Here is a 56,973-nt window from a genome sequence, read left to right as displayed (position 1 = left end):
CTTCTCCTCCGGGCGTGGGGCTCCGGTGGCTCCGGTGCGGGCGTCACCATCCGCTGCGCCGAGCTGGGGTTCTCCCCACCCCAACGGACCGGGGGGCGGATTGTCTGTTTCACGACTCAAGGCAGGGTCTCCCGGTTGGGCTTCACCGGCCGGCCTGGGACTCGGGTCAGGACCGGACAGCTGGCCCCACGATACTGGGGACCGCGCGGTCGCACGTCGTCCCCACAGGATTGCCACATCGGAACGGGCGTCAGGAGCGCGGACGCGGCTCGGGAACGGCGAACAGCGGCCGTTCGCTGGGCGCCAGCGTGGAACAGACCACCGCGATCGCCATGCCGCCCAGCAGGAACAGATAGCTTCCGGCGTCCGCCGCGAAGACGAAGTCGCCCTGCGGCCGGGTGATCGTCAGGAACAGCACGGCCACCGCCCAGCCGCCCGCCGGAGCGGCGGCGCCCAGCCGGGAGCGCGTCACCAGCGCGCCACCCCAGAAGAGCCCTCCCGCGCCGCCGAGCGCCAGCAGCAGGCCCAGCGGGAACCAGCCGCCCTGCACCAGGGAGCCGGCCACTCCGACCGGCACGCCGAGCACCCCGAGCCCGCCGTACGCCGCCATCCTCACGCTGCCTCCCCATCTCTCCCCGGGCTCGGCCCGGGCCGCGCGGGCGTCGCTCACCGCGCCAGCCCCGCGAAGATATCGCGCGCGCCCGGCGGGACCGGCTCGCCCGCGGCCAGCCGGTAGTACTCCGTCTCCCACAGAGGCTGGGCGAGGCCGTTGGACAGCGCGAACACCGCGCCGTCCACGTCGATCTGGGTGGCGTGCGCCGCCATCGCGGCGGCCTTCGCGGCCACCTGCCCGTCGGTGCCCACGACCGCGAGCGCCACCTCCCCGTCCGCGACCACGCCCGGCACGTCCCCGGCGTCCGCGACACCGCCGAACCGGCCGGGGCCCGCGGCCCGCAGCTCCGCGAGGCGGGCGTGGACGACCGAGCGGGGCGCGCAGTTCCACAGGAGGCGGGCGATCCGGTGGCGGGGGGCGGCGAGTTCGGCACCGCGCATGGCGACCCGGTGCGCCTGGATGTGGTCCGGGTGGCCGTAACCACCGTTCGGGTCGTAGGTGATGAGGACCCGGGGCCGGACCTCCGCGATCACCTCGGCCAGCGCCGCGCCCGCCTCGTCGACGTCCGCGCGCCAGAACGCGGACGGCCGGTCGTTCTGCGGCACGCCCCTCATCCCGGAGTCGCTCCAGCGACCCGCGCCACCGAGGAAACGGTGGTCGGTGACGCCGAGCGCGCGCATGGCGGCGGCCAGCTCGCCCGCGCGGAACGGGCCGAGGGCGTTGTCCCGGTCGGCGGCCAGGTGCGCCAGCGAGGCCGGGATGACCTCCCCCTCCTCGCCGAGCGTGCAGGTCACCAGCGTGACCGGAACGCCCGCGGCGACGCAGGCGGCCATGGTCACGCCGGTGGTGATCGACTCGTCATCGGGATGCGCGTGCACCAGCAGCACACCCGCCGCCTGGCCGGAGGTCATGCGGCGAGCTTACGTCGCCCGCCGCACCCGCTCCCGGTCAGAAACTCAGCGAGTTGATCATGTCCGCGATCCCGTTCGAGAAGTCGTCGATCGTGGGCGCCATGTTCGAATCGGCGAGATAGAAGCCCAGCAGCACGCACACGATCGCGTGGAGCACCTTCAGCCCGGCTTTCCTGACCAGCAGCACGGTAATGACCAGCAGCAGCAGAGACGCGGAGACGGACACGCGAGATCACCTCCATGAAGTCGTGCCCGTGTCAGGGCAGGCCGAAGAGACCCTTCCCAACTCGGGAGAGTCATACCCACGTTGCGTCAGGGATCATAACGAGGAGCAGGGTGGGCACCGCTCGGTGCACGGGAGCAGAACAGGGGCGCACACGCCGCGAGTTCGCCGAATCGGTGGGCGGATCAGCGGGCAAGAGTGGTCCCCTCCTCGGGAAAATGGCAGGCCGTGAGGTGTCCCTCGGCGTTTCCGCCGATCCGCACCAGCGGCGGCTCCTGTGTGGCGCATTTCTCTTCCGCCTTCCAGCAGCGCGTGCGGAACCGGCAGCCAGACGGCGGGTCGGTGGGCGAGGGCACGTCCCCCTGGAGCCTGATCCGCTCCCGCCGCCGGGGCGCCGCCGGGGCGCCCTCCGCCGCGGCCTGGGCGGCCTCCGCCTCCGCGACCGCCTCCGCGACCTCGGGGACGGCGGAGAGCAGCGCGTGCGTGTACGGGTGCCGGGGTCGCTCGTAGATCGCCGTCCGGTCGCCGACCTCGACGATCTTGCCCAGGTACATGACGGCGATCCGGTGTGAGAAATGCCGCACGATGGCGAGGTCGTGGGCGATGAAGAGGAACGCGATGCCCATCTCCCGCTGGACCCGCTGGAGCAGGTTGATCACCTGGGCCTGGATGGAGACGTCCAGCGCGGACACCGGCTCGTCCGCGATGATCAGCTTGGGCTCCAGGGCCAGCGCCCTGGCCACCCCGATCCGCTGGCGCTGCCCGCCGGAGAACTCGTGCGGGAAGCGGTTGTAGTGCTCCGGGTTGAGGCCGACGGTCTCCAGCAGCTCCCTCACCCGCTTCTCCCGGCCGCCGGGCGGGGCGATGCCGTTGATCTCCATCGGGCCGCCGATGATCGCGCCCACGGTCTGACGCGGGTTGAGCGACGAGTACGGGTCCTGGAAGATCATCTGGATCTCGGAGCGGACGGGCGCCAGTTCGCGCCGCGTCGCGTGGCTGATGTCCCGGTCCCGGTAGGTGATGGTGCCCGCGCTCGGCTCCAGCAGCCGGGCCAGCAGTCGCCCGGTGGTGGACTTGCCGCAGCCCGACTCCCCCACCAGGCCGAAGCTCTCGCCGACGTGCACGGTGAAGTCGAGCCCGTCCACGGCCTTCACGGCGCCGACGGTCCGCTTGATCGGGAAGCCGCCCCTGACCGGGAAGTGCTTGGTCAGCCCCTCGACGGCCATCAGGGGCGTCCGGCCCTTGCTCATGTCGATACTGGTCACGTTGGCTCAACCGTTCTCGGCCCGCCCTAGCGCAGTCGGGGCTGGATCCGCTCGATGAAGAAGGTCCGCTTCTGCTCAGGACCGAGGTGGCAGGCCGCACCGCGCGTCTCGGGCAACGCCGGGCGGTCGGCGGCGCAGGAGAGCTCGCCGGCCACCTCGCCGGGGAACGCGCAGCGGGGTTCGAACGGGCAGCCCGGCGGGGGCCTGAGCAGGCTGGGCGGAGTGCCGGCGATGGGCACCAGATCCTGGTCGACGTCTCCGTGCAGCCGGGGCATGGAGCTCAGCAGCCCCCAGGTGTAGGGGTGTTCGGGGCGCCGCAGCACCTCGTGCACGGTGCCGCGCTCGACGGCGCGGCCCGCGTACATCACCACGACGTCGTCGGAGATGTGGGAGACCACGCCGAGGTCGTGGGTGATCAGGATGATCGCGGAGCCGAACTCCTGCTGGAGGTCCTTGAGCAGGTCGAGGATCTGGGCCTGCACGGTGACGTCGAGCGCGGTGGTCGGCTCGTCCGCGATCAGCAGGTCCGGGTCGCAGACCAGCGCCATGGCGATCATCGCCCGCTGCCGCATGCCGCCGGAGAACTGGTGCGGGTAGTCGTCCACCCGCAGGCGGGGGTTGGGGATGCCGACCTTGCCCAGCATCTCGATGGCGCGGTCCCGCGCCTCGCGCCGGGAGGCGCCCAGATGCTTGCGGAACGACTCCCCGATCTGCCGGCCGATGGTGTGGTAGGGCGAGAGGGCGGTGAGCGGGTCCTGGAAGATCATCGCCACCTTGTTGCCGCGCAGCCGCTCCAACTGCCGCTCGGTGGCGGTGATCAGCTCCTGGTCGTCCAGGTGGATCCCGCCGGAGACGGTGGTGTTCTTCGGGCTGTGCAGGCCGAGGATGGCCTGCGTGGCCACCGACTTGCCGGAGCCCGACTCCCCGACGATGCCGAGGGTGCGGCCCCGCCGGACATCGAACGACAGTCCGTCGACGGCCTTCACGACGCCGTCCTCGGTGGAGAAGTGGACCCGCAGGTCCCGCACGGACAGGAACGGCGCGCCGTCCTCGGTCGTCCCGCCGCCCGGGGCTGGGCTGATGGTGGTCACGTGGGTCGCTCCTAGGCCAGCCTGACGCGCGGGTCGATCAGCGCGTAGCAGGCGTCGACGAGGATGTTGAACAGGACGATCATCAACGCGGCGAAGAGCATCACGCCCATGAGCATGGGCAGGTTGGACTGCGTCACGGAGTCGACCGCGAGCCTGCCGAGGCCGGGCAGGGTGAAGGTGACCTCGGTGATCATGGCGCCGCCGAACAGCGAGCCGAGGTCGATGCCGAAGATGGTGATGATCGGGATCAACGAGCCGCGCCAGGCGTAGCGGAAGAAGACCGTGGACTTGGCCAGGCCCTTGGCCCGGGCGGTGCGGACATGGTCCTCCTGGAGCTGCTCGATGAGCTCCGCGCGGGCCATGCGCGTGTAGTTGGCGGTGAAGATCGTCGACAGCACCAGCCAGGGCAGCAGCAGCCCCGAGAACCAGCCTCCCGGGTCCTCGGTGAACGGCACGTACTCCGGCTGCGAGAAGAGGTGGAAGTCGCCGTCGTTGTAGACGAAGACCGCCAGGGCGAGCGGGCCGATGAAGTAGATCTGGAGGGAGCTGAGCACCAGCGAGGTGGAGCTCATCGACTTGTCCAGCAGGGTGCCGCGACGCCAGGCGGCGAGCATGCCGAAGGCCAGGCCGAGGGTGAGGAAGACCACGGCGCCGCCGAGGGTCAGCGAGATCGTGGTCGGCAGCCGGTCCAGGATGGTGTCCAGGACGGGCGTGTTGTTGGTGAAGGAGTACCCCAGGCAGGGGGCCGGGCAGTCGCCGGCGGGGAAGTCACGGCCGGTGAAGATGCCGGTCATGTAGTCCCAGTACTGGACAGGGACGGGGTCGTCGATGCCCAGGTTCCGTTCCACGATGGCTAGTTGATCGGGCGTGCAGCTCTTCCCGCAGGCGAGCAGGGCGGGGTTGCGCGGGATCGCGTAGAAGAGGAAGAACGTGACGGCGCTGATGATCAGCAGAATGGCGAGGGCGCCCAGTGATCGCCGCAGCAGGAATCGGAGCATCGCGTTGCAGCCTTCGGGTGAGTCGGCCGGAGTCGGGGCGCGGGTGCCCGCCGTGTGGGCGGGCACCCGCTGGGCTGTCTTTCCGGGCGTCCGCGCTAGTCCTGGATGACGAACAGCCGGTTCATGTCCACGGTGCCGAGGTCGTCGTTGAAGACCGCGCCACCGACGAGGGAGCCGTGCAGGATGTTCTGCTTGTAGTAGTAGAGCGGGACGGCCGGGAGGTAGTCCTCCAGGATCGTCTTGTTCAGCTCGAACCACGCGGTGGCCGCCTCGGCCGGGTCCGTGATGCTCCGGATGCGGTCGATCTCCGCGTTCACCTCTTCGCTGGCGAGGTGGCTGTAGTTGCTGGCCCCGTCCTGGATCTGGCGGCCGTCGAACAGCGGCGGGATCACCGTGGAGCTGGAGAGCCAGTCGTGGCCCCAGTTGCTGCGGTAGATGTCGTAGCCGTTGTCGACGACGCCGATCGTGTCGTAGTAGGTCTCCTGCGGGACCTCGGTCTCGCTGACGTCGAAGCCCGCCTGTTCCAGGGCGTCGGCGATGGCCACGGCGGCGCGGGAGTCCTCGGTCGCGGTGTGGTGGACGTAGTTCAGCTGGTAGCCGACCGCGTCCGCCTCCTCCAGGAGCGCGCGGGCCGCCTCGGGGTCGCCCTGCGGCGTGGCCAGCTTTCCGTACGGGTCGTAGCCGTCCTCGTAGCCGGGCAGCAGCGGGCTGATGTAGCCGCCGGCGTACTCGCCGCCGAACGTGCCGCCGTAGGCGTTCAGCACACCGTTGAGCGGCACCGCGAGGGCGATGGCCTCGCGGACGCGCTTGTCGGTCACCCGCTCGGTGTTGATCGCGAGGGTGGCGACGTAGGGCTGGTAGCCCTGGACCAGGCGCTCCTGGTACGCGGCGTTGGAGGAGACCTCGGGCGCGTTGGCCGGGTCGACGCCGTTGTTGAAGCTGATGGCGTACCGGTCGTCACCGTTGTCGGCCATCAGGCGCTGGGTCGAGTCGTCCGTGGTGTGGCCGAACGTCAGCTCGTACCGGTCCGGGTAGGCGGTGCGGGCCGCGTCGGTCTCCGGCTCCCAGTACTCGTTCCTGGTCAGCGTCATGGAACGGCCGGGCCGGTGCTCCGCGATCTGGTACGGGCCGGTGGTCAGCGGCTCCTGGTCGTACTGCTCCTGGGTGTCGCCCTCCTCGGAGACGATCGCGTAGCCGATCATCGACAGGGCGTACGGCAGGTCGGTCTGCGGCTCCTCGAAGTGGAAGACGACGGTGTCCTCGTCCGGCGTCTCCAGGATGGTGTCGGGCAGGTGGTCGCCCTCGTACGGGCCGCCGGGCAGCAGCTCGCGGTACTCGGCGCCGCCGGTGTTCGCCAGCCACTGCTGGATGAACGTCGGTCCCTGGGTGATGAATTCGGCGAACTGCCGCTCGAAGGTGTGCCGGACGTCGGCGGAGGTGACCTCCGAGCCGTCGTTGAAGTAGATGTCGTCCTTGAGCGTGTACGTCCAGGTGCGACCGCCGTCGGACACCTCGCCCGAGTCGGTGGCCAGGTCGCCGACGACCGTGTAGTCGCCGTCGTTGTCCAGCCGGACGGTGGTGAGGCCGCGGTGGAAAAGCTTGGCGACGCTGGACTCGTCGGAGACGTAGATCTGCGCCGGGTCGAGGTGGTTGGGGCCGGTCTCCTGGAGCACGCGGATCGTTCCGCCCGGCTCCGCGCCGGGCACGTCCTCGGCCGGCCCGGTGGACGCCTCGACGTCGCCGAAGGCTATGGACTCCAGCGTCTCGGGCCCCGGGACCTCCTCGCCGTCACCGTCGTCCCCTCCCCCGCCGCCGCTGCAGGCGCTGAGGATCAACGCCCCCGCCAGCGCGAGGGTCACGCCTGTGGCGCGCCCTCCGCGCAGTGATCTCTGGCTCATGGTTCCTGGCACCTGCCATTCGTTGTCGGAAGTCGGAGCGTTGTCGGGGTCGGAGCGTCGTCAGCGGTGCGACTTCGGGTCGAAGGCGTCGCGGACCGAGTCCCCGAGGAGGTTGAAGGCGACGACGAAGATCACCATCGAGACCCCGGGGAAGAACATGTAGGTGATGTCGGCTTCGTAGACCTCCGCGCCGATGGCGAACATCCGGCCCCAGTCGGGCGTCGGCTCGACCAGGCCGACGCCGAGGAAGGACAGCGCCGCCGCGGTGGTCACGAAGTTGGGCAGCATGTAGGTGGCCTGGACGAGGATCGGCGAGACCACGTTCGGCAGCAGCTCCTTGCGGATGATCCGCCAGGGCGACGCCCCACTCACCTTGGCCGCCTCGACGAACTCCCGCTCCCGCAGGGCGAGGGTGGCGCCGCGCAGGATCCGGCCCAGCGTCATCCAGCCGAGGACCCAGAGCACCGCGATGATGGAGACCACCCGCACCCAGGTGGGGGTCTCCTCGCGGGGATCGACGAACAGCGTGGCGACGATGGGCAGGAACGCGACGAAGAAGAGCTGCTGGGGGAAAGCCATCAGCAGGTCGATGAAACGGCTGATGAAGAAGTCCCAGCGCCCGCCCAGATATCCGGCCGCGATGCCCAGCACGATGGCGGTCAGCGTGGCCAGCACGGTGACCGCCAGAGCGATCAGCAGGGATGTGCGGATTCCGTAGAGAAGCTGCGTGAATACATCCCGGCCGAGGAACGGTTCGAGACCGAACCAGAATTCGCCGTCCATCCCGCCATTCGGTTTGACGGGATAGCCGAAGCCGTTCAGCAGCCCGCTCTCGATCTGGCCGTAGCGTGTGTACGGGTCCTTGCCGTAGAGCTTCGAGATGAGCGGCGCGCACAGACCGGCCAGAAAGAAGAACAGCACGACAAAAGCGGATATGACGCCGACGCGGTCGCGGCGGAAGCGTCGCCAGATGAGCTGCCCCGGCGAGCGGCCGACCAGTTCGGCTTCGACGGCCCGGGTTTCGCTGGGCACCATGTCTCCCCCAACTCCCCTGCGACTGTGTGGACATGCCGTGTGATGCGAGTAGATCGCGACTGTGGCAAAACGCAGAGATTCCCGTCAAGGGATAGCGGTGGTATAAACCTATGACGGTCAATTGGTGAGCCAAGGTTGTGCGGATTGACACGCGAACGTGCTTGACGCGATCTCAGGGCATCACGAAATGTGCCGACAAGGTGCGACCGCGCCTGTTAACAAGGCAGCAACACCCAAGACCCTATACCGATATGCGAACGTCCCAGACTGAGGCGGTACGGCCGTGCGGGTGCCGTAGACCGGGGCGGCGCGGCCATTGGGTCCGCGTCGCCCCGGTGCACCTCACATGTGCGCCACACGCCGTTTCTCCTCCGCGAAGTGGCAGGCGGAGGGATGTGCGACAGGCCCGGTCGCCCGCGCGAACTCGACGGGCACCGCCAGGGGCGGCTCCACGTCCGCGCAGAGCTGCTGAGCTTTCCAGCAGCGCGTCCTGAAACGGCAGCCGGAGGGCGGATTGGCTGGAGAAGGCACATCTCCGGCGAGAATGATGCGCTCCCGGCGGTGACTCAGCGCCGGATCCGGCACGGGAACGGCCGACAGCAGTGCCTGCGTGTACGGATGCGTGGGGTGCTCATAGATCGCGAGATCCGTCCCGATTTCCACGATCTTCCCTAGATACATCACCCCGACCCGGTCGGAAATGTGCCGCACAATCGACAGATCATGGGCGATGAACATATAGGACAGGTCAAACTCGTCCTGCAATCGCTCCATCAGGTTGATCACCTGGGCCTGCACCGAGACGTCGAGCGCCGAGACCGGCTCGTCGGCCACGATGATCTCCGGGTTGAGCGCGAGGCCCCGGGCGATGCCGATGCGCTGCCGCTGTCCGCCGGAGAACTGGTGCGGATAGCGGTTCACATATTCGGGATTCAGCCCCACCACATCGAGCAGCTCCCGCACCTTGCGGCGCCGGTCGCCCTTCGGCGCCACCTCGGGATGGATCTCGAACGGCTCCCCCACGATGTCCCCGACCGTCATCCTCGGATTCAGCGAGGTATAGGGGTCCTGGAACACCATCTGGATATTGCGCCGCACCGCCTTCAAAGCCCGCCCGGAAAGCTTTGAGATGTCCTCGCCCTTGTAGCGGATGTGACCGGCCGTCGGCCTTTCCAGATTCATCAACAGCTTCGCCACGGTGGACTTGCCGCACCCCGACTCCCCCACGATCCCGAGCGTCTCGCCGGGGTGCAGGTCGAACGACACCCCGTCGACCGCCTGGACCGCCCCGATCTGCCGCCGGAACACGACACCCTGGGTCAGCGGGAAGTGCTTGACCAGGTCGCGCACCTCCAGGATCGCCTCCCGGCGCGGGCGGTCACTCACCGATCGTCTCCTTCCAGAAGTGACAGGCACTCGACCGGCCGGGACCGACCTCCTCGTACAGCGGCGGCCGCGGATCGTGCCGGCACACGTCCCGCGCCCGCGGGCAGCGGGGGTGGAAGGGGCAGCCGGCCGGGATGTGCAGCAGGTTGGGGGGAAGCCCCTTGATCGCGAGCAGTTCCTTCCCCTTGTGGTCCAGGCGCGGGATGGATTCCAGCAGGCCCTTGGTGTACGGGTGGGCCGGCCGCTTGTACAGCTCGTGCACGGGGGCGTTCTCCACGATCCGGCCCGCGTACATCACCGCGATCCTGTCGGCCACGTCCGCCACCACGCCCAGGTCGTGCGTGATGAGGATGAGCCCCATCCGGTACTCGCGCTGGAGCTCCGCCAGCAGGTCCATCACCTGGGCCTGCACCGTGACGTCCAGCGCCGTCGTCGGCTCGTCCGCGATGATCAGCTCGGGTTCGAGGGCGAGCGCCATCGCGATCATGATGCGCTGGCGCATGCCGCCGGAGAACTGATGCGGATAGTCGTTCACCCGCTCCCTCGCCGCCGGGATGCGGACCCGGTCCATCAGCTCGATCGCCTTCGCCCTGGCGTCCTTGCGCGACATCCCCCGGTGCACCCGGAACATCTCACCCAGCTGATACCCCACCGACAGCACCGGGTTCAGCGCGGACAGCGCGTCCTGGAAGATCATCGCCATCTTCTCGCCACGGATCCGCCGCCGTTCCTCCCGCCCGAGCGTCAGCAGGTCACGGCCTTGGAAGCGGATCTCGCCACCGGCGACGCGGCCGGGCGGCGAGTCCAGGATGCCCATCACGGCCTGCGCGGTCACCGACTTCCCCGAGCCGGACTCGCCCAGCACCGCCAGCGTCTCACCCGCGTCCACCGAGTAGCTGACGCCGTTGACCGCGCCCACGACCCCGTCCCGGGTGCGGAACTCCACGCGCAGATCGCGCACGTCGAGGAGCATCACGTTCCTTTCGTCGGTTCGCCGATCTTCCGCGGTCAACGGAGCTTGGGATCGAGCGCGTCCCGGACCGCGTCGCCGAGCATGATGAAGGCCAGCACGGTGACGCTGAGCGCGGCGGCCGGATAGAGCAGGATGTGCGGCGCGTTGCGGAACTGCATGCCGTCCGAGGCCGCCGAGATGTCCACGCCCCAGGAGACCGTGGGGGGGCGCAGGCCGACGCCGAGGTAGCTGAGGGTGGCCTCCAGGGCGATGAACGTGCCCAGCATGATCGTCGCCATCACGATGACCGGCGCGACCGCGTTGGGGGTGATGTGCCGCAGCAGCATCCGGGTGTTGCTCGCTCCGAGCGCGCGGGCGGCGTGCACGTAGTCGTTCCGCGCGGCGGTGATGACCGAGCCCCGGGCGATGCGGGCGATCTGCGGCCAGCCGAGCGCGGCGATGACCAGGACCACGGGCCAGATCCCGGACAGCGTGATCATGCTCAGGAAGACGATGGCGCCCAGCACCATCGGGATGCCGAAGAAGACATCGGTCAGGCGGGAGAGCAGCGTGTCCCAGAAGGCGCCGAGGAACCCGGCCAGGCCGCCGACCACCGCGCCGAGCAGCGCCACCCCCAGGGTGGCGCAGACGCCGACCGCGATGGAGGCGCGGGCACCGTGCACCGTGCGGGTGTAGACGTCGCAGCCCTGGGTGTCGAAGCCGAACCAGTGCCCGGACGTGGGGCCCTGGAGCGAGCGGCCGAGCTGGCAGCGCTGCGGGTCCTCACTCGCGATGAGCCCCGGCCAGAGCGAGATCAGGATGAGGAAGACGATCAGCAGTGCCGAGACGATGAAGACCGGGTCGCGCCGCAGATCGTGCCAGGCGTCGCCCCACAGGCTGCGGGCCGCTCCGGGCTCCGGCGTCGCGGTGCCGGCGGACACGGCCCGGGCGGCGGCGTCCTCCTGCGCCCCGAAAGGCCGCGCGGACGGCTGCTCCTGGTCAGGCATAGCGGATCCGCGGATCGAGCACGGCGTACAGCACGTCGACGAGCAGGTTGGCGAGCAGGAAGATCAGCACCAGGACGACCACGAAGCCGACGACGGTGGGCGAGTTCTGCCGCAGGATGCCCTGGTAGAGCTGGTAGCCGACGCCCTGGATGTTGAAGATCCGCTCGGTGACGATGGCGCCGGCCATCAGCGTGCCGACATCGGCGCCGAGGTAGGTGACCACGGGGATCAGGGAGTTGCGCAGCAGGTGGCGGACGGTCACCCGGCGGCGCGGCAGGCCCTTGGCGACGGCGGTGCGGATGTAGTCGGCCCGGGTGTTCTCGGCGACGGAGGTCCTGGTCAGGCGGGTGACATAGGCGAGCGAGACGAGGGAGAGGATGAGCCCGGGGACGATCAGCTCGTCGAACCGCGCCTCGGGGCTGACGGCCGGGTCGATCCAGCCGAACTCGACGCCGAGGAAGTACTGCGCCGTGGTGCCGAGCACGAAGGTGGGGACCGCGATGACGGCGAGGGTGAGGACCAGCACCGAGGTGTCCAGCGAACGACCGCGCCGCAGGCCGGTGATGACCCCGAGCGCGATCCCGATGAGCATCTCGAAGACGAGCGCGATCACCATCAGCCGGAAGCTGATCGGGAACGCCCGGTCCATCAGCGCGGTCACCGGCTCCCCGTTGAAGGCGGTACCGAAGTCGCCGGTGAAGATCTTGCCCATGTAGAGCAGGTACTGCTGCCAGACGGGCTTGTCGAGGTTGAACTCCTCGCGCAGCGCCTTGGCGGTGGCCGGGTCGGGGCCCCGGTCGCCGAAGAGCGCGGAGACCGGATCGCCGAGCGCGTACACCATGACGAAGATCAGGAAGGTGGCGCCGATGAAGACCGGGATCATCTGGAGCAGGCGCCGGACGACATAGCGTCCCATGGCGGTCAGTCCACCTTGATGTCGGTGAAGACGGGCACGGAGAAGGGGTTGAGCTTGACGTCGCTGAGGCGCTCGGAGTGGCCGGCGGTGCCGTTCTGGTACCAGAGGGGGATGGCGGGCAGGTCCTCGGTCAGAACCTCCTCGGCCTGCTGGAACTTCTCGATCGCCTCGTCCTCCTCGCTCGCCGCGTTGGCCTCGTCGATGAGGCGGTCGAACTCCTCGCTGCTGTAACCGGCGTCGTTGGAGGAGGCGTCGGTGTAGTACAGCGGCTGGAGGAAGTTCTGGATGAGCGGGTAGTCCATCTGCCAGCCGGTGCGGAACATGCCGGTCATCTCGTGGCCGGTGACGCGGTTGCGGAAGTCCGCGAAAGTGGGCACCGGGTTGACGGTGCAGGCGCCGGTGTCGTTCAGCGCGTTGTTGACGCTGTTGCAGACCGCGTCCATCCACTGGCGGTGCGAGCCGGTGTCCACGTTGGAGGTGATGGTGACCTTGCCGCCCGGCAGGCCGCCCGCCTCCTCGATCAGCTCGCGCGCGCCCTCCGGGTCGTACGAGCAGACGTCGCCGCACAGCCCGTCCCGGTAGCCGCCGGCCTCGCCGAGCACCGGCGAGGTGAAGTCGGTGGCGGGGGTGCGGGTGTCGTGGAAGATCTGGGCGGTGATCTCCTCGCGGTTGATCGCCATCGACAGGCCCCGGCGGAGCTTGGCGCCGTCCTCGCCCTTCCAGTCCTTGTCGTAGAGCGGAAAGGCGAGGGTCTGGATGATGCCGGCCGGCTGGTTGATATAGCGGTCCCCGAGGTCGCTCTCGGCGTTGGCGAGCTGGGAGGCGGGCACGTCGTCGATCAGGTCGAGATTGCCGGCCTGGAGGTCGGTGTAGGCGGTGTTGTTGTCGGTGTAGACCCGCAGTTCCACGCCGTCGTTGCGGGCCTTGTCGTCCCCGGCGTACTCCTCGTAGCGCACCAGCCGCATGCTCTGGCTCCGCCGGTACGAGTCGATCTTGTACGGGCCGTTGCCGATCGGCTTGTCCAGCCATGCCTCGTGGTCGTCGAAGAAGGCGCGCGGCAGCGGCGCGTACGCGGCGTACCCCAGGGTTTCCGGCCAGAGCGAGAACGGCTCGGTGAGCCGGACCGTGAAGGTGTGGTCGTCGACGACCTCCAGGCCGCTGAGCGTGTCCGCGGTGACCTCGGCGTTCTCGTCGGCCGGGTGGACCTCGTCGTAGCCCTCGATGAACTGGAAGAAATAGCTGGCGATCTGCGCGTTGTCGAGGTGGGCGCCGTAGTTCCAGGCGTCCACATACGACTTCGCGGTGACCGGGGTGCCGTCGCTGAACGTCCAGCCGTCCTCGATCGTGACGGTGAACGTCCGCTGGTCGTCGGTCTCGATCGACTCGGCCATGGCGTCCTCGGCCTCGCCGGTCTCGGGGTTGTAGCGCTTGAGGCCGCGGAAGATCATGTCGAGGACCTTGCCGCCCTGCACCTCGTTGGTGTTCGCGGGTTCCAGCGGGTGCTGCGGGTCGCCCCAAGACGCGCGGACGAACGAGCCACCCCCGCCACCCCCGGAGCCGTCCCCGCCACCGCAGGCGGTGGCCGTCAGGGCGGCGGCCACGACGCCGGCGACGGCGCTGATCAGGCGGGTCCGGATGCTTCCGCGCATGCAGGGCCTCCTTGGGCTACGGAAAGTCACTTTCCTGAACCCCATAAGACCGCTTATGTCACCTCATGACCGGCAAGCCTCCGTCTCACCCCACGGAGTGTTGCTCGAAACCCCCCGAATGCCGGACGCGCCGCGGCACCGGAGCCTGGCAGGGCTCCGGTGCCGCGAGGGGGCGGGACGGCCGGACTACACGTGAACGATGTCCTTGTCCTCCGCGAAGTGACAGGCCGACTCGTGCTTCGCGCCGGTGTCGCTCTTCCGGTACCGCTCGGGCACGGCCAGCAGCGGCACCTCCTGCGCGCACTTGTCCTGCGCCTTCCAGCAGCGCGTGCGGAAGCGGCAGCCGGAGGGCGGATTGGCCGGGGACGGGACGTCTCCCGTCAGGATGATCCGCTCCTTGGCCTCCCGGGCCGCCGGGTCAGGCTGCGGCACGGCCGAGAGCAGCGCCTGGGTGTACGGGTGGGTGGGGTGGTCGTAGATCTGCGCGTCCGTCCCCACCTCGGCCAGCTTGCCCAGGTACATCACGGCCACCCGGTCCGAGATGTGCCGCACGATGGACAGGTCGTGCGCGATGAACAGATAGGCGAGGTCGAACTCGTTCTGCAGCCGCTCCATCAGGTTGATCACCTGGGCCTGCACCGAGACGTCGAGAGCGGAGACCGGCTCATCGCAGATGATGATCTCCGGGTTGAGCGCCAGGCCCCGGGCGATCCCGATGCGCTGCCGCTGTCCGCCGGAGAACTGGTGCGGATACCGGTTGATGTACTCGGGGTTGAGCCCGACCACGTCCAGCAGCTCCCGCACCTTGCGGCTCCGGTCGCCCTTGGGCGCCACATCCGGGTGGATGTCGAACGGCTCCCCGATGATGTCGCCCACCGTCATGCGGGGGTTGAGCGAGGTGTACGGGTCCTGGAACACCATCTGGATGTTCCGCCGCACCGCCTTCAAAGCCCGCCCGGACAGCTTGGAGATGTCCTCGCCCTTGTAGTGGATCTCCCCGGCCGTGGGCTGCTCCAGATTCATCAGCAGCTTCGCCACGGTGGACTTGCCGCAGCCCGACTCACCGACGATGCCCAGGGTCTCGCCCTGGTGCAGGTCGAAGGAGACGTCGTCCACGGCCTTGACCGCGCCGACCTGCCGCTTGAACAGAATGCCCTGGGTCAGCGGGAAGTACTTGACGAGGTTGCGTACCTGGAGGATCGGCTCGCCCCGGTCAGCCATGGATCGTCTCCTTCCAGAAGTGGCAGGCGCTGGACCGGCCGCCGATCGGCGTGCCGTCCTGCTCGGCGACATCCGCCAGCGGCGGCACCTCGGCGCGGCAGAGGTCGCGCGCCATCGCGCAGCGGGGGTTGAACGCGCAGCCGCCGGGGATCGCCGTGAGGCTGGGCGGCAGGCCCTTGATGGCGTACAGCTCCTTGCCCTTGTGGTCCAGGCGCGGGATGGATTCCAGCAGGCCCTTGGTGTACGGGTGGGCCGGCCGCTTGTACAGCTCGTGCACGGGGGCGTTCTCCACGATCCGGCCCGCGTACATCACCGCGATCTTGTCAGCCACGTCCGCCACCACGCCCAGGTCGTGCGTGATCAGGATCAGGCCCATGGTGAAGTCGCGCTGGAGCTCCGCCAGCAGGTCCATCACCTGGGCCTGCACCGTGACGTCCAGCGCCGTCGTCGGCTCGTCCGCGATGATCACGTCCGGCTCCAGAGCCAGGGCCATCGCGATCATGATGCGCTGGCGCATGCCGCCGGAGAACTGATGCGGATAGTCGTTCACCCGCTCCCTCGCCGCCGGGATGCGGACCCGGTCCATCAGCTCGATCGCCTTCGCCCTGGCGTCCTTGCGCGACATCCCCCGGTGCACCCGGAACATCTCACCCAGCTGATACCCCACCGACAGCACCGGGTTCAGCGCGGACAGCGCGTCCTGGAAGATCATCGCGATCTTGTTCCCGCGGATCCCCCGGCGCTGCTCCTCGGACATCTTCAGCATGTCCTCACCGCGGAAGAGGATCTCACCGCCGGTGATGCGGCCGGGCGGGGTGTCGAGGATGCCCATGATGGTCTGGGCGGTCACCGACTTGCCGGACCCGGACTCGCCGAGCACCGCCAGCGTCTCGCCCGCGTCCACCGTGTAGCTGACGCCGTTGACGGCCTTGGCGGCGCCCTCCCTGGTGCGGAACTCCACGTGAAGGTCCCGCACTTCGAGCAGCGGAACGCCGGGGACGTCCGCCTTGGTCATTTCGATCGACACGATCGTCACGCCTCCCTCAGCGCAGCTTGGGGTCGAGGGCGTCACGCACGGCGTCACCCAGCATCAGGAAGGACAGGATGGTGATGCTCAGCAGGATCGACGGGTAGAGCAGGATGTGCTCCGCGACCCGGATGCGGTCCTGCGCGCGGTTGATGTCGCCGCCCCAGGAGATGGCGGGCTCGGTCAGGCCGATGCCCAGGAACGACAGCACCGCCTCGGCCGTGATGTATCCGCCGAGGGCCACCATCGCGACCACGATCACCGGCGCCAGCGCGTTCGGCAGGATGTGCCGCAGCATGATGCGCCAGGTGCCGGCGCCCAGCGAGCGGGCGGCGGCCACGTAGTCGGCCTGCTTGATGGCGATCACCGAGCCGCGCATCACGCGGGCGATGGTGGTCCAGCCCAGGAAGGCCAGGGCCAGGATCACCGTCCACTCGGTCCTCGTGTCGAACGAGACGAGGATGACCATGGTGCCCAGCAGGAACGGGATGCCCAGGAAGATGTCGACGATCCGGGAGAGCACCGCGTCGATCCAGCCGCCGAAGTACCCGGCGAGCATGCCGACCAGGCTGCCCAGCACCATCACGATCCCGGTCACCGCGACACCGATGATGATCGAGGCGCGGGTGCCGTAGATCATCCGGGCCCAGATGCTCTGGCCCTGCTGGTTGTAGCCCAGCCACTCCGGCGCGAAGAAGTGCGTGAGCTGCGGCTCCTTCAGGTAGTTCGCCGTCAGGTCGGCCTCGCGGGGACTGACCGAGGTGAACCAGCCGGGGAACGCGGCCATCACGAACAGCACCAGGATGATGCCCGCCGAGATCAGGAAGGTCGGCCTGCGGCGCAGCTCGTGCCAGGCGTCCGACCAGAGACTGCGCGGCTTGCCGGGAGCCGGTCCGGCCTCCACCACCGCGGCGGTCGCCGGTCCCGCCGCCGTCGGTATGGCTTCCTTCTTCAGCGTCTCAGGAGCCTCAGACATAGCGAATCCTCGGGTCCAGGACCGCGTAGAGCAGGTCGACGAGCAGGGCGACAACGAGATACACGACGATGAAGAAGCTGACGATGCCCACGACGGTCGCGCCCTCGCGGGACTTGAGCGCCTCGAAGACAGCTCGGCCGAGCCCGTGGATGTTGAAGATGCCCTCGGTGACGACGGCGCCGGTCATCAGATTGCCGATGTCCACGCCGAGGAATGTCACCACGGGGATCAGGGAGTTGCGCAGCAGGTGGACGCCGACCGCGCGGCTCTTGGTGAGCCCCTTGGCCCGGGCCGTGCGCATGTAGTCGGCGCGCCGGTTCTCCACGATGGAGGTGCGGGTCAGGCGGGCGACGTAGGCCAGGGACAGTGACGCCAGCGCCAGGGCGGGCAGAAGCAGCTCGCCCCAGTCCTCGGAGTCCTTGACCGTGGGGCTGATCCAGCCCCACTTGACGCCGAAGTAGGTCTGGTAGAGGTAGCCGATGACGAAGACCGGCACGGAGATGAGGAGCAGGGTGAAGAAGAGGATGCCCGTGTCGATCTTCCCGCCGGCCCGCAGACCGGCGATCAGGCCCATGCCGATACCCAGCACAGCGGTGATGACGAAGGCGAGCAGGGTCAGCCGGACGGTCGCGGGCAGCGCCTCGGAGATCACGTCGATGACCTCGCGTCTGCTGGCGATCTGGGTACCGAAGTCGCCCTGGAACAAGCCGGTCAGGTAGTTCCAGTACTGCTGCAGGATCGGGTCGTCGAGGCCGAGATCCGCCCGCATGGCGTTCATCTGAGCCTCGTCCGGGGCGCGTTCGCCCCACAGTGCCCGGACCGGGTCACCGGGCAGGGCGTACATCATCATGAAGATGATGAACGTTGACCCGACGAACACCGGGATCATCTGGAGCAGTCGCCGCACGACGTAACGCCCCATCATTCCTCCATGTCATTCGGCGGGGCCGACGGGCCGCTCCGGTTCGCGGAACGGACCCGTCGGCCCCCTTGCGCTGCTGGTACCTACCCGGCCAGGTCCTACTCGTTGACCGTTACCTCGGTCAGCACCGGCTGGCCGGCGCTGTTGAAGGCGACGTTGCTGACGTTCTCGCCCCAACCGCCGTTGACGTTGTTGAACCACAGCGGGATGGCCGGCATCTCTTCCCAGAGAACCTGCTCCGCGTCGGCGTACGCCTGGGCGGTGTCCTCCAGCGTGGCCGCCGCGTCGCCCTCGGAGAAGAGCTCGTCGACCTCAGCGTTGTCGAAGCGACCGTAGTTGCTCTGCGCCTCGGAGTGGTACAGCTCCTTGAGGAAGTTCACGTTCAGCGGGTAGTCGGCGAACCAACCACCGCGGTACATGCTCTGCACCTCGTTGGCTTCGCGGGCCTCCAGGTCGGTGTCGAAGTCGACCTTGGCGTCACCGACGCACTCGACGTCCAGCGTCTCGATGATGCTGTTGCAGACGGCCTCGACCCACTCCTGGTGACCGCCATCGCTGTTGTACTGGATGGTGATCTCGTCACCCGGGATACCGCCGCCCGCTTCGACGAGCCGGCGGGCCTCCTCCGGGTTGAAGTCGGTGATGCCGTTCGAGGCGCCTTCCTGGTACCCGAAGACACCCGGGGGCACGAAGCTGTCGGCCGGCGTGCGTGAACCGTCCAGCACCGTCTGGGTGATGGTCTCCCGGTCGATCGCCATGGAGACGCCCTGGAGGACCTGGGGGTCGGTGTCCTCCCACTCGTACCACACGGGGACGATGGTCTGGATGCCGTTGTAGGGCTGGGCGACCGAGTGGTCCTCGCCGAGGTCCTGACGGTAGAGCGGCAGGTCACGGGGGGCGACCTGGCGGATGATGTCCAGGTTTCCCGACTGGAGATCGGTGTAGGCGGCCTCCAGCGAGTCGTACGACGCGATGTGGATGCCGCCGTTCTTGGCGGGCTCACCGGCGTAGTCCTCGTAGCGGGCCAGCTCGATGGACTCGCCGTGGTTCCACGCGGTGAACTCGTACGGGCCCTGGCCGACCGGGTGTTCGCCGAACGCCTCGGGGTCGTCGTAGAAGCTCTCGGGCAGCGGGGTGAAGGCGTCGTAGCCGAGCTTGTAGTCGTAGTACGACACGGGCGTCGTCAGCTCGATCGTGAAGGAGAGGTCGTCCACGACCTGGAGACCGGACATCGCGTCGGCGGTGGGCGCGGCGCCCTCCTCGGCCGGGTGCACGTCCTCGTAACCGACGATGTCGGCGAACCAGAAGCTGTTGTTCTGGTTGTTGTCGATGTTGGCGGCCCAGTTCCACGCGTCCACGTAGCTCTGCGCGGTGACCGGCGTTCCGTCGTGGAAGGTCCAGCCCTCCTTCAGCGTGACGGTCCAGGTGCCGTTGTCCTCGCTGGGCTCGACCGACTCGGCCGCGACCATGTAGATCTGGCCCTGGTCGTCGAAGTCGAGCAGCTTGGAGAACACGTTCTGGACGACCAGCGCGCCGAACTGCTCGTTGGTGTTGGTGGGAACGAGCGGGTTCTGGGGCTCGCCGCCGTCGATCCGGACGATGCCGTCGGGGTTCCCCGCGGACGTGTTGTCGCCGCCGTCGCCACCCTCGCCGTCATCACTGCCACCACAGGCGGTCGCGGCCAGAGCCACGACTATCGCAGTAGCGACCCACTTGGCGCTGCGCGCACCACGCATGGGGTTGCCTCCTTGGGAGTCCACTTTCGATGCACAGGAAACCCGGGAGCGCGAAGACATCTACCCGCGTCAACACGCGTCCGGTTTGCAATGCCCACAACTATTGGGCATGAATCTTCGGTGAACCACCGATCTTCGATTTCATTTTGATGAAGATGAGGAGAGAGGATCGCGCAAAACCGGACAAAGACCTAGTAACACTCTCCGGTATCCGGACTGAAGCGACACGGAACAAGCGCCACGGTCCGGATACCGGACGGTCAACCAGACTTCCGGCTCATAACAGGCTTGACATGAACTGGGCGTTTGAGGTTCCGGACAAACCGGGACCTATCAGCTCCTCTTGGCCCGCGACGTGGCCCTCGCGCGCTCCCGCTGATCCAGAACGACCTTACGGATCCGCACCTCCGCGGGGGTGACCTCCACACACTCGTCCTCGCGGCAGAACTCCAGAGATTGCTCCAGCGAAAGCTTGCGCGGCGGGATCAGATTCTCTGTCGTGTCCGACGCCGCGGCCCGCATGTTGGTGAGCTTCTTCTCTTTTGTAATGTTCACGTCCATATCATCGGCGCGGGAGTTCTCGCCGACGATCATGCCTTCGTAGACCTCGGTGCCGGGCTCCACGAAGATCGTTCCGCGCTCCTGGAGGTTGAGCATCGCGTACGGCGTCGCGGTGCCGGACCGGTCGGAGACCAGGGAGCCGCTCTGGCGCGTGCGGAGCTCGCCGGCCCAGGGCTCGTGCCGCTCATAGATGCTGTGCGCGATGCCGGTGCCGCGCGTCTCGGTCAGGAACTCGGTCCGGAAACCGATGAGTCCGCGCGAGGGCACCAGGAACTCCATGCGCACCCAGCCCGAACCGTGGTTCGTCATCGTCTCCATGCGGCCCTTGCGGCCGGCCATGAGCTGGGTGATGGCGCCCAGGTGCTCCTCGGGGGCGTCGATCGTCATCCGCTCCACCGGCTCGTGGAGCGCCCCGTCGATCACCTGGGTCACCACCTCGGGCTTGCCGACGGTCAGTTCGAAGCCCTCCCGGCGCATCGTCTCCACCAGGATGGCCAGCGCCAGCTCGCCGCGGCCCTGCACCTCCCAGGCGTCGGGGCGCTCGGTGGGCAGGACGCGCAGCGACACGTTGCCGATCAGCTCGCGGTCCAGGCGGTCCTTCACCAGCCGGGCGGTGACCTTGTGGCCCTTGCCGCCGCGGCCCACCAGGGGCGAGGTGTTGGTGCCGATGGTCATCGAGATGGCCGGCTCGTCCACGGTGATCAGCGGCAGCGCGACCGGGTTCTCCGGGTCGGCCAGGGTCTCGCCGATCATGATCTCCGGAATGCCGGCCACCGCGCAGATGTCCCCGGGGCCGGCCTCCTCGGCGGGCTTGCGGGTGAGCGCGTCGGTCATCAGCAGCTCGGTGACGCGGACGTTCTGCGAGGTGCCGTCGCGCCTGAGCCAGGCCACGGTCTGGCCCTTGCGCAGGTTGCCGTGCCGGATGCGGCACAGCGCGATACGGCCCAGGAAGTTGTCGGCGTCGAGGTTGGTGACGTGCGCCTGGAGCGGCGCGCCCTCCTCGTAGACCGGCGCCGGGACCGTCTCCAGGAGCGTGGTGAAGAACGGCTCCAGGCTGTCGCTGTCGGACGGGATGGTCCCGTCGGCGGGCTGGGTCAGCGAGGCGATGCCGGCCCGGGCGGAGGCGTAGACGATGGGGAACTCGATCTGCTCCTCGTCCGCGTCGAGATCGAGGAAGAGGTCGTAGGTCTCGTTGAGCACCGCGGAGATGCGGGCGTCGGAGCGGTCGGTCTTGTTGACGCAGAGGATGACCGGCAGTCGGGCCTGGAGGGCCTTGCGCAGCACGAAACGGGTCTGCGGCAGGGGGCCCTCGGAGGCGTCGACGAGGAGGACGACCGCGTCGACCATCGACAGACCGCGCTCGACCTCACCACCGAAGTCGGCGTGGCCGGGGGTGTCGATGATGTTGATGACGACCGGACTGCCGCCACCCTTGGGGTGGTAGCGGATGGCGGTGTTCTTCGCGAGAATCGTGATGCCCTTCTCGCGTTCCAGGTCGTTGGAGTCCATGACCCGGTCGTCGACGTGCTGGTGCGCGGCGAAGGCGCCCGCCTGCCGGAGCATGGCGTCGACCAGGGTGGTCTTCCCGTGGTCGACATGGGCGACGATGGCGACGTTGCGGATGTCATGGCGCGTAGGCATGGCTGGGGGGTTTCTCCCGAGATCGTGACTGAGACGGCTCGGCAGAGAGCGCCTGCCCTCGGGACAGGCCGCGACACCGGCCTCACAAGCCATCGTACGGTGCCCCCGCCCCACACGGTCGGGTGCGGCCCCGCCGCGGCCCCTCGCCGCGCGCCCGGGACGGCCCGGACCGGTGGCCGCCGGGCGCGGCCCCAGGCCGTGGTCCGCTCGCCGCACCGGGCGTTCCGGCGCCGGAACGCCCGGTGCGCTCGTCCGGGCCCGGGGGTCAGCGGCGGTAGCCGATGTCCTGGTAGCGGGGGGTTTCCAGGCCGAACGCTCCGACGCCCGCCAGGTCGGTCGGGGTCGCGACCAGCTGGGGACGCTGGAAGAGGGGGATCGAGCCCGCGGTGGCCCAGATGCGGGCGTCGGCCTTGTTCAGGAGCCGGTCGTACTCCTTCTCCTCCAGCTCGCCGGCGGCCTGGGTCAGGAGCTGGTCGATGTAGTCGGTGCCGACCCGGGTGAAGTTCTGCCCGATCAGCGACTCCCCGCCCGGGACCGACCGCGGCTTGGCGAACAGCGGCGCCGCGTCCGTCGCCGGGTAGGCGGTGGCGGGCCAGGAGAAGAGGGCCAGGTCGTAGGCGCCCTCGGCGATGTGCTTCGCGAAGTAGTCGGCCGGGTCCACCTCCGTGATCTCCGCCGCGACCCCGGTCTCCGCCAGCATCTCGATGACGCGCCGCCCCACCCGCCGCAACTGCTCGCCCTCGGGGCCCGAGGGGAGCACGAACCGCAGTTCGAGCGGCTTTCCGTCCTTCGCCCGGACCGGCGCCGCCGCCGCTCCCGCCCCGGCCTCGCCGTCGTCCTTCGCCGCGTCCTTCTTCCCGTCCGTGTCCGTGTCCGCGTCGGCGTCGGCGTCCGTCTCGGCGTGGCGCCAGCCCGCCTCCTCCAGCGCTGCCCTGGCCGCGTCGGCGCCGGTCTCCCCGAGCGCGTCGCTGTTGTCCTGGTAGCCGCTCTGGCCGAGCACGCGCAGGTGGCTGCCGAGCGGCCGGGCGGGCAGACCAGCCGGTTCGTGCACCTCGGCGGCGAGCGCCTCGCGGTCCAGCGCCCGTGCGACGGCCCAGCGGACGCGCTCGTCGGCGAGCGCGTCAGACGCCCCGTTCATCGCCAGCTGGGTGTACGCCGCGTCGTAGGCGCGATGCACGGTGAAGCCGCGCAGCCGTTCCCTGGCCGCCTCCTCGCGGGTGGCGAAGGCGCGCTCGCGAGCCCGTTCCGACTCGGCGAAGGAGCGCGCGAACCGTTCCCGCGCGGCGATCTCGTCCCCGGCGTCGGGAGCCAGCCGGGCGACGGCCAGGTCGTGCAGCGCGTCGACACCGGCCGCGTGGCGACGCCCCGGCTCCCCCTTCTCGTCCCCGTCCCCGCCCGCCCCGCTCGCGCCGTCCGTGCCGCCCGCCGCGGTGACACGGTCGGCGTCGGCCGGGCGGATCTCGGCGATGTCGAGCTTCCCGTCCACGAGCGCCGCGCGCCGCTGGTCGCGCGGCACGGCGGCGAAGACCAGGCGGTCGAGCAGGGCGGGGTCGCCCCACCATGCGTCGTTGCGGACGAGGGTGACCGTCGACTCCTTGCTGTTGATCTCCTTGAGCTCGAACGGCCCGGCGGCGGCCGGGAGTTCGGCGCGGGCTCCCTCGTTGAAGGCATCGGCGTCACCGGTGACGGCCTGCGGGTAGAGCGGGGTGAACAGGGACTTCCAGTCGGCGTACGGCTTGGCGAAGGTGACCTTGACCTGATGCCGCCCGGGCCCCTCGGCCACCTTCTCGATGCGGTCGTAGCCGGCGTTGCGCGCGGACCGGTAGGCGTCGTCCTCGCCGTTCAGGGCCTTCCACTGGGCGACGAAGTCGGCCGCGCCGATCGGCTCGCCGTCGCTCCACCTGGCCTCGGGGTGGAGGGTGTAGACGACGGTCTGCCGGGGCTCGCGCCCGGTGATCTCGGCCGAGCGCAGATAGTCGGTGTTGAGCTGGGGCCGGCCGTGCGCGTCGACGGTGAAGAGCGTGGGCAGGACGGCGCCGACGACCTGATCGGTGACCCGGTCGGCGCCGGACTGGAAGGCGTTGAGCGTGGCCGGGAGACGGTCGACGCCCCAAGTGACGGAGCCGCCGCTCGTCAGCTGGGCACGCCTGGCCGTGGTGACCGACTGGGCCGCGCCGGCGATGGCGGCGTCGTGCTCGTCCTGGCCGGTGCACCCGGCGAGGAGCGGGATGAGCAGGGCTCCCGCGAGGAGCGACGCCGCGTAACGGGCCGCCCGGGCCCGGCCTGGTCTCGCTGGCACCCCTGACATGCTGTTACCTCCGGCCTCACCGGTGCGCTGATCACACGTATGCGCCCACTGAAGGTGAGGCCCGGCATGGGAGCGCGGCGACACGGCGACCGGACGGGACGAGGCCACCCGTCCGGCGGAGCGCGGGAGCCAGGCCGAGCGCCGGGCGCCGGGCGCCGGGCGGCCGGGCCGCGAGTCGCGGGCCCCGAGGAGCTCGCCTACCGTCGGAAGGAGAATCGTTCTCCCTCCGGCGAAGGGCGGACCCATGAACACGGCTCGGGAACCGGACGCGGTCGTCCTCGTGCTGCCGCTCGCGCTGCTGATGGCCGTCGTCCTGGTGGTCCTTTACCACGCCCGCCGGTCGGGCGGGCGCGGCGCCTACCGGAGCGTGCCGCTCCGGTGGCGGGGACAGGCGACCGCCCCGCCGTCCGAGGCCGGGGCGTGGGCCGGGGAGCCGCCCGTCGAAGAGCTCGACGCCGAGGCCCGCGGCCTGCTGATCCGGCTCGACGACGCGGTGCTCGCCCGGATCGAGGAGCTGGACTTCGCCGCCGAGCAGGCCGGGGAGGAGGCCACGCGCCCCTTCCGCGCCGCCGTCGCGGACGCCGGGGCGGAAGCCGGCGAAACGCTCCGGCTGCGCCACCGGCTGGACGACCCCGCGGTGCGGCGCGACGAGACCGAGCGGCACCGGCGGCTGCACGAGATCATCGGCCGCTGCGCCCACGCTCGCGCGCGGCTCGACTCGGTCGCCGGCTCGTTCGGTCAGGCCCGTGGGCTGCCCGGCCGGGCGGCCGAGGCGCTGGAGAACGCCCGCCGCCGTGCCCGCGCCCTGCCGGAGCGGATCGACGCGGCGCGGGCCCGGTGGCACGAGCTGGCGGCGCGGTATCCGGAGACGGCGCTCACGCCGGTGCGCGGCCACCCCGCCGCGGCCGGGGAACGGCTGTCCGCCGCCGAAGGCCGGCTGCGCCGGGCGGAACGGGCGCTGGCCGAGGACGACGAACGGTCCGCCGCCGACGCGGTCCGGGCGGCCGAACGGGCCATCGGCCAGGCGGAGACGCTGGCGGACGGCGTGCTCCGCCGGGGGCGCGAGCTTGCGGCGGCGGAGAACGCGCGGGCGGAGGCCGTGCGGGCGGCCGAGCACGACCTCGCCGAGGCGCCCGCGGTGCCCGCCCTGCGGGACCCCGTGACCCGCGCGCAGGCGGGGCTGGCCGGAGCGCTGCGCGAGGACGACCCGTTCGCGGCGCTGCGCCGCCTCGCCGACACGGGCACCCCGCTGGTGCGGGCGCTGGCCCCGGACCGGGACCGCGAGGCAGGGAACCGGCGGGCCCGCGTGCTCCTGGACCACGCCGTGCTGACCGCGGACAGCACGCTGTCCGCGACCCGGGACTACGTGACGACCCATCGGGGCATGGTGGGCAGCGCGGCCCGCGGCCGGCTGGCCGAGGCGGAACACCAGCGCGACCGCGCCCTCGCCACCGCGCCGCACGACACGACGGCAGCGCTGCCGTTCGCCTGGCGGGCGGACGCGCTGGCCCGTCAGGCACGCGCGGCGGCGGTGCGCGACGCCGGTTCGGTGGCCTGAACCCTGCGCGATGGGTGAGGCGTTGGCGTATGGTCTGGCATATGCAGAAGGGGGGTGATGAATGAACAGCAGCACCCTGCAGCCCTGGCAGGTGGTCCGCGAGGACGCGAACGGCAGCCGCTATCGCATAGGACATTGCGCCACGCGCGCGGAGGCCCAGCGCCTCATCCAGCGCCTGCGTCTGAGCGACGCCGCCGATCCCGTCGACGACGGGGCGCACTATCTCGTGGAGCGCGTCGACCTGGGCAGCCGCGCTCACTCCTGACAGCGGGCACAATCGGGTATAAGGGACATTCAGCCCTGCTTCGCCGGACCGACCCGGTGAGGACACCCGACGGGGGCGTACAGCTTGCGCACAGATCCTTCCGGGCCGCGAGGCGGGGAAGACGCCTCCGACCACCACCCTGTCCGACGCTCCCTTCTCGACGTTTTGCGCGTCGGCACCGTTCTGCTGACCGTGGACGGCGACATCGCCCTGTGGAGTCCGATGGCCGAGGAGATCCTCGGCTGGCCCGACGACCGCGCGGTGGGCCGCCCCCTGACCGACTTCACCCCCGATGGCCGCGCCTGGGCCTTCGAACCGGCCCCCGGAGAACGGCACTGGCGCGGCACGCTGTCACTGCGCCACCGGGACGGACACCCGGTCGAGCTGGCGTGCCGCGCCGCACGACTGACGGGCGCGGAGGACAGCCGGTTCATTCTGGCCAATCTGGTGGAAACCAGCCGGATGGCGGCCGTCGAACAAGATCTCGCCGCCGTGGACGCCCTGTTCACGGCCTCGCCGCTCGGCGTCGCCCTCTTCGACGCCGAGCAGCGCTACACCCGGGTCAACGACGCTCTCTCCCGGCTGCACGGCACGCCCGCCGAGTCGGTCCTCGGCAGGACCGTCCTCGACGTACTGCCATCGCCGATGGCACAGGAGATCCACCGGCTCCAGCGGACGGTGCTCCGCTCGGGCCGCTCCGTGACCGACCTGGTCACCTCCTCGCCGGACGGCCGCGGCGCCCAGTCCATGTCGTTCGGCCGACTGACCGACCGCTTCGGGCACGCCATCGGCGTGAGCTGTGTCGTGCTGGACATCACCGAGCGCCTGGAGGCCATGAGCCGGGTCGAGCACGCCCGGCAGCGGCTGGCCCTGCTGGACGACGTGGGCACCGCCCTGGGCGACCTGCTGGACATGCGGCCGATCGCCGAGACGCTCTGCCGCGCCCTGATCCACCGGTTCGGCGACTACGCGAGCGTCGAGATCCTGAAGTCGGTCGTGCGCGGCGAGGAGCCGCGGCCCATCGGGGAGCTGGCCGACGCGACGCTGATCCAGCTCGGCACCGCGGCGAAGGAGCACGGCCCGGCCGTCGCGACGATCCTGCGGCCGGACCGCGACATCGGCTCCCAGCCCGGGACCGTCTTCGAGACGGTGCTGACCACCGGCGTACCGCATCTGGCCGAGACGCCGGAGGCGGTGGCCGCCGGTGTCGGCCCGGGCGATCCCAGGGTCGCCGCCGCCCGCGATCTCGGCATCCACTGTCTGCTGACGCTGCCGCTGCGCGCCCGGGGCACGGTCCTCGGGCTGCTGACCGTCAGCCGTGCCGGGAAGCGGGCCGCGTTCGACCGCGACGACCTGGCCCTGGCCATGGAGCTGGCCAACCGCGCCGCGATCGCCCTGGACAACGCGCGGCTGTACGTCCGGGAGCGGGAGGCCGCGCTGATGCTCCAGCGCAGCCTGCTCCCCCGCGCGCTGCCCGCCGTCGCCGGGGTGGAGGTCGGCCACCGCTATCTGCCCGGCGCCACGGGGACCGAGATCGGCGGGGACTGGTTCGACGTCATCCCGCTGGCCGGCGGCCGGGTCGCGTTCGTGGTGGGCGACGCCACCGGGCACGGCCTGCGGGCGGCGGCGATCATGGGCCGCCTGCGCACCGCCGCGCGCACCCTGGCCGGGCTCGAACTCGCCCCCGCCGAGGTGCTGCGCCGGCTCAACGACCTCGGCGCGGACATCGCCCAGCACCCGGACGACCCGCTGCTGGCCACCTGTGTCTACGCCGCCTACGACCCGGCCACCGGGATCTGCGCCCTGGCCACCGCCGGGCACCTGCCACCGGTGCTGGTCGGCCCGGACCCGGTGACCGGCGGCTGGACGGCCACCGCGCTGGAGCTGCCCCCGGCCACGCCGCTGGGCCTGGAGGGCACCTCCTTCGACGAGCGGCGGATCGAGGTCCCCGAGGGCGCCCTGCTCGTGCTCTACACCGACGGGCTGGTCGAGAACCGCGACGAGGACCTGACCGTGGGCATCGACCGGCTGTGCGAGCTGCTGGCGCGCACCACCGGCCCCGGCACTCCGATGGAGGACGTGTGCGACGGCGTCATCGGCGCGCTGCGCCCGCACGCCGCGGAGGGCGCCTCCGACGACATCGCCCTGCTCGCCGCCCGCCTGGGCCGACCGCCCGGACAACGGGTGGCTTCCTGGACCTTCCCGGCCGAGCGCGAGATGGTCCACCGCGCCCGCCGCGCCGTGGCCGAGACCCTGCGCGGGTGGGGCCTGGACGCGCTCACCGAGACGGCCCGGCTGCTGGTCGGCGAGCTCGTCACCAGCGCCGGACGGCACGCTCCCGACCCGGTCAGGGTGCGGATGGCGTACGGCGGCTCGCTGCTGATCGAAGTGACCGACCCGGTCAACGTCTCGCGTGGGCCGACGGCCGCCCCCGACGACGACGGCGGCCGGAGCCTGGCCCTGGTGGCCCGGGAGTCCCGCGGCTGGGGCACGCGGCGCGGCGCGGTGGACAAAACGGTCTGGTTCGAGCTCGACCTCCCCGGCGAGCCGCCCTGAGCGGCCCTCGGGCGGCGAGAGCGGGACACCGCCCAGCGCCGTCACTTCGGTGCCGTCCGCCCCGTCGCGCCTTGCGCGGGAACGCCCCCGGGGGGCGGGCGCCCTCAGCGCACCGGCAGGTGATAAGCGAGGCGGAAGCGGTCGGCCGGGACCACCACGTCGGCGGTCTCCACCGGGACGCCCCCCGCGCGGAACGTGCGGGTGACGACCAGCACCGGATGGCCCGCCAGCCCGCCCAGCACCCGGGCCTCCGCCGCCAGCGCGGGGCGCGCGCTGACGTCCTCCGTCATGTTGTCCACCACGATATCGATGGCCGCCATCCGCTCCACCACCCCGCGCCCGGCCAGCGGACCGTGCTCGGGCAGCATCACGGGCGTGCGCCCGGTCAGCCGCAGCGGCTCCCAGGAGGTGGAGAGCATCGCGGGCTCGCCGACGACGCGGAACACATAGTGCGTGCACATCACCGGCTCCCCCGGCTCGATCCGCAGCCGCTCCGCGACGGCCCCGGCCGCCGTCAGCCGCTCGCTGTGCCCCTCCCACGTCCCCCGCACGCGCTCGTCGGCCTGCTCCTGCCGGAAGGGCGAGCACTCCCCCAGCGTCCGATAGCCGCTGCGGGAGATGGCCCGCTGCACGGGCCGCTCGCGGACATACGTCCCCGAGCCGGATCTGCCCTCGACCAGCCCCTCGGCCATCAGCACCTTGCGCGCCTCCAGGGCCACCGTGTCGGAGACGCCGTACCGGGCGCGGATGGTGGCCTGCGAGGGGAGCCTGGTGTGCGGCGGCAGGCTGCCGTCGGAGATCTGCTGTCGAAGGTCTTCCGCCACTCTCAGATACGCGGGCTGCTCACCGAACGGCACGGGCCCCTCCCTCGGGTGGTCCCCGGTGGCCCGGGGTGCGGCGCGTGTTGACAATCGGCAACAGCTTGACGACAGAGGGTTGCCAATCGCAAGGAACGGCCAGAGTTTCACCCGAAGTGATGACCGTTTTCGGGCTGTCGGGGAAAGCGCGCACTCGGGCCACGGCCTGACACAATGTGCCGCCACAGCGGCCGACAATGCGACGGAAGGACCTCGAACGATCATGAGCGCGTCAGGCGGAACCAAGGCGATCGTGGCGGCGTTGTGCGCCAACCTCGCCATCGCGGTGAGCAAGTTCACGGCGGCGGCGTTCAGCGGCTCGTCGTCCATGCTCGCCGAGGGCGTGCACTCCGTGGCCGACTCCGGGAACCAGGCGCTGCTCCTGCTCGGCGGCAAACGGGCCCAGCGCGCCGCGAACGAGGAGCACCCCTTCGGCTACGGCCGGGAGCGCTACATCTACGCCTTCCTCGTCTCCATCGTGCTCTTCACGGTCGGCGGCGTCTTCGCCCTGTACGAAGGCGTGGAGAAGATCCGCCACCCGCACGAGCTGGAGCACTGGTACTGGCCGGTCGGCGTCCTCATCTTCGCGATCATCGCCGAGGCGTTCTCCTTCCGCACCGCCATCAGGGAGTCGAACGAGCTGCGCGGCGGGCAGTCCTGGCTCCAGTTCGTGCGAACCGCCAAGGCCCCCGAGCTGCCCGTGGTGCTGCTGGAGGACCTCGGCGCGCTCGTCGGCCTGGTGCTGGCCCTGGGCGGCGTCAGCCTCGCGCTGGCCACCGGCGACGGCGTGTGGGACGGCGTCGGGACCCTGTGCATCGGGGTGCTGCTGGTGGTGATCGCCCTGGTGCTGGCGGCCGAGACCAAGTCGCTGCTGCTCGGCGAGGCCGGCAGCAAGGAGTCGGTCGCCCGGATCCGCGAGGCGATCGTCGACGGTGAAGCGGTCACCCGGATCATCCACATGCGGACGCTGCACCTCGGCCCGGAAGAGCTGCTGGTCGCCGCCAAGATCGCGGTCCGGCACGGGGACGACGCGGCCACGATCGCCCAGGCGATCGACGACGCCGAGACCCGGGTCCGCGCGGCGGAGCCCATCGCCCGGGTGATCTACCTGGAGCCCGACATCTACCGCGAGCGGGCGACGACGGCCACCTCCACCGTCTGAAGCGTCTGGGCCTCTCGCGATCGGGCGGCACGTCGATCCGCTCGGGTCCCGGCGTCGATCGGGCGGGGCCTGTGAACCCGCGCCCATGCCCGGAGCACGACAGCCGCGGCACCCGACGGTGAGCTGCCCCGGTAGGGGAAGTCAGGCCGGAGGTCCACGGGAGCGCCGAGCCCGCGCAGGCGCTCGCGCAGATCGTCGGCGTCCTCCCGGCCGCCAGCCGCGAGCAGGTGGAGGCCGGCGTCCTCCTTCATGAACCGCTTCAGCGACAGATCGTCGGAAAGCCTGCCGTTCACGTTCCGCACCTCGATGGTTGAGCGGGTCGGACAGCCACACGCCCGCCATGAACCCGGCCGTCAGGCCGATAGGTCACCGGCGATGGGGGCCCTGGCCGCCCCGCCGGACGACCGAGGCCCGCGATCCGCCGCACTTCCTCGCGGATCGCTCTTCTGGCCCTCCCGGTCATCAGCCGGGGGGAGAGCCAAGGATGCCCCGCCGGCCCGGTTCCTGAACCCGGCCTCCCACTAGCCCTCGGGGCCGGCGGGGAACTCATGCGCTCAGGGGATTCTCCCCGAGCGGGCGGGCAGCGGCGGTTGTGCGGGCCAGTGCTGCGACGAGGCGGCGGGGGGCGGCGGTTCGTACCCGGGAAGGGCCTCGGCCAGGCGCTCGATGACACCCGTGTCGACACGCGTCCCATCCGTGGCGACCGCGGCAGCGGCCATGATGACCTCCGTGCGTCGAGCGCGGCGGTGGGCCTGGGCAACCCGCGCGGCACGATGGTTGGCGTGGCCCGGGGTGAGCCCGGCTTCCACCTTGGCGATGGTGCCGGGCGAAGGGAACGCGCGCTGGGCAAGGCCGGCCTGGGTGAGCTGGCGCGGCTTTCGGAAGTCCGCGATGCGTGCCCCGGAGTAGTCGTCGGCAGGACGCGGCATGCCGAAACTGTCCTGTCGGCCATGCCATCCAGCACGGATCCAGCACCGTGACGGCTCCAACACATCAGGTCAGGCCGCCCGTTACCGCACCCGCCGGGTTCGACCAACGCCGTGGCGGACACCTTCACACGCGCCGGGCGCATCGCCCGCCGCAAATGATGGGCGGCACCGATTCCCACCACACCGGCCACTCCGCCCCACGCCCCCCGACCGCCTCCGACCACTGAGCCCTGAGCCCTGGGCCCTGAGCCCGAATCTTCCAGGACCGCGGCCACCCCGGCATGTTCCGCTGCCGTTTCGTTGCGGGCGCCACACGCCAGCCTGCACTACTGTTCTACAGTAGAACTGTATATTCGCTGAGCGAGAGGATTCCCCATGACGTGGTCGGCCCTTTCCGGCGACGCCCGGTCCGGCGCGGACCGCCGGCCGTGACGCGGGCGGACGACCGCGACTTCCTCGCGCGGGCGGCTGCGGCGACCGGCATCCGTGCCCCCGGCCCCGCCGTGGGAGAGGAGTTCGTGCACAGCCTCCTGTCGTTGCACTACGGTCTCCACGGATCGCTCCGCAGGATTCCCACCGAGAAGGACGAGACGTTCCACCTCGGCACCGGTCGGGACGAGTTCCTGATCAAGATCTCTCCGCCGGACGAGGACCGGGCGGCGGTCAACCTCCAGTCGGAGGCGATGGCCTTCGTCGCGCGGTCGGCCCCGCAGCTCCGTGTCCAGCGGCTGGTCACGGGAGTGGCCGACCAGGTGGAGACCGTCATCGAGATCCCTGGCTGCCCACAGCGGCGCGTCCTGCGCGTCATGGAGTACCTGCCGGGCGACCCGCTGAGCAGCCAGTCGCCGACAGCCGGCCAACTGCGCTCGGTCGGCGCCGCTCTCGGCACGCTGGACATCGCGCTCCGCGATTTCCGCCACGGGGCCGAGGACCGTCTGCTCATGTGGGACCTGAAACTGTTCCATCGCATGCGTGCCCTGGCCGACTACGTCGGCGACGAGGCGAACCGGTCACTCGGCGCGGACCTCTTCGCCCGGTTCGACCGCGAGATCGTGCCGCGACTGGCAGCCCTCGAAACCCAGGCCATCCACGGCGACTTCAGTCCGTTCAACGTGCTCGTCGATCCGCGCGCATCACACTACGTGGTGGGTGTCCTCGACTTCGGCGACACCCTCCGGTCGCCCGTCATCTTCGAGGTGAGTGTCGGCATGGCCAATCAGCTCGGAGCGGACGCGGAGGCTCCCTGGGCCCAGGCGATGGACTTCCTGACCGGCTACCGCAGTGTCAGGCCGATCGAGGCGTCGGAACTCCCCCTGCTGGCGACGGCCGTCCCCGCCCGACTCCTGCTGCGTGCGCTGATCACGGAGTGGCGGGCGGCCCGCCACCCGGAACGGCGGGACTACCTGCACTCGCATTCCCAAGGGGACTGGCAGCGCCTGCGACGCGCCCTGTCGGTTCCGGCCGACGAGGTCCGCGCCGCCCTCTGCGCGCTGAGAGTTCCCTGATGCCACTCAAACAGAAAGGTTCTCCCATGGCCGGGTCCCCCGCAATGCAGCCTGCACAACCCATGGTCAACGCGTTCGACGCTTCCCTCCTCCCTTCCCTGCCGGCGCGTGCCCAGCGGCAGATCAGCCGACGCGACCAGCTCCTCGGTCCGGGGTACCGGCTCTTCTACCGGTCCCCCGTCGAGACCGTCCGCGGCGCGGGCACGCTGCTCTTCGACGAGGCGGGGCAGGACTATCTCGACGCCTACAACAATGTGGCCAGTGTCGGGCACTGCCACCCGCGCGTCGTCGACGCCGTACACCAGCAGATGTCGACCCTCAACACGAACACGCGCTACATCCAGGAATCGATCCTCACCTACTCCGAGGATCTGCTCGGCACCCTCCCCGGGGAACTCGGACACGTGATGTACACGTGCACCGGCTCCGAGGCGAACGACCTCGCCACACGGGTCGCGCGCCACTACACGGGCAACCGGGGCGTGATCGTCACGTCGAACGCCTACCACGGTCTGACGGCGGAGGTCGCCTCGTTCTCACCGTCGCTGGGCACCGGCGTGCCGGTGGGTGCCGACGTCAGGACGATCAGGCCGCCCGACAGCCTTCGGCACGGCTCCGGGGCCGGACTTGGCGCGTACCTGCGGGAGCAGGTACGCGCGGCGATCGACGACCTTCGGCGCCACGGGGTCGGCCTCGCGGCGTTCATCGCGGACTCGATCTTCTCCTCCGACGGCGTCTACTCCCACCCGCGGGGATTCCTCCAGCCGATCCTGGAGGAGGTGCGCGCGGCCGGCGGGCTCTACATCGCCGATGAGGTCCAAGCAGGCTTCCACCGGACCGGAGAGGCATGGTGGGGATTCCAGCGCCACGGCATCATTCCGGACATAATGACGACCGGCAAGCCCATGGGCAACGGCATCCCGGTGGCAGCGGCCGTCTTCCGGCCCGAGCTGATCGAGGCGTTCGGCCGCGACATCCGCTACTTCAACACCTTCGGCGGCAACTCGGTCGCCATCGCGGCGGCTCAGGCCGTGCTCGACGTCATCCGGGACGAACGGCTCGGCGATAACGCCCGCGAGGTGGGCGACTATCTGCTCGCCGAGCTCACCCGCGTGACCGCCCCCTACCCCCAGGTCGCGGAGGTCCGGGGCGCCGGCCTGTTCATCGGCGTCGAGCTGGTGTCCGATCCGGCGCGCAACACCCCCGACGGGGCAGCCGCGCTGGGCATCGTCAACGGCCTGCGTGAGCGGCGGGTGCTCATCTCTGCGTCCGGCCCGCGAGGCAGCGTCCTCAAGCTCCGCCCTCCGCTGGTGTTCTCCCGGGCGGACGCCGACCGACTCCTGGAAGCACTGGAGGCGGTCATGAAGCAGGTGCTGCGCTGAAGTCGCCAGGCGGGTGGCCGAACGCTCAGCGTCCGGCCACCCGCCTGGCGACTACCTCACGAACGGCGTCGCGGTTCCGGGTGGTGATCTCAGTGATCACGGTGCGCGCCCGTTCGTGGTCCCGGGAGACGAGAGCGTCGTAGATACGGTCATGCTCCGACTTCAGCTCGTCGGTGTTCTCGTACTCCCGGTGGTCGAACGAAAGCACGAGCAGGAAGTACCGCAACTCGTTCATGAGCTGCGCGTAGTAGCCGTCGATGCGCTCGCTCCCGAGCAGACGGACCACCGCCTGGTGCACAGCGAGGTCCTTTTCCACGATCGTGCGGGGATCGTGGGTCACGAGGGCACGCTTGAACTCCTCCAGCGCGCGGCGAACGGCCTCAAGATCGGTCTCCGGCGTCACCGAGGTCGCCGCGGCCACCTCGAAGTGGAGGCGGGCGCGGTAGACGTCCACGATGTCCGCGTCCGTGGGGTCCCAGATGACCAGGCCGCGGTTGAAGTGGTAACGGACCAGGCCGCCGCTCTGCAGCAGCCGCACGGCCTCCCGGACTGTGTTTCGGGACAGCCCCAGCGAGGACGCCAGCGCACTTTCCCGAAGCCGCTCTCCCGGGTGGAGTTTTCCCTCAAGGATCATCCGCATCAGCCCATCGGCCACCTGCTGGGCCGTGCTGGTACCGATGATCTCGATGTCATCCGCAAGTGACATGCACGAATCGTACTCCGCCCTGTCGAGCAGTTGACCAGTAGGGCAGAAGGCCCGGAACCGTCCCGCCCTGGACATCAGGCCACGTCGGCCTCTCGGCCGGCCAGGGCGAAGACCCGGGGCGCCGGAGAGCCGGCACCGCGCTGCCGCGCAGGTCTCACCATCCGCGATGACCGACGGCAAGTCCGGGCCGCGGGTAGCCGGCGTGCGGACAGGTGGCGGCTCGGTCGCCGGGACAGCCGAGGTGCTCCGGGCAGCGCCGCGCCAGTTCGGCGGCGTCCCCCCTGTGGTCGAACCCGTGCTCCTGGGCCGACAACCGGACCGAGTCCGGCGACGCGGTCCCCTCGGCCCGATGAGGACGCCGTCGTCGTTCGTGTCAGGCGGTGATGAACTCGTCCACCACGGAGGCATGTACGTGCAGCATGCGGGCGAGCAGGCCGTTGCCCCGTGTGAACCGCAAGCCCAGCGTGCCGCCCTCCTCGACGGCATCCTTCGTACCGTCGAAGAACGCGCCGCCCTGGTCGGGTGAGGTGTCCGCCTTGTCATCCGGGTACACCGGATTCACCGTGTTCTCGATCTTGGGCCACCGGGCACGGGCGGCCTCGGTGGACTCGAACTCCAAGCGGAGAACAACGGTGCCCGGCAGGAGTTCGCCCGCACACTCCGAGAGAACCGAGCCGCCCAGGCCGCCGGGCTGCCCGTCGAGTTGGCGGAGCCACTCTCCGAGGTGCTCGACCGCTTCCTTGCCCTTGCCGGGCTGGGGAACGTGGATGAACAGGTCACGACGCAGGGGCATGGTGGGCTGGATTCCCTTCGCTGGGGTGTCACGAGAGTCGCGGAGGGCGCTGGGAAGCCCGGACGACAAGAGCCAGCCCAGCGCGGCCCTTGCGCCAGTCATCCAGCACCGATCCAGCGCGGTGTGGCTGACCAGGGGTGAAAACAGGTGACGATGCGTCAGAAAAAATCCAGCACCGATCCAGCACGGAACGAATGCGGGGTCGACCCGTCTGACCTGCACGTTCGCCAAATCAGCGATTCCGTGCCATGAGGGCCACTAAACGTTGAAGCGGAACTCCACCACGTCGCCGTCGCGCATCACGTAGTCCTTGCCCTCCATCCGCGCCTTGCCGCGGGCGCGGGCCTCGGTGACCGAACCGGCCTCCATCAGGTCCTCGAAGGAGATCACCTCGGCCTTGATGAAGCCCTTCTGGAAGTCGGTGTGGATCACCCCGGCCGCCTCGGGGGCCGTGGCGCCCTTCTTGATCGTCCAGGCGCGGGCCTCCTTCGGACCCGCCGTCAGGTAGGTCTGCAGGCCCAGGGTGTCGAAGCCGACGCGGGCGAGGGTGGCCAGGCCCGGCTCGTTCTGGCCGACGGTCTGGAGCAGCTCCAGCGCCTCGTCCTCGTCCAGCTCGGCGAGGTCGGCCTCCAGCTTGGCGTTGAGGAAGATGGCCTCGGCCGGGGCGACGAGGGCGCGCTGCTCCGCCTTGAACGCCTCGTCCGTCAGCTCGTCCTCGTCCACGTTGAACACATAGAGGAACGGCTTGACGGTCAGCAGGTGCAGCTCGCGCAGCGGCTCGGCCCGCTCGCCGCCCTGGGCGATGCCGGCGGAGAACAGCGTGCGGCCCTCCTCCAGGATGGCCTTGGCCTCCTCGACGGCCATGACCACCGGCTGCCTGTCCTTCTTGATCCGGGCCTCCTTCTGGAGCCGGGGCAGCACCTTCTCGATGGTCTGCAGGTCGGCGAGCATCAGCTCGGTGTCGATGGTCTCGATGTCGCTCTTGGGCGAGACCTTGCCGTCCACGTGCACGACGTTCTCGTCCTGGAAGGCCCGGATGACCTGGCAGATGGCGTCCGACTCGCGGATGTTGGCCAGGAACTTGTTCCCCAGGCCCTCGCCCTCGCTCGCGCCCCGCACGATGCCCGCGATGTCCACGAAGTCGACCGTGGCCGGGAGGATCCGCTGCGAGGAGAAGACCCCGGCCAGCCGCGCCAGGCGCGCGTCGGGGACGCCGACGACACCGATGTTGGGCTCGATGGTGGCGAACGGATAGTTGGCCGCCAGCACGTCGTTCTTGGTCAGGGCGTTGAACAAAGTCGACTTGCCGACATTCGGCAGGCCGACGATTCCGATCGTGAGCGACACGTGAGACTTCCCTGAGCGTGGAAACGGGACAAGGCCGGTGCACCAGTCTACGGGCGCCGCCACCCGCCCCCGCCGGTCCGGACGGACAGTCATACAGCCCGCAAGCGTGTCCATCACCCTTTCCGCCACCGGGCGCCGCTTACCTTGGTGACGTGGAACACACTACGCACACGACTCATCACACACGGCGTCCGCCCGCCGTGGTGCGGACGAGGGTGCCCCGGCCGTCTCCCGGCGGGGCGGCGGCGCGGCGGCACCCGGGCCGCCGCCCGGGGACCGGGCCTGGGGCCCGGGGCCGGAGCGGGCCGCCCCGCCCGCGACTGACCGGCCTCGGCTGCGGTGTGCTGGCCACGGTGAGCATGGTGGCCGCCGCCTGGTGCTGCGACCTGCTCGGCGGGGTGCCCGCGCTCTACGGGGCACTCTCGGTCCTGACCTCGGTCGGCGCGGCGCTGTGGGTCCGGCACGCCGACCTCGTCTGCGCCCCGATCGTGGCGCCGATCGCGTTCGCCGCCGGCCTGGTCACCACGGCCGGGCCGATGGGCGTCATGACCGAACTGGCCCTGCGCGCCCCCGCCCTGTTCGCCGGGACCCTGGCGGCGGTCGTGATCGTGCTGCTGCGCAAGGGCCTCGCCCTGCTGCGCGTCCTGCTCCGCCGGCGCCGCGCCCGCCGACGGGCGCGGCCGGGGACGGCCGGCTAGCCGCGCGCCTTCGCGGCGGCCTCGGCCCGCAGGTCCCGGCGCAGCTCCTTGGGCAGCGAGAACTGGATGTGCTCCCGCATCGGCTGGACGACCTCCACCTCGCCGAAGCCGCGCTCGGCCAGCCACGCCAGCACGCCGTCCACCAGCACCTCGGGGACCGAGGCGCCCGAGGAGAGCCCGACGGCGCTCACGCCGTCCAGCCACTTCTCCTCGATCTCGTCCGCGTTGTCCACCAGATACGCCGCGCCCGCGCCGGCCCCGAGGGCGACCTCCACCATCCGGGCGGAGTTCGACGAGTTCTTCGAGCCGACCACGAGCACCAGGTCCGCGTCGGCGGCGACCTGCTTGATCGCGGTCTGCCGGTTCTGCGTGGCGTAGCAGATGTCGTCGCTGGGCGGGCTGATCAGCAGCGGGAAACGCCGCTTGAGGCCCTCGACGGTCTCCATGGTCTCGTCCACCGAGAGGGTCGTCTGGGAGAGCCAGACCACCTTCTCCGGGTCGCGGACCTCGACGTTCGCCACGTCGTCCGGGCCGTCGACCAAGGTGATGTGGTCCGGGGCCTCGCCGCTGGTGCCGATGACCTCCTCGTGGCCCTCGTGGCCGATGAGCAGGATGTCGTAGTCGGCCTCGGCGAAGCGGACGGCCTCCTTGTGCACCTTGGTGACCAGCGGGCAGGTGGCGTCGATGGTGGCCAGCCGGCCGCGCTCGGCCTCGCGGTGGACCTCGGGGGAGACGCCGTGCGCGGAGAAGATGACGATCTCGCCCTCGGGCACCTCGGCCGTCTCGTCGACGAAGATCGCGCCCTTCTTCTCCAGCGAGCCCACCACGTACTTGTTGTGCACGATCTCGTGGCGCACGTAGATCGGCGGGCCGTACTGCTCCAGGGCCTGTTCGACGGCGACGACGGCGCGGTCGACGCCCGCGCAGTAGCCGCGAGGGGCGGCGAGCAGGACGCGGCGGCGCTCGGAGTCTTCAGCCATGCGCCCCATGGTACGGGGGCGGCCGGGGGCGCCCCCACCGCGCGGGCGTTGTCAGTGCCCGGGGATAGCGTTGCGGCATGGCTGTGCAGACGTCGTCGGAGGCGCCGATCCCGGTCGGCGAGGTGTCCCGGCTCATCGGGGGATGGATCGACCGGCTCGGCGCGGTGTGGGTGGAGGGCCAGATCACCCAGCTCTCGCGCCGCCCGGGGCTCGGGGTGGTGTTCCTGACCCTGCGCGACCCCTCGCACGACATCTCGGTGCGGGTGACGTGCTATCGCGGGGTCTTCGACAAGGTGGCCGACGTGATAGCGGAGGGCGCCCGGGTCGTGGTCCTCGCCAAGCCGGAGTGGTACGCGCCGCGCGGCGAGCTGTCGCTGCGGGCGACGGAGATCCGCGCGGTGGGGATGGGCGAGCTGCTGCTGCGGCTGGAGCGGCTGAAGCGCGCGCTGGCGGCGGAGGGGCTGTTCGCCGCGGGGCGCAAGCGGCGGCTGCCGTTCCTGCCCGGCTGTGTGGGCCTGGTGACGGGCCGGGCCTCGGCGGCCGAGCGGGACGTGCTGGAGAACGCCCGGCTGCGCTGGCCCGCGGTCCGCTTCGCGGTGCGGAACGTGGCGGTCCAGGGGGTGCACGCCGTCCCGCAGGTGATCGAGGCGGTCCGGGAGCTGGACGCGGATCCCGAAGTGGACGTGATCGTGGTGGCCAGGGGCGGCGGCAGCGTGGAGGATCTGTTGCCGTTCTCCGACGAGCGGCTGGTGCGCGCGGTCGCGGACTGCGGCACGCCGGTGGTCTCGGCCATCGGGCACGAGCCGGACGCGCCGCTGCTCGACCTGGTCGCCGACCTGCGCGCCTCGACGCCGACGGACGCGGCCAAGCGCGTCGTGCCGGACGTGGGCGAGGAGCTGGCCCGGGTGCGGCAGCTGCGGGACCGGGCGCGCTGGGTGCTGGAGTCCCGGCTCGACCGTGAGGAGCGGGGGCTGGCGGCGGCCCGGAGCCGGCCGGTGCTGGCCGATCCGCACCGGATGATGGATGGACGCGCGGAGGAGATCGCGGCGCTGCTCGGGCGCTCCCGGCGCACGCTGGGGCATCTGCTGGACCGTGCGGGCGCGGACCTGGAGCACACCCGGGCGCGGGTGATCGCGCTGTCCCCGGCGGCGACGCTGCGGCGCGGGTACGCGGTGCTGCAGCGGGCGGACGGCTCGGCGGTGCGCGCGGCCGACGAGGTGACGGAGGGTGAGCCGCTGCGGGCCCGGGTCGCGGACGGTGCGTTCGGAGTGACGGTCGGCGAGCGGCCCGGGGGGCGGGCATAGGGTGGCGGCCATGACGGAAGCGGACGCGGGCACCGCGCTCAGCTATGAGCAGGCCAGGGACGAGCTGATCGACGTGGTGCGGAGGCTGGAGGCCGGCGGGGCGACGCTGGAGGAGTCGCTGGCGCTGTGGGAGCGCGGGGAGGAGCTGGCACGGATCTGCGGTCAGTGGCTGGACGGCGCCCGGGCCCGGCTGGACGCGGCGCTGACGGCGGGCGAATCGGCCGCGCCCGCGGCGGACGGAGCGGGTGCGGCGGGTGCAGCGGACGCGGCGGAGGAAGAAGCGGAGCTGGGGCGGGAATAGCCCCGGGGGCGGAGAAGTTGGGACGGCCCGGAGGTTGATTTTTCAACCGCCAGCGTTCCGCTCCCTCGCGCTCCGCCTTGTCGAGCGCTCCGTCTCCTCAAGGAAGGCAGCAGCACCATGCCGCTCGCACTCGACGCCGCCGCCCAGGACCTTCTCTTCCACCAGGCCCACACGGCCCGGGCGTTCACCGACGAGCCCGTCACGGACGAGCAGGTGCGCGCGATCTACGACCTGATCAAGCTCGCGCCCACCGCGCACAACTCGTCGCCGCTGCGCGTGACCCTGCTCCGCAGCGCCGAGGCGAAGGCGCGGCTGCTCCCCCTTCTCTCCGAGGGGAACCGGGCGCAGACCGCCGCCGCCCCGCTGACCGCGATCCTCTCGCTCGACCTGCGCTTCCACGAGAAGCTGCCGAAGCTCTTCCCCGTGGTCCCGGACCTGAAGGACCTGGCCTACGCCGACCCCGAGGGGCGGGAGCGGGCCGGGCTGCTGAGCACCGGACTTCAGATCGGGTACTTCGTGCTGGGCGTCCGCGCCGCCGGACTCGCCGCGGGCCCGATGTCCGGGTTCGACGCCGGGGCCGTCGACAAGGAGTTCTTCGGGGACGGCCGGCAGAGGGCGCTCGTCGTGGTGAACATCGGCAGGCCCGGCGACACCGCGTACAACCCGCGCCTGCCGCGCCTGGACTTCGACGAGGCCGTCAGCGTCCTGTGAGCCGGGCCGGTGGGCGCGGCGCGGGCGGACGACGAAGGGTCAGGGGCGGTCGGCCCTGACCTCCAGCGCGCCGGCCAGGTGCGCGAGCCGGTCCCAGGGCGCCGTGCCCATGACCACGGTCGTCACGTCCGGCTCCGTCAGCACCAAGGCGTCGTACTTGGAGCCCTCGTAGCGCGCCCAGTCGCGGCCGTCCACGCGCTCGGTGGCGCCGGTGTCCTCCGCGCCGCGCGTCACCTCGGTGATGAACCGTGCGGGGTCGCCGTCGGCCTGGGTGAGCGCGGCGTACTCGTCGCCGGGGTCCAGGAAGCCGAGCCGCCAAGTCGCGCCGAACGCGCCCCGCGGGTCGTACCGGACGGAGGTGGCCCGCCAGCGGTCGGACAGACCCTCCGGGGACAGCAGGTCGTAGGGCGCGGCGCGGGCCGCCGTGACCGACGCCACGTCGTACTCCATGGTCTGGACCGTGTCGTCCGGCTCCTCGTCGGGGTTGAGGACGAACAGGGCGAGCACGGCGGCGCAGAGCGCGGCCATGGACAGCACCATGTTCCGCACGGACTCCAGGCGCCGCCGCCGGTCCGGCCGCGCGCTCGCCGCGTCGTCCGGCGCGTCGGTCGCCGTCTCGGTCGTATCGGTCGCCACGTCGTTCGCCACCTCCCCATGGTCGCGCATCCCGGCCCGGGATCCGCACCCGCCCCCGGCCTCCCGCCCCCGGCCTCCCGCTCCCGACGGTCCCCCGCCTCCAACGTCCGCTCAAAAGTAGGCCGATCGGCTCATGTGTACGAGAGGCGGATAAAGTCGAAGGCAACCCTCAGCGCGACTCGGCGCAGAAAGGTCGTCTCCGATGACTGATCACCACCTTCCGCCCCCGCTGGATGTCGCCCCCGAAGCACCCGACCGCAACCTGGCCCTCGAACTGGTCCGCGTGACCGAGGCCGGCGCTCTCGCCTCCGGCCGCTGGGTCGGCCGCGGCGACAAGAACGGAGCGGACGGCGCGGCCGTGCGCGCCATGCGCACCCTCATCTCCACCGTCTCGATGAACGGCGTCGTCGTCATCGGCGAAGGCGAGAAGGACGACGCGCCCATGCTCTACAACGGCGAGCGCGTCGGCGACGGTTCGGGCCCCGAGTGCGACGTGGCCGTCGACCCGGTGGACGGGACCACGCTCACCGCCAAGGGCATGGGCAACGCGGTCTCCGTGCTGGCCGTGGCCGAGCGCGGCTCGATGTTCGACCCCAGCGCCGTCTTCTACATGGACAAGCTCGCCACCGGCCCGGAGGCCGCGGACTACGTGGACATCGACGCGCCGCCGGCCGTCAACATCCGGCGGGTGGCCAAGGCCAAGGGCGGCTCACCGGCGGACGTGACCGTCTGCATCCTGGACCGCCCGCGCCACGCCAACCTGGTCAAGGAGGTCAGGGAGAGCGGCGCGCGCATCAAGTTCATCTCGGACGGCGACGTGGCGGGCGCGATCATGAGCGCGCGCGACGGCACCGGCGTCGACCTGCTCCTGGGCATCGGCGGCACGCCCGAGGGCATCATCGCGGCCTGCGCGATCAAGTGCCTCGGCGGCACGATCCAGGGGAAGCTGTGGCCCAAGGACGACGCCGAACGGCAGGCCGCCCTGGACGCGGGCCACGACCTGGACCGGGTGCTGCACACCGATGACCTGGTCCGCGGCGAGAACGTGTTCTTCGTCGCCACCGGCATCACCGACGGCGAGCTGCTGCGGGGCGTGCGTTACCGCGCGGAGACGGCCACCACCCAGTCCCTGGTGGTCCGGTCCCGCTCCGGCACCCTCCGTCAGATCGACTCCACGCACCGTCTCACCAAGCTCCGCGCCTACAGCGCGATCGACTTCGACCGCGGCCGCTAGGCGGCACCATCGGGGCTCGGCGGAACCCCGGCCCCCAGCCCGTCGCGGCCGGCTGGGGGGCGGGGTCGGGGCCGCCGGGCCCACGGGTCTCACGCGATACGGCCCATGTCCGCCGGCCGGCCGCCGGAAGCCGCCTCCCGGCGGCGCCTGCGGCTGAGGACCACCCGGCGCTCGGCGGCCGTCAGGCCGCCCCACACGCCGTACGGCTCCGGCTGGAGCAGCGCGTGTTCTCGGCACTCCAGCAGCACGGGACACCTGGCACACACGGACTTGGCCGCCTGCTCACGGGACAGCCTGGCCGCCGTGGGCTCCTGGGACGGGGCGAAGAACAACCCCGCCTCATCCCGCCGGCAGGCGGCCTCCGAGTGCCAGGGTCCACCCAGATCTCTCGAACTGCGCTTGGCTGGTACGGGTGATGACCACTGGGACTCTTGTGGCGGTGACGATTGCAGCACGGTCAACTCCTGACGACGGCTACCGGGGGTCGCTCTTCGCTGATGGACCCTCACCCGACAAAGGCGATGCCGCAGATCACCCTTCCCGCCATGCGGCCATACGAGTGACGGTCCCCCGAGCCCTACCCGCTGTGCGCACGCTTATGCACGGAGCGACAACGTGGCCCGCCGGATCAGCCGTTCCGGTCACCCGTCCCGCAGGTCACGCACCCGTTTCCCGGGCACCGGCTTCGCCTCGACGCCGCCCCAGATCGCCACGCCGCGCACCAGCACGACCGGCGCGCCCGGGTCGCCGGACTCCGACTCCCGCACCTCGAAACCGCCCATGACGCCACTGCCGCCGCTGCGCAGGCTCACGTTCTCCGGCACCTTGATCTCCACGCCGCCGCAGATCGCGGTGACGTTGATCACCACGTACTGCTGCTCGAAGATCGCCTCGGTCAGGTCCAGTTCCACGCCGCCGAAGACCGCCACCACGTTGATCTTCGCGCCCACCCGCCAGCGGCCCTGCCGGCTGGCGCCGCTGAGGACGGCCACCACGCTCTTGGCGTTGGCGACCCTCAGCCCGTGTCCACCGCGCCCCGCGGCGGGGCCGCGCACGGGCGCGGCGACGGGGGCCGCCGGGCTCTGCCCGGCCGGGAGATCGCGGATCAGCGGCTCCAGCTCGCCGAACGTCTTCGCCCGGTACGCCGCCTCGACCCGCTCGGCGTGCTCGTCGGGGTCAAGGCGGCCCTCGGCCAGCGCCTCGCGCAGGATGTCGGCGATCCGGTCACGGTCCGCGTCGGAAGCCCGGACGACCGGCTGCTTGTCCAGCGGCACGGCGGGCGGATTCTCAGCGCTCACACGCTCAGCCTACAGACACGCGATACATCGCGACTAGGAGGTGGGCAGGGCCATCTCGAACCACACCAGCTTGCCGGTGCTCAGCCGCGTCGCGCCCCACTCGCGGGCCAGCCGCTGCACCAGATACAGGCCGCGCCCGCCCTCGTCGGCCGGTCCGGCCTGCCGCAGGCGCGGCAACTGCGGTACGTCGTCGCCCACTTCGCAGCGCAGCGCGTCGGTGCGCAACAGCCGCACGGACACGGGCCGTTCCGCGTACCGCACGGCGTTGGTGACGACCTCGCTGACGAGCAGCTCGACCGAGTCCCCCAGCTCCTGCAACTCCCAGCGGGTCAGGCTCTCCCGGACCAGTCGGCGCGCCTCGCGCACCGACTCGGCGCGCGGGTCGAGGCGGCAGTACGCCACGTTGTCCGGGGCGATGCCCTCGAACCGGGCGGCCAGCAGGGCGATGTCGTCGTCCCGGTCGCCGGGGCCGACGATGTCCAGCACCTCGTCGCACAGCGGCTCCAGCGGGGCCGCCGTGTCCGGGCGCGTCAGCCGCGAGACCTCGGACAGCTTCTCGCGCAGATGCCCCACCCCGGTCCACACGTCCCGGGTGCGCGACTCCACCAGCCCGTCCGTGTACAGCACCAGGGTGGCGCCGGCCGGGGCGGCGATCTCCACGGTCTCGAAATCGACGCCGCCCACGCCGATCGGCGCGTTGGGCGGCAGATCCACCAGCTCCGTCGAACCGTCGGTGTGCAGCAGCACGGGCGGCGGGTGACCCGCGTTGGCCGCCGTGATGCGGTGCTCGACCGGGTCGTACACCGCGTACAGGCAGGTCGCCATCCGGTCGGTGCCCAGCCGCTGCGCCTGCTCGTCCAAGTGGTGCAGCACCTCCTGCGGCGGCAGATCGAGCCCGGCCAGCGTCTGCACGGTCGTCCGCAGCTGCCCCATGATCGCGGCCGAGGTCGTCGAGTGGCCCATCACGTCGCCGACGACCAGCGCGACCCGGCTGCCCGGCAGCGGGATCGCGTCGTACCAGTCGCCACCGACCCGCGCCGACTGCGCCGCCGGAAGATAACGGCTGGCCAGCCGCACGCCGGTGACCTGCGGCAGGTCGTCCGGGAGCATCGTGCGCTGCAGCTCGTCCGCGATCGACGCCTCCCGCCCGTACAGCATCGCCTTGTCGACGCCGAGCGCCGAGTGCGTGGCCAGCTGCTGGGCGACCTGGAGGTCCTCGTGCTCGAACGGCTCGCGGTGCGGCTCGCGCAGGAAGACGGTCGCGCCGATCACCCGGCGGCGCCCGCGCAGCGGGGCGACGATCGCGCGGTGGTCCTCCGGCGGGTACACCGCCCCGGTCAGCTCGCGCAGCGCGGCTCGTGGCACCTGCGATTCGGTGAAGACCGGCCGCACGCCGCGCATCACCTCGGCCAGCGGGCCGTTGCCGCGCACCTCAAGCCGGGGCGTGGCCTCGGCGAGCAGCGCCTGCAGCGGGCCCGTGCCCTCGGCGCGCAGGTCGCCCAGCGTGCCGAGGGTCAGCGCCTCGGGGATCCGGTCGGTGCGGCGCAGCCTGAGCACCCACGGCGTGACCGGCTGCTCGTCGCCGACCGGCAGCGGATCCCGCAGGTAGACGAGGATCGCGTCCGAGAAGGTCGGCACGGCGGCCCGGCACAGCCCGAGCACGATCTCGTCCAGGTCGATGCCCCGCGCGATCCGGCGTGTGGCCGCCCCCACGAACCGCAGCCGGTCGGTCTCGGGCATCCCGCCGTTGAGTCCCTCGCCGCCCGTCGGGCGGACGGGTGGGTGCTCCACGGGGTCGGGCTCGGAGCGCGCGTGCGGCAGCGCCGAGCTCTCGGCGAACGAGGGTACGTCCGCCGTGCGAGCCACGGGCTGCGAGGAGGTCGGGTCCGTCACGGGGGGCTGTCCATCCAGGCGGGGAACTAGCGTGCGGGGTGAGGGCGTTGTCCAGAAGCGGTGGTGCCGGAAGCGGTCGTGGGGGTCGATCCTACGTTTGGTGCCAGGGGGCGTATCAAGAGGCTCTTGGGTGATGCGGCATGCGGTGTGCTTCCGGTACGGACGCCAGGACGGTGGCGGGCCGGTCCCAGTCGGCCGGCAGCTGCGGGGTGCGCCAGCGCGGGTCGGGCCGCCAGGACGCCCAGTTCTCGGAGAACGGCCTGCCCCACGCGCGGATCAGCCGGGTCGCCTCCCGGCCGGCTTCGCGGATCCGCTCCGCCTGCCCGGGGTCCAGCAGCCCGGCCTGCTGCGCCTGGGCGAATTCGTCCTCGTCCCGCCACTCCCAGCTCCGGTCGGGATAGACCGCGATATCGAGGAAGTGATCCTCGGAATCGACCCCGCCCGGCCACCGGCTCCGGGGCTCTTCAAGATTGACGTACCAGTTCTTGAAGCGCCAGCCCCGGTCCCAGAAAAGCCACACGGACCACGGGCGGCCCGGGGACGCCAGCTTGAGCACCCCGGCGCCGAACCAGCGGGAGCGGACGGTGGTGCGTGGCTTGGTGTAGCGGGTGGCCAGCGGCTCCTGGTGGATGGAGGTGCCGTCGGCCAGCTCCGGCTTGATGCACTCGGTGCCCGGCGCCATCCAGACGGCCAGCAGGTCGGGGGTGTCCTGCACAACGGTGACGGGCCGGCAGATATGGAAGTCGCTGGAGCCTTGTGAGCCATTGGCCCGGTAACGCCACAGAATGTGATCGCCGGGCCGCCACGGATGCGCACCGCCGGTCGCGTCTTTTCCCGTTGTCATCTACACATGGTATTCGGGCCGACGCGGACAGCGGGCGCATCCGGGTGTGACGTGCGCGGGACGCTCAGGGGCGGGTCATCCGCAGCACGTCCAGGGCCTCGTCGAGCTGCTCGATCGTCAACTCGCCGCGTTCCACGTACCCGCCGTCGAGGACCGTCTCGCGGATGGTCTTGCGCTCGGCCAGCGCGCGCTTGGCGATCTTGGCGGCCTCCTCGTAACCGATGTATCGGTTGAGGGGGGTGACGACGGACGGGGACGACTCAGCGTACTCGCGGGCCCGTTCGACGTTGGCGGTGATGCCGTCCACGGTGCGGTCGGCGAGCAGGCGGGAGGCGTTGGCCAGCAGCCTGATGGACTCCAGCAGGTTCTTCGCGATGACCGGGAGCATCACGTTCAGCTCGAAGTTGCCCGAGGCGCCGGCCGTGGCCACGGTGGCGTCGTTCCCGGTGACCTGGGCGGCGACCATCAGGACCGCCTCCGGGATCACCGGGTTGACCTTGCCCGGCATGATCGAGGAGCCGGGCTGGAGGTCGGGCAGGGCGATCTCGGCGAGGCCGGTGCGCGGGCCGGAGGACATCCACCGCAGGTCGTTGCAGATCTTGGTGAGCGAGACGGCGACCGTGCGGAGCTGGCCGGACGTCTCGACCAAACCGTCGCGGGCGCCCTGCGCCTCGAAGTGGTCGCGGGCCTCGGTCAGCGGCAGACCGGTGGTGCGGGCGACCTCGGCGATGACGGCGGCGGAGAAGCCTGGCGGGGTGTTGATCCCGGTGCCTACGGCGGTGCCGCCGAGCGGGAGCTCGGCCAGGCGCGGCAGCGAGGCGGTCAGCCGCTCGACACCGTAACGGATCTGCGCGGCATAGCCGTTGAACTCCTGGCCCAGGGTGACCGGGGTGGCGTCCATCAGGTGGGTGCGGCCGGACTTCACGACCTCGGCGAACTCGGCGCCCTTGCGCTCCAGGGACTCCGCCAGGTGCGCGAGAGCCGGGATGAGCTCGCCGGTGACGGCACCGGTGGCCGCGATGTGGATGGAGGAGGGGAAGACGTCGTTGGAGGACTGGCTGGCGTTGACGTGGTCGTTGGGGTGGACCGGGCGGCCCAGGCGCTCGGTGGCCAGGGTCGCCAGCACCTCGTTGGTGTTCATGTTCGAGGAGGTGCCGGAGCCCGTCTGGAAGACGTCGATCGGGAAGTGCTCGTCCCAGCGTCCCTCGGCGACCTCCTCGGCCGCCTGGACGATGGCCTCGGCCATGTCCTTCTCGATCACGCCGAGCTGCGCGTTGACGGTGGCCGCCGCCGCCTTGATCCGGGCGAGGGCGGCGATGTGGGCCCGCTCCAGACGCTGGCCCGAGATCGGGAAGTTCTCCACGGCCCGCTGGGTCTGCGCCCGCCACCTGGCGTCCGCCGGCACCCGCACCTCGCCCATCGAGTCATGCTCGACGCGGTATTCGTTCGTACCACTCATGGGGACGAATCTACCGCCGGGTCCACCCGGCCGGTCACCCGGCCGACCCCTTTCCGGCCCGGCCGGAGAAGACGGGCCAGGCGGCCGGAACACGGCGCTCGCGGGGCCGGGACGGGCCCCCGGCCCGCGGGGCCGGACCGCCATCCGACCGGGGGTGGCGTGGGGTGAGGCACCGGAACGTCGCACCCACCCGGATCACTCGGTGCGGAGGCCGTCCGGACACATCAGGTGCCAGCGGACCGGCAGGCTGACCACCGTCACCAGCGCGATCATCCCGGCCCGCCGCCGCCATCGGCGGGAACACGAACCAGCCGGTGACCGGCGGGCCGACCAGGGCCATCGGCAGCGTGCCGAGCCCCGTTCCGACGAAGGCCGCCAGGGTCAGCCCGAGGACCACGGGCACGGCGGTCCGCCAGAGCGCCGGAGCACCGAGGCCCTAGGGGGCCCGCGCCTGGTGCCGACCTCGACCAGGGTCGCCAGCGGGCCGCGGCGCTCACGGAGTTGCTCCACCATGGAGGCGAGCATGCTCGCCGCGATGACCGACATCACACCGGTCCCCCTACCCGCGGCCCTCGCCGGACGTCCGCCATGTCGTCGCGTCACCCCGGCAGCACGGAAAGGACCCAAGGTCGCAACGCCCCTTAACTCCTCCGCGTCTGATCCCCTAGCGTGATGGCCAGGCGGTCGGGGCCGACGGGGCGGAGACGAAGTGAATGAACAGACGGGATCGGGCACGGAATCCGAGCGCGCGCCCGGACCCGGCGTCGTCAGCCCGGACACCGCCCGGCGGCCGTGGGAGGACGGGCCGCAGGAGCCGCCCCCGCCGGAGGAGATCGGGCCGAACGAGCCGGCCGGGCCCGCCACCGCCGACGGGCCCACCACCACCGACGGGCCCGCCGATGGCGAACCCGTCGGCGCGGCCCTGCGCTCGGCCGCCCGCCGGGTCCGTGGCGTGGCCGTCGTGGTGGCCCGCAAGCCCTACTGGGAGCGGCCCGGCTCCACCTGGGTCGTCCGCCGCTGGCCCGACCTGACCGCCTGCCTGGCCGGTACCTTCTTCTTCTGGCTGTCCCTGACGCCGTCCCTGGTCCCCCGCCCCTGGTACTACCAGGGGGCCATCGGCGGCATCACCGCCACCATCGGATACGGCCTCGGTGCCCTGGTGAGCTGGCTGTTCCGGCTGCTGTCACCCTGGCGACCGAGCGAGGCGGTCCGGGCGCGCTGCTGGCTGGCCTACCTCCTGCTGCTCCCCTGCGCCGTGGCGTTCCTGCTCGGCCGGAGCGCCGACATGCAGCGCGAGCTCCGCCGCCTCCAGGGGATGCCGCCCACGCTCACCTGGCACTCGCTGATGATCGCGCTCATCTCGCTCGCCGTGCTGGCGCTGCTGCTGGTGGTGGCCCGGTCCATCCGGCTGGGCACGCGCCTGCTCACCCGGCTGCTGAACCGTTTCGTGCCCTGGCCGGTCGCGGTCGCCCTCGGGCTGGCGCTCAGCACGGCCATCGTGGTCGTCGGGACCCGCGACGTGGTCTGGGACCGCGGCATTCTGGAGGTCGCCGACCGCATCGCCGCCGCCAAGGACCGCAGCACCGACCCCGGCGTGATGCGGCCCTATTCCCCGATGCTCTCCGGCAGCCCCGACTCGCTCGTCTCCTGGGACGACCTGGGCAACAAGGGCCGGACGTTCACCGGCACCGCCATCTCCGCCCAGGAGATCGCCGAGTTCACCGGCGAGGAGGCGCTCGACCCGATCCGCGCCTACGTCGGCCGCGCCGCGTACGACGACTACGCTGACGCCGCCGAGCTCGCCGTGCGGGAGCTGGAACGCACTGGCGCCTTCGACCGCGAGGTGCTGGCCGTCACCGGCACCACGGGCACCGGCTGGGTCAACCCGACGACGGTGGAGGCGCTGGAGTACATGCACGGCGGCGACACGGCGGTCGTCACCATGCAGTACTCCTACCTGCCGAGCTGGGCGTCGTTCATGGTGGACAGGAACGAGGCCGGCATCGCCACCGAGGCCCTGTTCGACGCGGTGCACGCGCGCTGGGAGCAGGAGCCGGAGAACGACCGGCCCAAGCTCCTGGTCTTCGGCGAGAGTCTGGCCGTCTCCGCGATCGAGTCCGCGTTCGACGGTCTGGACGACATGATCGCCAGGACGGATGGCGCGCTGATGATCGGACCGCCCGACTTCAGCCCGATCCACTCGGAGCTGACCGAGCACCGCGATCCGGGCAGCCCGGTGTGGCGCCCGGCCTACGACCAGGGCCGACACGTGCGGTTCGCCCAGTACCCGGAAGAGGACCTGGCGCGGCCGGCCGGAGAGGTCTGGGAGGAGCCCCGGATCGTCTATCTGCAGAACGCCTCGGACCCGGTCGTGTGGTGGTCGCCCAGCCTCCTCTTCCAGCGCCCGGAGTGGCTGAACGGGCCGCTGGGCCCGGACGTCACGTCGTCGATCGACTGGTTCCCCTTCGTCACCTTCTGGCAGACGACGGTGGACATGGCGGTGTCGTACGGAGCCCAGGCCCCGCACGGCCACCGCTACGGCTCCAACCCGGTGGACGCCTGGGCCGCGATCGCACCGCCCACCGACTGGACGGAGACCGACACCGACCGGCTCGGCTGGCTGCTGGAGGTCCGCCACCCGCCGAAGCACGGCTGGGCGGGCTGACGGCCCGACCCCCGCGCTACGCCTGGCCCTCGCCGCCTTCGCCTTCCCCGGCCCCCGCCGTCCCGGCGTCGCTTCCGGCACCGGCACCGTTCCCGGTCCCAGCCCCGGTCCCAGCCCCGGCCACGGCCACCGGCGGCGGGGTCGGGGCCAGCTCGGCGACCGTCGCGCCGCTCACCACCGTGCCGTGCCGCCGGTCGGCCTCCTCCTGGTACGCCCGCAGATAGCCGACGACCGTGTTCGTCACGGCGATCAGCGGCACGGCCATGATCGCGCCCGGGATGCCGGCCAGCATCGAGCCGGCCGCCACACCGAGCACCACGGCCAGCGGGTGCACCCGGACCATCCGGCCCAGGATGAACGGCTGGAGGATGTGGCCCTCGATCTGCTGGACCAGCAGCACCACGCCCAGCACCAGCGCCGCGTCCACCACGCCGTTGGTGACCACCGCGACCAGAACCGCCAGCGCGCCCGAGGCGATGGCGCCGACCAGCGGCACGAACGACGAGACGAAGACGATCACGGCCAGCGGCACGGCCATCGGCACGTCCATCACGAACAGCCCGATGCCGATGCCGACCGCGTCGATCAACGCCACTATCACCGTGCCCCGGACATACCCGGTGAGGGCGATCCAGGCGCGCGGCCCGGCCCCCGCGACGCCCTCGCGCGCCGCGCGCGGCACCAGCCGCAGGAACCAGTGCCACACCCCCTGGCCGTCATAGAGGAGGAAGAGGACGACGAAGAGGGTGATGCCCGCGCCGGACAGGAACTCGACCGCGTAGTTGACGCCTTCGAGCCCGGCCGAGGTCAGCGTGTCGCTGTTGTCGCTGATCCACTCATTGATGTTGTCGACCCACTCGTTGAGGTTCTCCTCGGTGATGTCGAACGGCAGCGCCAGGATCCAGTCCCGCAACTCCTCGACGCCGTCCTGCACCTGGTCCACGAGCTGGTCGGAGTTCTCTATCACCTGCCAGATCACGAACCAGCCGATCAGACCCATGACGGCGAAACCGCCGAACGCGGTGACCACCGTCGCCGCGCCGCGGCTGAAGCCCGCGCGCTTGAGCCAGCCCACGACCGGCTGGAGCAGCGCCGTGATCAGCAGACCCGCGGTGAAGGAGATGACGAGCAGGCTGATCGAGCTGACCACCTGAATCAGCACCCAGACCACACCGGCCAGCACCAGCGTCCGCCAGCCCGCCTCGGCCGCCACCCGGACACCCCACGGGATCACCTCGGCCGGCTGGGGCCGGCTCGGGGACGGTTCAGGGAGGCCACCGCCCGGCCGCCGTCCGCCCCCCGCGGCTCCGGCCCCGCCGCCCGCCACCGGCGGCGGCGACCCGTCGGCGACCACCGCCTGGCGGATCCTGGCCTCCAGCGGACGCTCGGCCGGATCCGGCCCGCGTCTCGTCCGCACCGCGACCGCCGCCTCGGCCTCGCCGCGTTCCCCGGCCTCCACCTCCAGCCGCTCCTGCTCACGCTCGGCAGCGGCCTTGGCGCCCAGCACCCGTCTCCCGACACGCGAGAGACCGGCCCTGGCCCGGCTCAGTCGTGACATCCCGTTTCCCTCCGCCCCCATATGACTCACCGCGGTGCGGGGGATGACGTTACCGTGCGCGGCCCCCGGGTGCCCGGCACTCCGCGTGAACGCCGAAGTCCCCGTACCGGCCCGGGTACGGGGACTTCACGGTGCGTGGAACGGATCAGTACCAGCCGTTGGCGGTCCAGAAGTCCCAGGCGCCGCAGGGGCTTCCGTACCGGTCGTTCATGTAGTTCACGCCCCAGCGGATCTGGGTGGCCGGGTTCGTCTGCCAGTCGTCTCCGGCCGAGGACATCTTCGAACCGGGCAGGGCCTGCATCAGGCCATACGCCCCCGAGGACGGGTTCGTCGCGGTGTGATCCCAGCCGCTCTCGTGATCCACGATGTTGGAGAAACACTGGAACTGGTCGGCCGCCACGATCTGGCGGGCCATCGCCTGGACATCCGCCTTGGTGTACGACGACTGCACGGGGAAGCTTGTCTCCGCGGGCGCCGCGGCGGTCCGCGCCTCGAGCTCGGCCTCCGCCGCCTCGCGCTCCGCCTGCTCCTGAGCCTCCCGCTCGGCCTCGGCCTTCCGCTCGGCCGCGTCCTCGGCCGCCTGGATCCGCGCCGCCTCCTGCGCGGCCCGCCGGGCCTCCGCGTCGGCCGCGTTGGCCTGCGACTCCGCCTGCTGCGTCAACGACGCGGTGTGCAGCTGGGCATTCGTGCCAGCGGGTATCTCCGCGAGCAACGTCGCTTCCGCCGCGACCACCTCGATGTCGTCCACGGGACGAGTCTGCTCGTCCCCGGACGCCACGCCGACGGCAGCGCCGACGGTGGTCACCGCGGTGGCGGACGCCACTGCGAATCCCCGGACCGAAATCCCGGTCACACGGTTTCCTTCCGACATCGCCCACTCGGTTGACCCTGCGGGCGCAATCGTGCCCCCGACACGGGCCTCCCCTGGCGTACTCACAGGAGGCACTGGCCCGGTCGGGGTCTCGCGCCGTGAGGCGCGAGATCCACGTGGTACTTCGGGCGGCATACGGCGAGCGGCTGTTCAGTTGTAAGACGCAGTCCTTGCGGTGCCCTTGGGGGGCATCGGGGCCGTATGCGGGGCCTGACAGACGCACACACTGCCGGAAGCGGATGCCCCGAGGCAATTCAGTCTCATGTGGGAAAGCTCACAGGCGGTTTGGGCTTGCCAAATCGCGGATAACCCTCATCAAGGCGCCTGCCTGCGCCTCTTCGGCCCCGACCGCCGCGCGCGCGAGGCGATTGCGCCCACGAAGCCCCTTTCGCCCAAGTCCTCCCGGACCCTACACGTTTCCGCCCGCCCATCCCTTTCGGGAGAGGCGGGCGGAGGACGCGCCGGGCGACTAGATCCTGTCGTCCTCCAGCATTTCCGTCACCAGCGCGGCGATGGGCGACCGCTCCGAGCGCGTCAGCGTCACATGGGCGAAGAGCGGGTGGCCCTTGAGCTTCTCCACGACCGCCACCACGCCGTCGTACCGGCCCACGCGCAGATTGTCCCGCTGGGCGACATCGTGCGTCAGCACCACCCGAGAGTCCTGGCCGATCCGGGACAGCACCGTCAACAGCACGTTCCGCTCCAGGGACTGGGCCTCGTCGACGATGACGAACGCGTCGTGCAGCGACCGGCCGCGGATGTGGGTGAGCGGCAGCACCTCCAGCATGCCGCGCGCCACCACCTCCTCGATCACCTCCCGGGTGGTCACCGCGGAGAGCGTGTCGAAGACGGCCTGCGCCCACGGGTTCATCTTCTCGGCCTCGGTGCCGGGCAGATAGCCCAGGTCCTGGCCACCGACCGCGTACAGCGGCCGGAAGACCATCACCTTGCTGTGCTGCCGCCGTTCGAGCACGGCCTCCAGACCCGCGCACAGCGCGAGCGCCGACTTGCCGGTGCCCGCCCGGCCGCCCATGGAGACGATCCCGATCGACGGATCGAGCAGCAGGTCGAGTGCGATCCGCTGCTCGGCGCTGCGCCCGTGGATGCCGAACGCCTCCCGGTCCCCACGCACCAGCTTCACCCGCCCGTCCGGCGTGACCCGGCCGAGCGCCCGCCCCCGCTCGGAGGAGATGACGAGACCGGTGTGCACGGGCAGCGCGGCGGCCTGCTCGTCGTGGACGCTCTCGGTGGCGAACAACTCGTCGACGGCCTCTCCGGTGAGACCGACGTCCACCATCCCGGTCCAGCCGTCGGCGTCGGTGATCGCCAGCTCGGCGCGATACTCCTCGGCGGCGAGCCCGACCGACGACGCCTTGATGCGCAGCGGCAGGTCCTTGGAGACGACGGTGACGTCGTGGCCCTCGGCCTGGAGGTTGCGCGCCACCGCGAGGATGCGCGAGTCGTTGTCCGTCAGACGGCCCCGCTCGTTCAGCATGGCGGCGGGCAGCACGGCCGGATCCGAGTGGTTCAGCTCGACCCTCAGCGTGCCGCCCAAGTCACCGACGGGCAGCGGGGTGTCGAGCCTGCCGTGCCGGACGCGGAACTCGTCCAGCCGACGCAGGACCTCCCTCGCGAAATATCCGAGCTCGGGGTGGTGCCGCTTCGCCTCCAGCTCGGAGATGACCACGACCGGCAGGACGACTTCATGCTCGTCGAAGCGGGTGATGGCCGCCGGGTCGGCGAGCAGGACGCTGGTGTCGAGGACGTACATGCGCCGGTCGTTCGAACGCTTCTTGCTGGTGACCACGTGTGGACGAACCCCCTCGGAAGAGGTGCGGAATCAAGGCGCCCAGAGCGCCGGGGGTCAGGACGGCCGGCCCCGGCCCGTACGCGCGGGCCCGGTACCGGCCCTGATCCCCACCTGAGATAGGGGGTGTCGTGGTGCGCAAACGGGCCTCCCGGCGGACAGCGGCGATGCGCTGTCCGCCGGGAATATGCCCGCTGTCTGCGCATCTCATGCGAAGAACGCGCTGGCCGGGCGGACAATCCGCCCGGCCAGGTGTCCGGCCCGGGCTTCCGCCCGGTGGTTCGCATGGTGTTCCGGCGGATTTTCCGCCCTGTCTTGCGCCCCGTCTTCGGCCCCGTCTTCCGCCCGGCCCGGCGCGGCGGTCTCAGACGCCGTAGCGCCGGTGCCGGGCCGCGTAGTCGCGCAGCGCCCGCAGGAAGTCGACCTTGCGGAACGCCGGCCAGTACGCCTCGCAGAAGTAGTACTCGGAGTGGGCGCTCTGCCAGAGCATGAAGCCCGACAGCCGCTGCTCGCCGCTGGTGCGGATCACCAGGTCCGGATCCGGCTGGCCACGGGTGTAGAGGTGCTCGGAGATGTCCTCGACCCCCAGCCCCTCGGCGACCTGCTCCAGCGTCTGCCCCTCCGCCGCGCGCTTGGCCAGCAGGGAACGGACGGCGTCGGTGATCTCCTGCCGGCCGCCGTAGCCCACGGCGACGTTGACGAGTATTCCCTCGCGGCCCCGGGCCAGCTCCTCGGCCTCCCGCAGCACGCGCCGCGTCCGCTCGGGCAGCGCGTCCGAGGCGCCCACGTGGTTGACGCGCCAGCGACCGTCCTCGGCCAGCCCACGCACCGCGCCCTCGACGATCGACAGCAGGGGGGTGAGCTCCTCGGGGGCGCGGTTCAGGTTGTCCGTCGACAGCAGCCAGAGGGTGACGACCTCGACGTCCGTCTCGGCGCACCAGCCGAGCAGCTCCTGGATCTTGGCGGCGCCCGCCTCGTGGCCCTGCCTGGTGGTACTGCCCGCCGCCTTGGCCCAGCGGCGGTTGCCGTCCAGGATGACCCCGATGTGCTTGGGTCCGCCGTCGGTGTCGAGCCTGCCCTCCACCCGGCGTGCGTACAGCCTCACGGCCAGGCGGCGCAGCTTGTTCCTCATCGTGTGTGTCAGCCCCTCCGGTGCCCTCTCCCCGACCCCCGGCACTCTACTGCCGGGCCCACGCCCCGGGCACCGGAACCGATGGATCCGGCCGCCGCGTCCCGCGCACGTACGGTCCACACGCCGCGCGCGCGGATCCGCGGCCGACTGGCGGACCAGCGGTCCGTGGCCAGGCTGCGGTCCGCG

At 71.1% G+C, this 56,973-nt stretch carries 50 protein-coding genes (1 of these 50 cut by a window edge); 12 read left to right on the top strand and 38 right to left on the bottom strand.

Annotation, left to right across the window (positions count from 1 at the left end; genetic code table 11):
- The 21 genes from OIE51_RS18430 to OIE51_RS18330 form a co-directional block, all read right to left on the bottom strand.
- Positions 1-120: the 5' end (the start) of a hypothetical protein gene (locus tag OIE51_RS18430; protein WP_326598827.1), read on the bottom strand. The gene continues 1,689 nt to the left of window position 1, outside the view; the window shows 120 of its 1,809 coding nt (coding positions 1-120); its start codon is at positions 118-120; its stop codon lies beyond the left edge, outside the window.
- 130 nt (positions 121-250) lie between these two features.
- Complete coding sequence (locus OIE51_RS18425; protein WP_326600683.1) at positions 251-610, bottom strand: DUF6113 family protein; 360 nt, start codon at positions 608-610, stop codon at positions 251-253.
- A gap of 56 nt (positions 611-666) precedes the next feature.
- Entirely contained in the window at positions 667-1,524 is an 858-nt protein-coding gene (gene mshB, locus OIE51_RS18420; protein WP_326598826.1) for an N-acetyl-1-D-myo-inositol-2-amino-2-deoxy-alpha-D-glucopyranoside deacetylase, read from the bottom strand.
- A gap of 37 nt (positions 1,525-1,561) precedes the next feature.
- Positions 1,562-1,750: a hypothetical protein gene (locus OIE51_RS18415; RefSeq protein ID WP_326598825.1), complete on the bottom strand. Its 189-nt coding sequence runs from the start codon at positions 1,748-1,750 to the stop codon at positions 1,562-1,564.
- Positions 1,751-1,932: 182 nt separating this feature from the next.
- Complete coding sequence (locus tag OIE51_RS18410) at positions 1,933-2,997, bottom strand: ABC transporter ATP-binding protein (RefSeq protein ID WP_326600682.1); 1,065 nt, start codon at positions 2,995-2,997, stop codon at positions 1,933-1,935.
- 41 nt (positions 2,998-3,038) lie between these two features.
- Positions 3,039-4,103 (bottom strand): ABC transporter ATP-binding protein, encoded by a 1,065-nt coding sequence (locus OIE51_RS18405; protein ID WP_326598824.1) that lies wholly within the window; start codon positions 4,101-4,103, stop codon positions 3,039-3,041.
- A gap of 11 nt (positions 4,104-4,114) precedes the next feature.
- Positions 4,115-5,101: an ABC transporter permease gene (locus OIE51_RS18400; protein WP_326600681.1), complete on the bottom strand. Its 987-nt coding sequence runs from the start codon at positions 5,099-5,101 to the stop codon at positions 4,115-4,117.
- A gap of 95 nt (positions 5,102-5,196) precedes the next feature.
- Positions 5,197-6,999 (bottom strand): ABC transporter substrate-binding protein, encoded by a 1,803-nt coding sequence (locus OIE51_RS18395; RefSeq protein WP_326598823.1) that lies wholly within the window; start codon positions 6,997-6,999, stop codon positions 5,197-5,199.
- A 60-nt stretch (positions 7,000-7,059) separates the two neighbouring features.
- Positions 7,060-8,034 carry an ABC transporter permease gene (locus OIE51_RS18390; protein WP_326598822.1) on the bottom strand — a complete coding sequence of 325 codons (975 nt, stop codon included), beginning with the start codon at positions 8,032-8,034 and terminating at the stop codon, positions 7,060-7,062.
- A gap of 342 nt (positions 8,035-8,376) precedes the next feature.
- On the bottom strand, positions 8,377-9,450 hold the full coding sequence (locus OIE51_RS18385) for an ABC transporter ATP-binding protein (protein WP_442811959.1): 1,074 nt from the start codon (positions 9,448-9,450) through the stop codon (positions 8,377-8,379).
- On the bottom strand, positions 9,413-10,393 hold the full coding sequence (locus OIE51_RS18380) for an ABC transporter ATP-binding protein (protein WP_326598820.1): 981 nt from the start codon (positions 10,391-10,393) through the stop codon (positions 9,413-9,415). Before OIE51_RS18380 ends, OIE51_RS18385 begins: the two co-directional genes overlap by 38 nt.
- Positions 10,394-10,428: 35 nt before the next feature.
- Positions 10,429-11,379 (bottom strand): ABC transporter permease, encoded by a 951-nt coding sequence (locus tag OIE51_RS18375; RefSeq protein ID WP_326598818.1) that lies wholly within the window; start codon positions 11,377-11,379, stop codon positions 10,429-10,431.
- Positions 11,372-12,295, bottom strand: a complete 924-nt coding sequence (locus OIE51_RS18370; RefSeq protein ID WP_326598817.1) for an ABC transporter permease — start codon at positions 12,293-12,295, stop codon at positions 11,372-11,374. Before OIE51_RS18370 ends, OIE51_RS18375 begins: the two co-directional genes overlap by 8 nt.
- Positions 12,296-12,300: 5 nt before the next feature.
- Positions 12,301-13,944 carry a peptide ABC transporter substrate-binding protein gene (locus tag OIE51_RS18365; RefSeq protein ID WP_326598816.1) on the bottom strand — a complete coding sequence of 548 codons (1,644 nt, stop codon included), beginning with the start codon at positions 13,942-13,944 and terminating at the stop codon, positions 12,301-12,303.
- 186 nt (positions 13,945-14,130) lie between these two features.
- The gene (locus OIE51_RS18360) at positions 14,131-15,165 is read right to left on the bottom strand and encodes an ABC transporter ATP-binding protein (protein WP_326598815.1); all 1,035 of its coding nucleotides are present in this window, start codon (positions 15,163-15,165) and stop codon (positions 14,131-14,133) included.
- Positions 15,158-16,180 carry an ABC transporter ATP-binding protein gene (locus OIE51_RS18355; RefSeq protein WP_326600680.1) on the bottom strand — a complete coding sequence of 341 codons (1,023 nt, stop codon included), beginning with the start codon at positions 16,178-16,180 and terminating at the stop codon, positions 15,158-15,160. Before OIE51_RS18355 ends, OIE51_RS18360 begins: the two co-directional genes overlap by 8 nt.
- A gap of 28 nt (positions 16,181-16,208) precedes the next feature.
- Positions 16,209-17,168: an ABC transporter permease gene (locus OIE51_RS18350; protein WP_326598814.1), complete on the bottom strand. Its 960-nt coding sequence runs from the start codon at positions 17,166-17,168 to the stop codon at positions 16,209-16,211.
- Complete coding sequence (locus OIE51_RS18345; protein WP_326598813.1) at positions 17,161-18,090, bottom strand: ABC transporter permease; 930 nt, start codon at positions 18,088-18,090, stop codon at positions 17,161-17,163. Before OIE51_RS18345 ends, OIE51_RS18350 begins: the two co-directional genes overlap by 8 nt.
- A gap of 98 nt (positions 18,091-18,188) precedes the next feature.
- Positions 18,189-19,826, bottom strand: a complete 1,638-nt coding sequence (locus OIE51_RS18340; RefSeq protein ID WP_326598812.1) for a peptide ABC transporter substrate-binding protein — start codon at positions 19,824-19,826, stop codon at positions 18,189-18,191.
- A gap of 333 nt (positions 19,827-20,159) precedes the next feature.
- A complete protein-coding gene (gene typA, locus OIE51_RS18335) occupies positions 20,160-22,028 on the bottom strand; it encodes a translational GTPase TypA (RefSeq protein WP_326598811.1) in 1,869 nt (622 codons plus the stop codon).
- A 265-nt stretch (positions 22,029-22,293) separates the two neighbouring features.
- Positions 22,294-24,336 carry an ABC transporter family substrate-binding protein gene (locus OIE51_RS18330; RefSeq protein WP_326598810.1) on the bottom strand — a complete coding sequence of 681 codons (2,043 nt, stop codon included), beginning with the start codon at positions 24,334-24,336 and terminating at the stop codon, positions 22,294-22,296.
- Between the two features lie 244 nt (positions 24,337-24,580).
- Here OIE51_RS18330 and OIE51_RS18325 point away from each other — a divergent pair, with 244 nt between their 5' ends.
- From OIE51_RS18325 to OIE51_RS18315, 3 genes are all read left to right on the top strand, one after another.
- A complete protein-coding gene (locus OIE51_RS18325; RefSeq protein WP_326598809.1) occupies positions 24,581-25,894 on the top strand; it encodes a hypothetical protein in 1,314 nt (437 codons plus the stop codon).
- Positions 25,895-25,955: 61 nt separating this feature from the next.
- A complete protein-coding gene (locus tag OIE51_RS18320) occupies positions 25,956-26,159 on the top strand; it encodes an SPOR domain-containing protein (protein ID WP_326598808.1) in 204 nt (67 codons plus the stop codon).
- A 165-nt stretch (positions 26,160-26,324) separates the two neighbouring features.
- Entirely contained in the window at positions 26,325-28,715 is a 2,391-nt protein-coding gene (locus OIE51_RS18315) for a SpoIIE family protein phosphatase (protein WP_442811958.1), read from the top strand.
- Positions 28,716-28,819: 104 nt separating this feature from the next.
- Here OIE51_RS18315 and OIE51_RS18310 read toward each other — a convergent pair whose 3' ends face one another.
- Positions 28,820-29,572, bottom strand: a complete 753-nt coding sequence (locus OIE51_RS18310; protein WP_326598806.1) for a GntR family transcriptional regulator — start codon at positions 29,570-29,572, stop codon at positions 28,820-28,822.
- A 223-nt stretch (positions 29,573-29,795) separates the two neighbouring features.
- Between OIE51_RS18310 and OIE51_RS18305 the strand changes: the two genes are divergently transcribed.
- Entirely contained in the window at positions 29,796-30,734 is a 939-nt protein-coding gene (locus tag OIE51_RS18305; protein ID WP_326598805.1) for a cation diffusion facilitator family transporter, read from the top strand.
- Here the strand turns inward: OIE51_RS18305 and OIE51_RS18300 are convergent.
- Positions 30,695-31,027: a hypothetical protein gene (locus tag OIE51_RS18300; protein WP_326598804.1), complete on the bottom strand. Its 333-nt coding sequence runs from the start codon at positions 31,025-31,027 to the stop codon at positions 30,695-30,697. The genes OIE51_RS18305 and OIE51_RS18300 overlap by 40 nt on opposite strands.
- A 261-nt stretch (positions 31,028-31,288) precedes the next feature.
- On the bottom strand, positions 31,289-31,663 hold the full coding sequence (locus OIE51_RS18295) for a helix-turn-helix domain-containing protein (protein ID WP_326598803.1): 375 nt from the start codon (positions 31,661-31,663) through the stop codon (positions 31,289-31,291).
- Positions 31,664-32,091: 428 nt separating this feature from the next.
- Between OIE51_RS18295 and OIE51_RS18290 the strand changes: the two genes are divergently transcribed.
- Positions 32,092-33,168, top strand: a complete 1,077-nt coding sequence (locus tag OIE51_RS18290; RefSeq protein WP_326598802.1) for a phosphotransferase — start codon at positions 32,092-32,094, stop codon at positions 33,166-33,168.
- 44 nt (positions 33,169-33,212) lie between these two features.
- Entirely contained in the window at positions 33,213-34,550 is a 1,338-nt protein-coding gene (locus tag OIE51_RS18285; protein ID WP_326598801.1) for an aspartate aminotransferase family protein, read from the top strand.
- Between the two features lie 25 nt (positions 34,551-34,575).
- Here OIE51_RS18285 and OIE51_RS18280 read toward each other — a convergent pair whose 3' ends face one another.
- The 3 genes from OIE51_RS18280 to ychF form a co-directional block, all read right to left on the bottom strand.
- Positions 34,576-35,256, bottom strand: coding sequence for a GntR family transcriptional regulator (locus tag OIE51_RS18280; RefSeq protein WP_326598800.1), 681 nt, complete (start codon positions 35,254-35,256; stop codon positions 34,576-34,578).
- 373 nt (positions 35,257-35,629) lie between these two features.
- Positions 35,630-36,049: a hypothetical protein gene (locus tag OIE51_RS18275; protein ID WP_326598799.1), complete on the bottom strand. Its 420-nt coding sequence runs from the start codon at positions 36,047-36,049 to the stop codon at positions 35,630-35,632.
- A gap of 258 nt (positions 36,050-36,307) precedes the next feature.
- Positions 36,308-37,396, bottom strand: coding sequence for a redox-regulated ATPase YchF (gene ychF, locus OIE51_RS18270; protein WP_326598797.1), 1,089 nt, complete (start codon positions 37,394-37,396; stop codon positions 36,308-36,310).
- Between the two features lie 17 nt (positions 37,397-37,413).
- Here ychF and OIE51_RS18265 point away from each other — a divergent pair, with 17 nt between their 5' ends.
- Complete coding sequence (locus OIE51_RS18265; protein ID WP_326598796.1) at positions 37,414-38,094, top strand: DUF6542 domain-containing protein; 681 nt, start codon at positions 37,414-37,416, stop codon at positions 38,092-38,094.
- Here OIE51_RS18265 and OIE51_RS18260 read toward each other — a convergent pair.
- Positions 38,091-39,074, bottom strand: coding sequence for a 4-hydroxy-3-methylbut-2-enyl diphosphate reductase (locus tag OIE51_RS18260; protein ID WP_326598795.1), 984 nt, complete (start codon positions 39,072-39,074; stop codon positions 38,091-38,093). The genes OIE51_RS18265 and OIE51_RS18260 overlap by 4 nt on opposite strands.
- A gap of 77 nt (positions 39,075-39,151) precedes the next feature.
- Between OIE51_RS18260 and xseA the strand changes: the two genes are divergently transcribed.
- From xseA to OIE51_RS18245, 3 genes are all read left to right on the top strand, one after another.
- Positions 39,152-40,378, top strand: coding sequence for an exodeoxyribonuclease VII large subunit (gene xseA / locus OIE51_RS18255; RefSeq protein WP_326598793.1), 1,227 nt, complete (start codon positions 39,152-39,154; stop codon positions 40,376-40,378).
- A 10-nt stretch (positions 40,379-40,388) separates the two neighbouring features.
- Complete coding sequence (locus OIE51_RS18250; protein ID WP_326598792.1) at positions 40,389-40,679, top strand: exodeoxyribonuclease VII small subunit; 291 nt, start codon at positions 40,389-40,391, stop codon at positions 40,677-40,679.
- Between the two features lie 117 nt (positions 40,680-40,796).
- Positions 40,797-41,390: a malonic semialdehyde reductase gene (locus OIE51_RS18245; RefSeq protein WP_326598791.1), complete on the top strand. Its 594-nt coding sequence runs from the start codon at positions 40,797-40,799 to the stop codon at positions 41,388-41,390.
- A 39-nt stretch (positions 41,391-41,429) separates the two neighbouring features.
- On the opposite strand, the gene OIE51_RS18240 is transcribed toward OIE51_RS18245, so the two are convergent.
- Positions 41,430-42,038, bottom strand: coding sequence for a DUF4245 domain-containing protein (locus OIE51_RS18240; protein ID WP_326598789.1), 609 nt, complete (start codon positions 42,036-42,038; stop codon positions 41,430-41,432).
- A 190-nt stretch (positions 42,039-42,228) separates the two neighbouring features.
- Here OIE51_RS18240 and glpX point away from each other — a divergent pair, with 190 nt between their 5' ends.
- Positions 42,229-43,260: a class II fructose-bisphosphatase gene (glpX, locus tag OIE51_RS18235; protein ID WP_326598788.1), complete on the top strand. Its 1,032-nt coding sequence runs from the start codon at positions 42,229-42,231 to the stop codon at positions 43,258-43,260.
- An 89-nt stretch (positions 43,261-43,349) separates the two neighbouring features.
- On the opposite strand, the gene OIE51_RS18230 is transcribed toward glpX, so the two are convergent.
- From OIE51_RS18230 to OIE51_RS18210, 5 genes are all read right to left on the bottom strand, one after another.
- Positions 43,350-43,715, bottom strand: a complete 366-nt coding sequence (locus OIE51_RS18230) for a WhiB family transcriptional regulator (RefSeq protein WP_442811957.1) — start codon at positions 43,713-43,715, stop codon at positions 43,350-43,352.
- A 186-nt stretch (positions 43,716-43,901) separates the two neighbouring features.
- Positions 43,902-44,558, bottom strand: a complete 657-nt coding sequence (locus OIE51_RS18225) for a DUF1707 SHOCT-like domain-containing protein (RefSeq protein ID WP_326598787.1) — start codon at positions 44,556-44,558, stop codon at positions 43,902-43,904.
- Between the two features lie 33 nt (positions 44,559-44,591).
- Positions 44,592-46,451 carry an ATP-binding SpoIIE family protein phosphatase gene (locus tag OIE51_RS18220; RefSeq protein WP_326598786.1) on the bottom strand — a complete coding sequence of 620 codons (1,860 nt, stop codon included), beginning with the start codon at positions 46,449-46,451 and terminating at the stop codon, positions 44,592-44,594.
- A 115-nt stretch (positions 46,452-46,566) separates the two neighbouring features.
- A complete protein-coding gene (gene fomD / locus OIE51_RS18215; protein ID WP_326598785.1) occupies positions 46,567-47,295 on the bottom strand; it encodes a cytidylyl-2-hydroxypropylphosphonate hydrolase in 729 nt (242 codons plus the stop codon).
- Between the two features lie 64 nt (positions 47,296-47,359).
- Positions 47,360-48,754, bottom strand: coding sequence for a class II fumarate hydratase (locus tag OIE51_RS18210; protein WP_326598784.1), 1,395 nt, complete (start codon positions 48,752-48,754; stop codon positions 47,360-47,362).
- A gap of 709 nt (positions 48,755-49,463) precedes the next feature.
- Between OIE51_RS18210 and OIE51_RS18205 the strand changes: the two genes are divergently transcribed.
- A complete protein-coding gene (locus tag OIE51_RS18205; protein WP_442811956.1) occupies positions 49,464-51,419 on the top strand; it encodes an alpha/beta hydrolase in 1,956 nt (651 codons plus the stop codon).
- Between the two features lie 16 nt (positions 51,420-51,435).
- On the opposite strand, the gene OIE51_RS18200 is transcribed toward OIE51_RS18205, so the two are convergent.
- From OIE51_RS18200 to OIE51_RS18185, 4 genes are all read right to left on the bottom strand, one after another.
- Entirely contained in the window at positions 51,436-52,977 is a 1,542-nt protein-coding gene (locus OIE51_RS18200) for an AI-2E family transporter (protein ID WP_326598783.1), read from the bottom strand.
- A 145-nt stretch (positions 52,978-53,122) separates the two neighbouring features.
- Entirely contained in the window at positions 53,123-53,830 is a 708-nt protein-coding gene (locus tag OIE51_RS18195) for a transglycosylase SLT domain-containing protein (RefSeq protein ID WP_326598782.1), read from the bottom strand.
- A 487-nt stretch (positions 53,831-54,317) separates the two neighbouring features.
- Complete coding sequence (locus OIE51_RS18190) at positions 54,318-55,655, bottom strand: PhoH family protein (RefSeq protein WP_326598780.1); 1,338 nt, start codon at positions 55,653-55,655, stop codon at positions 54,318-54,320.
- A 364-nt stretch (positions 55,656-56,019) separates the two neighbouring features.
- Complete coding sequence (locus tag OIE51_RS18185; protein WP_326598779.1) at positions 56,020-56,787, bottom strand: isoprenyl transferase; 768 nt, start codon at positions 56,785-56,787, stop codon at positions 56,020-56,022.
- Positions 56,788-56,973 lie beyond the last annotated feature (186 nt).

It is taken from the genome of Streptomyces sp. NBC_01803 (assembly GCF_035917415.1).
Classification (GTDB): domain Bacteria; phylum Actinomycetota; class Actinomycetes; order Streptomycetales; family Streptomycetaceae; genus Streptomyces.
Note: the sequence above shows the minus strand (reverse complement) of the source record. Positions and strands in the feature narration are given on the sequence as shown.

What these genes read in the sequence shown, in the direction of transcription:
- OIE51_RS18370 (WP_326598817.1), bottom strand. Translation starts at nt 12,295, where the DNA reads ATGGGACGCTATGTCGTCCGGCGCCTGCTCCAGATGATCCCGGTCTTC.
- xseA (WP_326598793.1), top strand. Translation starts at nt 39,152, where the DNA reads ATGGCTGTGCAGACGTCGTCGGAGGCGCCGATCCCGGTCGGCGAGGTG.
- OIE51_RS18410 (WP_326600682.1), bottom strand. Translation starts at nt 2,997, where the DNA reads ATGAGCAAGGGCCGGACGCCCCTGATGGCCGTCGAGGGGCTGACCAAG.
- OIE51_RS18340 (WP_326598812.1), bottom strand. Translation starts at nt 19,826, where the DNA reads ATGCGTGGTGCGCGCAGCGCCAAGTGGGTCGCTACTGCGATAGTCGTG.
- OIE51_RS18365 (WP_326598816.1), bottom strand. Translation starts at nt 13,944, where the DNA reads ATGCGCGGAAGCATCCGGACCCGCCTGATCAGCGCCGTCGCCGGCGTC.
- OIE51_RS18355 (WP_326600680.1), bottom strand. Translation starts at nt 16,180, where the DNA reads ATGACCAAGGCGGACGTCCCCGGCGTTCCGCTGCTCGAAGTGCGGGAC.
- OIE51_RS18345 (WP_326598813.1), bottom strand. Translation starts at nt 18,090, where the DNA reads ATGGGGCGTTACGTCGTGCGGCGACTGCTCCAGATGATCCCGGTGTTC.
- OIE51_RS18260 (WP_326598795.1), bottom strand. Translation starts at nt 39,074, where the DNA reads ATGGCTGAAGACTCCGAGCGCCGCCGCGTCCTGCTCGCCGCCCCTCGC.
- OIE51_RS18390 (WP_326598822.1), bottom strand. Translation starts at nt 8,034, where the DNA reads ATGGTGCCCAGCGAAACCCGGGCCGTCGAAGCCGAACTGGTCGGCCGC.
- OIE51_RS18275 (WP_326598799.1), bottom strand. Translation starts at nt 36,049, where the DNA reads ATGCCCCTGCGTCGTGACCTGTTCATCCACGTTCCCCAGCCCGGCAAG.
- OIE51_RS18320 (WP_326598808.1), top strand. Translation starts at nt 25,956, where the DNA reads ATGAACAGCAGCACCCTGCAGCCCTGGCAGGTGGTCCGCGAGGACGCG.
- fomD (WP_326598785.1), bottom strand. Translation starts at nt 47,295, where the DNA reads ATGACAACGGGAAAAGACGCGACCGGCGGTGCGCATCCGTGGCGGCCC.
- OIE51_RS18425 (WP_326600683.1), bottom strand. Translation starts at nt 610, where the DNA reads ATGGCGGCGTACGGCGGGCTCGGGGTGCTCGGCGTGCCGGTCGGAGTG.
- OIE51_RS18280 (WP_326598800.1), bottom strand. Translation starts at nt 35,256, where the DNA reads ATGTCACTTGCGGATGACATCGAGATCATCGGTACCAGCACGGCCCAG.
- OIE51_RS18245 (WP_326598791.1), top strand. Translation starts at nt 40,797, where the DNA reads ATGCCGCTCGCACTCGACGCCGCCGCCCAGGACCTTCTCTTCCACCAG.
- OIE51_RS18210 (WP_326598784.1), bottom strand. Translation starts at nt 48,754, where the DNA reads ATGAGTGGTACGAACGAATACCGCGTCGAGCATGACTCGATGGGCGAG.
- OIE51_RS18395 (WP_326598823.1), bottom strand. Translation starts at nt 6,999, where the DNA reads ATGAGCCAGAGATCACTGCGCGGAGGGCGCGCCACAGGCGTGACCCTC.
- mshB (WP_326598826.1), bottom strand. Translation starts at nt 1,524, where the DNA reads ATGACCTCCGGCCAGGCGGCGGGTGTGCTGCTGGTGCACGCGCATCCC.
- OIE51_RS18295 (WP_326598803.1), bottom strand. Translation starts at nt 31,663, where the DNA reads ATGCCGCGTCCTGCCGACGACTACTCCGGGGCACGCATCGCGGACTTC.
- OIE51_RS18200 (WP_326598783.1), bottom strand. Translation starts at nt 52,977, where the DNA reads ATGTCACGACTGAGCCGGGCCAGGGCCGGTCTCTCGCGTGTCGGGAGA.
- OIE51_RS18350 (WP_326598814.1), bottom strand. Translation starts at nt 17,168, where the DNA reads ATGTCTGAGGCTCCTGAGACGCTGAAGAAGGAAGCCATACCGACGGCG.
- OIE51_RS18380 (WP_326598820.1), bottom strand. Translation starts at nt 10,393, where the DNA reads ATGCTCCTCGACGTGCGCGATCTGCGCGTGGAGTTCCGCACCCGGGAC.
- OIE51_RS18250 (WP_326598792.1), top strand. Translation starts at nt 40,389, where the DNA reads ATGACGGAAGCGGACGCGGGCACCGCGCTCAGCTATGAGCAGGCCAGG.
- OIE51_RS18285 (WP_326598801.1), top strand. Translation starts at nt 33,213, where the DNA reads ATGCAGCCTGCACAACCCATGGTCAACGCGTTCGACGCTTCCCTCCTC.
- OIE51_RS18305 (WP_326598805.1), top strand. Translation starts at nt 29,796, where the DNA reads ATGAGCGCGTCAGGCGGAACCAAGGCGATCGTGGCGGCGTTGTGCGCC.
- OIE51_RS18330 (WP_326598810.1), bottom strand. Translation starts at nt 24,336, where the DNA reads ATGTCAGGGGTGCCAGCGAGACCAGGCCGGGCCCGGGCGGCCCGTTAC.
- typA (WP_326598811.1), bottom strand. Translation starts at nt 22,028, where the DNA reads ATGCCTACGCGCCATGACATCCGCAACGTCGCCATCGTCGCCCATGTC.
- OIE51_RS18400 (WP_326600681.1), bottom strand. Translation starts at nt 5,101, where the DNA reads ATGCTCCGATTCCTGCTGCGGCGATCACTGGGCGCCCTCGCCATTCTG.
- glpX (WP_326598788.1), top strand. Translation starts at nt 42,229, where the DNA reads ATGACTGATCACCACCTTCCGCCCCCGCTGGATGTCGCCCCCGAAGCA.
- OIE51_RS18185 (WP_326598779.1), bottom strand. Translation starts at nt 56,787, where the DNA reads ATGAGGAACAAGCTGCGCCGCCTGGCCGTGAGGCTGTACGCACGCCGG.
- OIE51_RS18360 (WP_326598815.1), bottom strand. Translation starts at nt 15,165, where the DNA reads ATGGCTGACCGGGGCGAGCCGATCCTCCAGGTACGCAACCTCGTCAAG.
- OIE51_RS18375 (WP_326598818.1), bottom strand. Translation starts at nt 11,379, where the DNA reads ATGCCTGACCAGGAGCAGCCGTCCGCGCGGCCTTTCGGGGCGCAGGAG.
- OIE51_RS18325 (WP_326598809.1), top strand. Translation starts at nt 24,581, where the DNA reads ATGAACACGGCTCGGGAACCGGACGCGGTCGTCCTCGTGCTGCCGCTC.